48 protein-coding genes (2 of these 48 cut by a window edge) are annotated in these 57671 nt (G+C 71.8%); 30 read left to right on the top strand and 18 right to left on the bottom strand.

The genetic code is table 11. From position 1 onward, the window contains the following. Positions 1–211, bottom strand: partial view of an aldo/keto reductase gene (locus ACIGDI_RS31415; protein WP_399903658.1) — the 5' portion only. 788 nt of this gene lie to the left of the window's left edge; 211 of the gene's 999 nt are visible here — the first part of the coding sequence; the start codon lies at positions 209–211; its stop codon lies off the left edge, out of view. Positions 212–286: 75 nt separating this feature from the next. Here ACIGDI_RS31415 and ACIGDI_RS31410 point away from each other — a divergent pair, with 75 nt between their 5' ends. From ACIGDI_RS31410 to serA, 6 genes are all read left to right on the top strand, one after another. Beyond that, entirely contained in the window at positions 287–1237 is a 951-nt protein-coding gene (locus ACIGDI_RS31410) for a 2-hydroxyacid dehydrogenase (RefSeq protein WP_399903655.1), read from the top strand. A 443-nt stretch (positions 1238–1680) separates the two neighbouring features. After that, positions 1681–4704 (top strand): putative bifunctional diguanylate cyclase/phosphodiesterase, encoded by a 3024-nt coding sequence (locus tag ACIGDI_RS31405; RefSeq protein ID WP_399903652.1) that lies wholly within the window; start codon positions 1681–1683, stop codon positions 4702–4704. Positions 4705–4935: 231 nt separating this feature from the next. Then, positions 4936–6780 (top strand): acetolactate synthase large subunit, encoded by a 1845-nt coding sequence (locus ACIGDI_RS31400; RefSeq protein ID WP_399903649.1) that lies wholly within the window; start codon positions 4936–4938, stop codon positions 6778–6780. A gap of 20 nt (positions 6781–6800) precedes the next feature. Then, positions 6801–7325 (top strand): acetolactate synthase small subunit, encoded by a 525-nt coding sequence (gene ilvN, locus ACIGDI_RS31395; RefSeq protein WP_058923010.1) that lies wholly within the window; start codon positions 6801–6803, stop codon positions 7323–7325. A 107-nt stretch (positions 7326–7432) separates the two neighbouring features. Further along, positions 7433–8431: a ketol-acid reductoisomerase gene (gene ilvC, locus ACIGDI_RS31390; protein ID WP_399903644.1), complete on the top strand. Its 999-nt coding sequence runs from the start codon at positions 7433–7435 to the stop codon at positions 8429–8431. Positions 8432–8663: 232 nt separating this feature from the next. After that, positions 8664–10253, top strand: a complete 1590-nt coding sequence (gene serA, locus ACIGDI_RS31385; RefSeq protein WP_200700184.1) for a phosphoglycerate dehydrogenase — start codon at positions 8664–8666, stop codon at positions 10251–10253. A 116-nt stretch (positions 10254–10369) separates the two neighbouring features. On the opposite strand, the gene ACIGDI_RS31380 is transcribed toward serA, so the two are convergent. Further along, positions 10370–11878 (bottom strand): MFS transporter, encoded by a 1509-nt coding sequence (locus ACIGDI_RS31380; protein WP_399903641.1) that lies wholly within the window; start codon positions 11876–11878, stop codon positions 10370–10372. Between the two features lie 98 nt (positions 11879–11976). Between ACIGDI_RS31380 and ACIGDI_RS31375 the strand changes: the two genes are divergently transcribed. Next, positions 11977–12549, top strand: coding sequence for a TetR/AcrR family transcriptional regulator (locus tag ACIGDI_RS31375; RefSeq protein ID WP_399903638.1), 573 nt, complete (start codon positions 11977–11979; stop codon positions 12547–12549). Here the strand turns inward: ACIGDI_RS31375 and ACIGDI_RS31370 are convergent. After that, on the bottom strand, positions 12536–13744 hold the full coding sequence (locus ACIGDI_RS31370) for an MFS transporter (RefSeq protein WP_399903635.1): 1209 nt from the start codon (positions 13742–13744) through the stop codon (positions 12536–12538). The genes ACIGDI_RS31375 and ACIGDI_RS31370 overlap by 14 nt on opposite strands. A 47-nt stretch (positions 13745–13791) precedes the next feature. Between ACIGDI_RS31370 and ACIGDI_RS31365 the strand changes: the two genes are divergently transcribed. Then, positions 13792–15201, top strand: a complete 1410-nt coding sequence (locus ACIGDI_RS31365; protein ID WP_399903632.1) for a PLP-dependent aminotransferase family protein — start codon at positions 13792–13794, stop codon at positions 15199–15201. A 10-nt stretch (positions 15202–15211) separates the two neighbouring features. Here ACIGDI_RS31365 and ACIGDI_RS31360 read toward each other — a convergent pair whose 3' ends face one another. Beyond that, complete coding sequence (locus ACIGDI_RS31360) at positions 15212–16432, bottom strand: PucR family transcriptional regulator (RefSeq protein ID WP_399903630.1); 1221 nt, start codon at positions 16430–16432, stop codon at positions 15212–15214. 107 nt (positions 16433–16539) lie between these two features. Here ACIGDI_RS31360 and ACIGDI_RS31355 point away from each other — a divergent pair, with 107 nt between their 5' ends. Together ACIGDI_RS31355 and pruA are read left to right on the top strand one after the other, a co-directional pair. Continuing rightward, positions 16540–17466, top strand: coding sequence for a proline dehydrogenase family protein (locus tag ACIGDI_RS31355; protein ID WP_399903627.1), 927 nt, complete (start codon positions 16540–16542; stop codon positions 17464–17466). 63 nt (positions 17467–17529) lie between these two features. Further along, positions 17530–19161, top strand: a complete 1632-nt coding sequence (gene pruA / locus ACIGDI_RS31350; protein ID WP_399903625.1) for an L-glutamate gamma-semialdehyde dehydrogenase — start codon at positions 17530–17532, stop codon at positions 19159–19161. Between the two features lie 54 nt (positions 19162–19215). Here pruA and ACIGDI_RS31345 read toward each other — a convergent pair whose 3' ends face one another. Next, positions 19216–19422: a DUF5988 family protein gene (locus tag ACIGDI_RS31345; protein ID WP_399903623.1), complete on the bottom strand. Its 207-nt coding sequence runs from the start codon at positions 19420–19422 to the stop codon at positions 19216–19218. A 48-nt stretch (positions 19423–19470) separates the two neighbouring features. Then, positions 19471–20418, bottom strand: coding sequence for an NADP-dependent oxidoreductase (locus tag ACIGDI_RS31340; protein ID WP_399903620.1), 948 nt, complete (start codon positions 20416–20418; stop codon positions 19471–19473). Between the two features lie 374 nt (positions 20419–20792). Between ACIGDI_RS31340 and ACIGDI_RS31335 the strand changes: the two genes are divergently transcribed. Then, positions 20793–20924 carry a hypothetical protein gene (locus tag ACIGDI_RS31335; RefSeq protein ID WP_399903617.1) on the top strand — a complete coding sequence of 44 codons (132 nt, stop codon included), beginning with the start codon at positions 20793–20795 and terminating at the stop codon, positions 20922–20924. 53 nt (positions 20925–20977) lie between these two features. Here the strand turns inward: ACIGDI_RS31335 and ACIGDI_RS31330 are convergent, their stop codons facing one another. Continuing rightward, the gene (locus tag ACIGDI_RS31330) at positions 20978–22549 is read right to left on the bottom strand and encodes a purple acid phosphatase family protein (protein ID WP_399903614.1); all 1572 of its coding nucleotides are present in this window, start codon (positions 22547–22549) and stop codon (positions 20978–20980) included. A 140-nt stretch (positions 22550–22689) separates the two neighbouring features. Here ACIGDI_RS31330 and ACIGDI_RS31325 point away from each other — a divergent pair, with 140 nt between their 5' ends. Then, positions 22690–23733, top strand: coding sequence for a 3-isopropylmalate dehydrogenase (locus ACIGDI_RS31325; RefSeq protein WP_399903611.1), 1044 nt, complete (start codon positions 22690–22692; stop codon positions 23731–23733). A 252-nt stretch (positions 23734–23985) separates the two neighbouring features. Continuing rightward, positions 23986–25074: a branched-chain amino acid aminotransferase gene (locus tag ACIGDI_RS31320; protein WP_399903608.1), complete on the top strand. Its 1089-nt coding sequence runs from the start codon at positions 23986–23988 to the stop codon at positions 25072–25074. Positions 25075–25160: 86 nt separating this feature from the next. Here the strand turns inward: ACIGDI_RS31320 and ACIGDI_RS31315 are convergent, their stop codons facing one another. Then, positions 25161–26603, bottom strand: coding sequence for a cytosine permease (locus ACIGDI_RS31315; RefSeq protein ID WP_399903605.1), 1443 nt, complete (start codon positions 26601–26603; stop codon positions 25161–25163). A 114-nt stretch (positions 26604–26717) separates the two neighbouring features. On the opposite strand from ACIGDI_RS31315, the gene ureA reads away from it, so the two are divergent. From ureA to cimA, 7 genes are all read left to right on the top strand, one after another. Beyond that, positions 26718–27416: an urease subunit gamma gene (ureA, locus tag ACIGDI_RS31310; protein WP_399903603.1), complete on the top strand. Its 699-nt coding sequence runs from the start codon at positions 26718–26720 to the stop codon at positions 27414–27416. Then, a complete protein-coding gene (locus tag ACIGDI_RS31305; protein WP_399903600.1) occupies positions 27413–29122 on the top strand; it encodes an urease subunit alpha in 1710 nt (569 codons plus the stop codon). The genes ureA and ACIGDI_RS31305 overlap by 4 nt, the downstream gene beginning before the upstream one ends. Positions 29123–29134: 12 nt before the next feature. Continuing rightward, the gene (locus tag ACIGDI_RS31300) at positions 29135–30169 is read left to right on the top strand and encodes an agmatine/peptidylarginine deiminase (protein WP_399903597.1); all 1035 of its coding nucleotides are present in this window, start codon (positions 29135–29137) and stop codon (positions 30167–30169) included. A gap of 9 nt (positions 30170–30178) precedes the next feature. After that, entirely contained in the window at positions 30179–30790 is a 612-nt protein-coding gene (locus ACIGDI_RS31295; RefSeq protein ID WP_399903595.1) for a TetR/AcrR family transcriptional regulator, read from the top strand. Positions 30791–30885: 95 nt separating this feature from the next. Then, positions 30886–32166 carry a TolB family protein gene (locus ACIGDI_RS31290; protein WP_399903592.1) on the top strand — a complete coding sequence of 427 codons (1281 nt, stop codon included), beginning with the start codon at positions 30886–30888 and terminating at the stop codon, positions 32164–32166. Between the two features lie 7 nt (positions 32167–32173). After that, positions 32174–33283 (top strand): WD40 repeat domain-containing protein, encoded by a 1110-nt coding sequence (locus ACIGDI_RS31285; protein WP_399903589.1) that lies wholly within the window; start codon positions 32174–32176, stop codon positions 33281–33283. A 305-nt stretch (positions 33284–33588) separates the two neighbouring features. After that, positions 33589–35193 (top strand): citramalate synthase, encoded by a 1605-nt coding sequence (gene cimA / locus ACIGDI_RS31280; RefSeq protein WP_399903586.1) that lies wholly within the window; start codon positions 33589–33591, stop codon positions 35191–35193. Between the two features lie 31 nt (positions 35194–35224). On the opposite strand, the gene ACIGDI_RS31275 is transcribed toward cimA, so the two are convergent. Both ACIGDI_RS31275 and ACIGDI_RS31270 read right to left on the bottom strand, forming a co-directional pair. Next, positions 35225–36592, bottom strand: coding sequence for an oxidoreductase (locus tag ACIGDI_RS31275; RefSeq protein WP_399903583.1), 1368 nt, complete (start codon positions 36590–36592; stop codon positions 35225–35227). A gap of 66 nt (positions 36593–36658) precedes the next feature. Next, complete coding sequence (locus ACIGDI_RS31270) at positions 36659–38524, bottom strand: ricin-type beta-trefoil lectin domain protein (protein ID WP_399903580.1); 1866 nt, start codon at positions 38522–38524, stop codon at positions 36659–36661. Between the two features lie 126 nt (positions 38525–38650). Between ACIGDI_RS31270 and ACIGDI_RS31265 the strand changes: the two genes are divergently transcribed. Both ACIGDI_RS31265 and ACIGDI_RS31260 read left to right on the top strand, forming a co-directional pair. Continuing rightward, the gene (locus tag ACIGDI_RS31265; RefSeq protein ID WP_399903577.1) at positions 38651–41665 is read left to right on the top strand and encodes a glycoside hydrolase family 3 protein; all 3015 of its coding nucleotides are present in this window, start codon (positions 38651–38653) and stop codon (positions 41663–41665) included. 46 nt (positions 41666–41711) lie between these two features. Further along, entirely contained in the window at positions 41712–43064 is a 1353-nt protein-coding gene (locus tag ACIGDI_RS31260) for a hypothetical protein (protein WP_399903575.1), read from the top strand. Positions 43065–43090: 26 nt separating this feature from the next. On the opposite strand, the gene ACIGDI_RS31255 is transcribed toward ACIGDI_RS31260, so the two are convergent. Continuing rightward, positions 43091–43534 carry a MarR family winged helix-turn-helix transcriptional regulator gene (locus ACIGDI_RS31255; protein ID WP_399903572.1) on the bottom strand — a complete coding sequence of 148 codons (444 nt, stop codon included), beginning with the start codon at positions 43532–43534 and terminating at the stop codon, positions 43091–43093. Between the two features lie 62 nt (positions 43535–43596). Between ACIGDI_RS31255 and ACIGDI_RS31250 the strand changes: the two genes are divergently transcribed. Continuing rightward, on the top strand, positions 43597–44661 hold the full coding sequence (locus ACIGDI_RS31250; protein WP_399903570.1) for an FUSC family protein: 1065 nt from the start codon (positions 43597–43599) through the stop codon (positions 44659–44661). 19 nt (positions 44662–44680) lie between these two features. Here the strand turns inward: ACIGDI_RS31250 and ACIGDI_RS31245 are convergent, their stop codons facing one another. Both ACIGDI_RS31245 and ACIGDI_RS31240 read right to left on the bottom strand, forming a co-directional pair. After that, positions 44681–45337 (bottom strand): response regulator, encoded by a 657-nt coding sequence (locus ACIGDI_RS31245; protein ID WP_399903567.1) that lies wholly within the window; start codon positions 45335–45337, stop codon positions 44681–44683. Then, entirely contained in the window at positions 45334–46530 is a 1197-nt protein-coding gene (locus ACIGDI_RS31240) for a sensor histidine kinase (RefSeq protein ID WP_399903564.1), read from the bottom strand. Before ACIGDI_RS31240 ends, ACIGDI_RS31245 begins: the two co-directional genes overlap by 4 nt. A gap of 101 nt (positions 46531–46631) precedes the next feature. On the opposite strand from ACIGDI_RS31240, the gene ACIGDI_RS31235 reads away from it, so the two are divergent. The 4 genes from ACIGDI_RS31235 (at position 46632) to ACIGDI_RS31220 (ending at position 50518) form a co-directional block, all read left to right on the top strand. After that, entirely contained in the window at positions 46632–47570 is a 939-nt protein-coding gene (locus tag ACIGDI_RS31235; protein ID WP_399903561.1) for an ABC transporter ATP-binding protein, read from the top strand. After that, positions 47567–49099, top strand: coding sequence for a hypothetical protein (locus ACIGDI_RS31230; protein ID WP_399903559.1), 1533 nt, complete (start codon positions 47567–47569; stop codon positions 49097–49099). Before ACIGDI_RS31235 ends, ACIGDI_RS31230 begins: the two co-directional genes overlap by 4 nt. After that, positions 49096–49839 (top strand): ABC transporter permease, encoded by a 744-nt coding sequence (locus ACIGDI_RS31225; protein WP_399903556.1) that lies wholly within the window; start codon positions 49096–49098, stop codon positions 49837–49839. The genes ACIGDI_RS31230 and ACIGDI_RS31225 overlap by 4 nt, the downstream gene beginning before the upstream one ends. A 94-nt stretch (positions 49840–49933) precedes the next feature. Further along, entirely contained in the window at positions 49934–50518 is a 585-nt protein-coding gene (locus ACIGDI_RS31220) for a YdeI family protein (RefSeq protein ID WP_399903554.1), read from the top strand. Between the two features lie 92 nt (positions 50519–50610). On the opposite strand, the gene ACIGDI_RS31215 is transcribed toward ACIGDI_RS31220, so the two are convergent. Continuing rightward, on the bottom strand, positions 50611–51162 hold the full coding sequence (locus ACIGDI_RS31215; protein ID WP_399903551.1) for a YceI family protein: 552 nt from the start codon (positions 51160–51162) through the stop codon (positions 50611–50613). A gap of 156 nt (positions 51163–51318) precedes the next feature. Here ACIGDI_RS31215 and ACIGDI_RS31210 point away from each other — a divergent pair, with 156 nt between their 5' ends. From ACIGDI_RS31210 to ACIGDI_RS31200, 3 genes are all read left to right on the top strand, one after another. Next, the gene (locus tag ACIGDI_RS31210) at positions 51319–53625 is read left to right on the top strand and encodes a polysaccharide lyase 8 family protein (protein ID WP_399903548.1); all 2307 of its coding nucleotides are present in this window, start codon (positions 51319–51321) and stop codon (positions 53623–53625) included. Between the two features lie 154 nt (positions 53626–53779). Then, positions 53780–55375: an acyl-CoA carboxylase subunit beta gene (locus ACIGDI_RS31205; RefSeq protein WP_200698420.1), complete on the top strand. Its 1596-nt coding sequence runs from the start codon at positions 53780–53782 to the stop codon at positions 55373–55375. 57 nt (positions 55376–55432) lie between these two features. Next, positions 55433–55624, top strand: coding sequence for an acyl-CoA carboxylase subunit epsilon (locus ACIGDI_RS31200; protein ID WP_058922980.1), 192 nt, complete (start codon positions 55433–55435; stop codon positions 55622–55624). A gap of 148 nt (positions 55625–55772) precedes the next feature. Here ACIGDI_RS31200 and ACIGDI_RS31195 read toward each other — a convergent pair whose 3' ends face one another. The 4 genes from ACIGDI_RS31195 to ACIGDI_RS31180 form a co-directional block, all read right to left on the bottom strand. Beyond that, the gene (locus tag ACIGDI_RS31195) at positions 55773–56354 is read right to left on the bottom strand and encodes an ATP/GTP-binding protein (protein WP_026248371.1); all 582 of its coding nucleotides are present in this window, start codon (positions 56352–56354) and stop codon (positions 55773–55775) included. Beyond that, a complete protein-coding gene (locus tag ACIGDI_RS31190; protein WP_200698419.1) occupies positions 56335–56928 on the bottom strand; it encodes a DUF742 domain-containing protein in 594 nt (197 codons plus the stop codon). The genes ACIGDI_RS31195 and ACIGDI_RS31190 overlap by 20 nt, the downstream gene beginning before the upstream one ends. A 97-nt stretch (positions 56929–57025) precedes the next feature. Further along, positions 57026–57439: a roadblock/LC7 domain-containing protein gene (locus tag ACIGDI_RS31185; protein ID WP_004983065.1), complete on the bottom strand. Its 414-nt coding sequence runs from the start codon at positions 57437–57439 to the stop codon at positions 57026–57028. 10 nt (positions 57440–57449) lie between these two features. Beyond that, positions 57450–57671 carry the final stretch of a nitrate- and nitrite sensing domain-containing protein gene (locus ACIGDI_RS31180; RefSeq protein ID WP_399903543.1) on the bottom strand. The gene runs 3063 nt beyond the window's last position, so the window shows 222 of its 3285 coding nt (coding positions 3064–3285); the start codon falls outside the window, past its right edge; the stop codon is at positions 57450–57452.

Raw genomic sequence — 57671 nt, 5'->3', positions numbered from 1 at the left:
GCACCCGCCCCACCAGCAGCTCGTTGGTGAACGGGCCGTACATGTCGGCGGTGTCCAGGAGCGTCGAGCCGGCGTCCAGCGCCCGGTGCACCGCCCTGAGCGACTCGTCGCCCCGCCGCCGCGAGGCGCTGTACGCCCAGCTCATCGGCATGCACCCAAGGCCGACGGCCCCCACCGCGAGTGCCCCCGCGCCGATCGTCCTGCGCTCCACCTGCCCGTGACCCTCCCTCTGCCGAGCCCCCAACCTAACCTCTGCGCCCTCATGGCCCTGACATAGCCTCCTGTCATGACTGCTGACGTGTGGCTTCCCATCCCGCCGGAGGAGATCGAGAACCTTCCCGCGGGGCCGAACTACCTCTTCTGGAACGGCGAGCGGGACTACCCCGCGGACCCGGCCGACTGCCTCTTCTACGTCGTCCCCTACATGAAGCCCGCCGAGGTCGCCGTACGGCCCCTGCCCGAACTGAGCTCCGTGCAGGTGGTGCAGACGCTGTCCGCCGGGATCGACAACGTGCAGCCGGGGCTGCCCCGGCTGCGGCCGGGCGTGCAGGTGTGCAACGCCCGCGGGGTGCACGAGGCGAGCACCGCCGAACTCGCGCTCACCCTGATCCTGGCCTCGCTGCGGGGCATCCCCGACTTCGTGCGCGGGCAGCAGCGCGGGGAGTGGCTCGGCGGGTTCCGGCCGGCCCTCGCCGACAAGAGCGTGCTCATCGTGGGCTACGGCTCGATCGGATCCGCGATCGAGGACCGGCTCGTTCCGTTCGAGGTAGCGCGGGTGGTGCGCGTCGCGCGCTCCGCGCGCACGACGGAGCGCGGTCCGGTGCACCCCCTCACCGAACTGCCCGCACTGCTCCCCGAGGCCGACGTCGTCGTCCTCATCACGCCCCTCACCGACTCCACCCGCGGTCTGGCCGGCGCCGACTTCCTCGCCCGCATGAAGGACGGCGCGCTCCTCGTCAACGTCGCCCGCGGCCCCGTCGTCGACACCAAGGCCCTGCTCGCCGAACTCGAGACCGGCCGGATCACCGCCGCCCTGGACGTCACCGACCCCGAGCCGCTGCCCGCCGAACACCCGCTGTGGCGCGCGCCCGGCGTGCTCATCAGCCCCCACGTCGGCGGCCCCACCTCCGCCTTCCGGCCCCGCGCCGAGCGACTTCTCGTGGACCAGTTGACCCGGTTCTTGAACCGGGAGCCGCTGCGCAACGTGATCCTTAGGACAGGAACAACCGGCGCGTGATCCCGACGACTTGAGCGTCCCGCGCGCGACCTTCGCGACGGGCGCAACAGGCGTGTAATCCATTTCCGGTACCCTCCGCAACCTCTCGGACGCGGTCCGTACTCGCAACGCCGCTGGTCGTCACGGAGCGTAGAGGAACTATGTCCCTGAGTGACGAGACTGGTGTATCGTCCCGACAGGGGCTGCGCCGCGCACCGTTCGGCGCCGGGGATGGACATTGCAGACTGTGATGGGGGGCGACGGGCGATGCACGGCCTATGGACGAGCGATCCGACGCGGCGGGGCCGCCGGCGGCGACCCTGGCGCACGGCCGCGCGCAGACGCGGTCACCACGGCAGTCACGGCTGCCGTGACAGCCACCACCACCGAAGGCACAGCAGCCGCAGGAGGCATGCGCACCGGGACCCGAGGGACCCCGGAGCCGCGCGGACCGGGAGGGCCCGGTGAACTCGCCGTCTGTCACCACCACCCTCGACGGAGTGCTGCGGGCACAGCCCGCACCGGGAGCACGGCCGACCCGTCCGCCGTCCGACGGTGGCCGGACCGGCCTCGTTCACCAACTCGTCCTGGCCACGGTCTGCGCGGGATACGCCGTCGGTTCCGCGCTCGGCTGGGGTTCGCAGGAACTCGCGGACATCATGGGTGACTTCGGGCTCAGCGCGGCCGCGGCCACCGCCGCCGTGTCCTGCTTCCTCTACGCCTACGGGCACTGCGCGCGCTTCCGCTCCGCCTGGCTGCTGTTCGCCCTCTCCTCGGCGATGGCGGCCCTGGGCAACGGGGTCTGGGGGTGGTACGAGGTCGTCCTGGGCGAGCACGTGCCCACCGTCAGCTACGCCAACATCTTCTTCGTGGGCTTCGCGCCGCCCGCCATCGTGGGCCTGCTCGTGCTCGCCAAGCGGCCGGTGACGAAGGCCGGCTGGATGTGCCTCGGGCTGGACGCCTGGCTGATCGGCGGCTCGCTGCTCACGCTGTCCTGGAGCCTCGCGCTCGCCAAGACCGCCGAGGCCGACGGGCCGCACCTCGCGCGCAGCGCGCTGCTGCTGGCCTACCCGCTGCTGGACATCGCCCTGGTCAGCGTGGTCCTTGCGCTGCACTTCAGGCGCACGGCCGCCAACCGGGCGGCGATCAACACCGCCATCGGCGCGCTCGCGCTGACGGTCATGTGCGACGCCCTGTTCAGCTCGCCGCTGCTGCAGAACAACTACCAGTCGGGCCAGTTGCTCGACGCGGGCTGGTTCGCCGGCTCGCTGCTCCTCGCGTACGCCCCCTGGACCGCACCCCGGCACGGGCCGGAGTCCGCGGAGGGCGACGGCCACACGCGCGTGGTCCACGAGCACCTGCCCGGCCCGCACGGCGGCACCCACCAGCACCACGCACCCCCGCAGGGAGGTGATCGCCCCCGGTACCCGGCCGCCCGGCCCATCGCCGGCTCCCTGGCCGCGCTCACGCCGTATCTCGCCGCCGCCGTCTGCACCCTGGGGATCCTCTACAACGTCCTCAACGGCAGGAAGCCCGACCCGACCGTGCTCATCACCGGCGGCACCGTGGTGCTCGCCCTCGTGGTGCGCCAGGGCATCATGCTGCTGGACAACATCACCCTCACCCAGGAACTCGCGCAGAAGGAGAACCACTTCCGCTCCCTGGTGCAGGGCTCCAGCGACGTCATCATGATCGCCGCGCCCAGCGGCGTCCTCAGGTACGTCTCCCCGGCCGCCGCCGGGGTCTACGGACGGTCCGCCGAGGAGCTGGTGGGCACCGAACTGGCCGGACTCATCCACCCGGAGGACCTGGGCTGCGTGGTGCACGAGGTGCGCCGCTTCCTCGCCGCCAGCCCCCAGGAGGAACCCACCACCCGGATCGAGTGCCGCTTCCGGTCCGGCGACGGCGGCTGGCTCAACGTCGAGTCCACCGTCAACCGCCACCACGGCGGCCTCATCTTCAACAGCCGGGACGTGACCGAACGAGTGCGCCTGCAGGCGCAGTTGCAGCACAACGCCGAGCACGACCCGCTCACCGACCTGCCCAACCGCGCCCTGTTCACCCAGCGGGTCCAGCAGGCGCTGTCCGGCCGCCGGGCCGCCGACCGGGCGTCCCTGCGCGGCACGGCCGTGCTCTTCATCGACCTCGACGGCTTCAAGGCCGTCAACGACACGATCGGGCACCAGGCCGGGGACGAGCTCCTCGTCCAGGCCGCCCGCAGACTCCAGGACGCCGTCCGGCAGGGGGACACCGCCTCCCGGCTCGGCGGCGACGAGTTCGCGGCCCTGATCGTCGGGGACGGCACCCGGGACCGCTCCGCACGCGAACGGCACATCCTGGAACTCGCCGACCGCCTCAGGATCACCCTCTCCCAGCCGTACCTCATCGACGGCAACGATGTCCGCGTGGCCGCGTCCATCGGCGTCGCCTTCGCCGAACCCGGCCTCGGCGCGGGTGAGTTGCTGCGCAACGCCGACCTCGCCATGTACCGCGCCAAGGCCGGCGGCAAGGGGCGCGTAGAGCTGTACGCACCCCAGATGCAACAGGACGTCGTACGCAAGGCGGAACTGGCCACGCGTCTGCGGGCCGCACTGCACGACGGCGAGTTCGCCCTGCTGCACCAGCCCGTGGTCTGCCTGGAGAACGGCCGGATCACATCGGTCGAGGCCCTGGCGCGCTGGCGTTCCTCGCAGGGGGTGCTGTTCACGCCCGCCGAGTTCCTGAGGGTCGCCGACGAGGGCGACAGGACGCAGGAGCTCGGCCGCTGGATCCTGGAGGAGGCCGTCGAGCAGGCCGCCGAGCGCACCGCCACGGGCCTCGCCGTGCCGGTCGCCGTGCGGGTGAGCGCCCGGCGCCTGCTGGACCGCTCGATGCCGCTCGGCTCCGTCGAGGCCCTGCTGACCCGGCACGGCCTGCCGTCCGGCGCCCTGGTGATCGAGCTGTCCGACACCGACTCCAAGGTGTCCCTGGACGAGCTGGAGCGCCGGCTGTCCGCCCTGCGCAGGCTCGGCGTCCGGATCGCCCTGGACGGCTTCGGCAGCGGCCACGCGGCGATCACGGCACTGCGCAGACTCCCCGTCGACGTGCTGAAACTCGACCGCAGCCTGGTCGAGGGCGTCGTGGAGTCCGCGCGGCTGCACAAGATCACCAGTGGGCTGCTGCGGATCGCGACCGACCTCGGGCTGCAGTCCGTGGCCGACGGCGTGGACCTGCCCGAGCAGGTCGTCGCCCTGCGCGCGATGGGCTGCACGCACGGCCAGGGCATGGCCTTCTCCGGGCCGCTGGACGAGTACCGGCTGCGGCGGGCGCTGGGAACCGGCCATTATCCGGTGCCCCACGGTCCGATCGAGCCGGCGTTCGCGGGCGGCGGCGGAGGCGAACGGGCCATGGAAAGGGGCTCGGGGGTGTACACCGGTGGAGTGCCGGTCGTTCTCGGAGGCGGAACCGCCCTGCGCTCACATGATGAGACTCCCGTCCCACCCACTTGACACGTGGTGCGCGTCGGGGGGAGGGTCAGTGCCATGCGCACCCGAATTCTCGTACTTGGAAAGCGCGTCGGCTGACGCTGAGCCCACCATCGCTCAGCGACCTCCACCCGGCGCGCTCCCCTCGCTTGCCTTACGGCACGAGGGGTTTTTTGTTGCACAGGCACCGTCCGTGCAGCAGCCGAACACCGTACAAACCTCGCAAAAACCCTCAGCATCGAGAAGAGACTGACGATGACCGAGCAGGCCACCGGGGCCCATCCGCAGCCGCGGCCCCGATCCGGAGGACACCAGTCCGCCCCCGAGCACGTCACGGGTGCGCAGTCCCTCATCCGCTCTCTCGAGGAGGTCGGGGCCGACACGGTATTCGGCATTCCCGGCGGTGCCATCCTTCCCGCCTACGACCCCCTGATGGACTCGACCCGGGTGCGCCACGTCCTGGTCCGTCACGAGCAGGGCGCCGGCCACGCGGCCACCGGCTACGCGCAGGCCACCGGCAAGGTCGGTGTCTGCATGGCCACTTCGGGCCCCGGCGCCACCAACCTGGTCACCCCGATCGCGGACGCCCACATGGACTCGGTGCCGCTCGTGGCGATCACCGGGCAGGTGGCCTCCAAGGCGATCGGCACGGACGCCTTCCAGGAGGCGGACATCGTCGGCATCACGATGCCGATCACCAAGCACAACTTCCTCGTCACCAAGGCCGAGGACATCCCGCGGGTCATCGCGCAGGCCTTCCACATCGCCTCCACCGGCCGCCCCGGCCCGGTGCTGGTCGACATCGCCAAGGACGCCCTGCAGGCGCGGACCACGTTCTCCTGGCCGCCGGTGATGGACCTGCCCGGCTACCGCCCGGTGACCAAGCCTCACGCCAAGCAGATCCGCGAAGGCGCCAAGCTCATCACCTCCGCCAAGCGGCCCGTCCTCTACGTCGGAGGCGGTGTCATCAAGGCACAGGCCACCGCCGAGCTCAAGGTCCTCGCCGAGCTCACCGGAGCCCCCGTCACCACCACCCTGATGGGGCTCGGCGCATTCCCCGACAGCCACCCGCTGCACGTGGGAATGCCGGGCATGCACGGTGCGGTCACCGCCGTCACCGCGCTGCAGAAGGCCGACCTGATCGTCGCCCTCGGAACCCGCTTCGACGACCGCGTCACCGGCAAGCTGGACAGCTTCGCCCCGCACGCCAAGATCGTCCACGCCGACATCGACCCCGCGGAGATCGGCAAGAACCGCGCCGCCGACGTGCCGATCGTCGGGGACGCGCGCGAGGTCATCGCCGACCTCATCCAGGCCGTGCAGAAGGAGCACAGCGAGGGCCACCAGGGCGACTACAGCGCCTGGTGGAAGGACCTGTCCCGGTGGCGGGACACCTACCCGCTGGGCTACGACCTCCCCGAGGACGGCTCGCTCTCCCCGCAGCAGGTCATCGAGCGCATCGGGCAGCTCGCCCCCGAGGGCACGATCTTCGCGGCGGGCGTCGGCCAGCACCAGATGTGGTCCGCGCACTTCATCCAGTACGAGAAGCCCGCGACCTGGCTGAACTCCGGCGGCGCCGGCACGATGGGCTACGCGGTCCCGGCCGCGATGGGAGCCAAGGCCGGTGCCCCCGGCCAGACGGTCTGGGCGATCGACGGCGACGGCTGCTTCCAGATGACCAACCAGGAGCTCACCACCTGCGCCCTGAACAACATCCCGATCAAGGTCGCCGTCATCAACAACGGCGCCCTCGGGATGGTCCGCCAGTGGCAGACCCTCTTCTACAACCAGCGGTACTCCAACACCGTGCTGCACTCCGGCCCCGACGACGTCAACCCGCAGGCCCGCGGCACCCGCGTCCCCGACTTCGTGAAGCTGTCGGAGGCCATGGGCTGCTACGCGATCCGCTGCGAGTCCCCGGACGACCTGGACAAGGTCATCGAAGAGGCGAACTCCATCAACGACCGGCCCGTCGTCGTCGACTTCATCGTCCACGAGGACGCGATGGTGTGGCCGATGGTCGCCGCCGGCACCTCCAACGACGAGATCATGGCCGCCCGGGACGTGCGCCCCGACTTCGGCGACAACGAAGACGACTGAGCGAGAGAGACGCAAAAGACATGTCCAAGCACACGCTCTCCGTCCTGGTGGAGAACACCCCGGGCATCCTGGCCCGGATCGCCGCCCTCTTCTCCCGCCGCGGCTTCAACATCGACTCGCTCGCCGTCGGTGTCACCGAGCACCCCGACATCTCCCGCATCACCATCGTCGTCAGCGTGGACGACCTCCCGCTGGAGCAGGTGACGAAGCAGCTCAACAAGCTCGTCAACGTGCTGAAGATCGTCGAGCTGGAGCCCGCGCAGGCGGTTCAGCGCGAACTCGTTCTGGTGAAGGTCAAGGCCGACAACGAGACGCGCTCCCAGATCGTGGAGATCGTTCAGCTCTTCCGCGCCAAGACCGTCGACGTCTCCCCGGAGGCCGTGACCATCGAGGCCACCGGCAGCAGCGACAAGCTGTCCGCCATGCTCAAGATGCTGGAGCCGTTCGGCATCAAGGAGCTCGTGCAGTCCGGCACGATCGCGATCGGCCGCGGCGCCCGCTCCATCACGGACCGCTCGCTGCGCGCCCTCGACCGCAGCGCATAAGGCGTACGGGCGGTTTCGGCCGCCCGTATACCGAGACCCCGAGACTTCCCTTCCGCCCGCCGTCATACGGTGGGACGCAACACCTGCACACAAGGAGAGAACCCAAAGTGGCCGAGCTGTTCTACGACGCCGACGCCGACCTGTCCATCATCCAGGGCCGCAAGGTCGCGGTCATCGGTTACGGCAGCCAGGGCCACGCCCACGCGCTGTCGCTGCGCGACTCGGGTGTCGACGTCCGAGTCGGTCTGCACGAGGGCTCCAAGTCCAAGGCGAAGGCCGAGGAGCAGGGCCTGCGCGTGGTGACGCCGGCGGAGGCCGCCGCCGAGGCCGACGTCATCATGATCCTGGTCCCGGACCCGATCCAGGCCCAGGTCTACGAGGAGTCCATCGCGCCGAACCTGAAGGACGGCGACGCGCTGTTCTTCGGCCACGGCCTGAACATCCGCTTCGACTTCATCAAGCCCCCGGCGGGCGTCGACGTGTGCATGGTCGCCCCCAAGGGCCCGGGTCACCTGGTGCGCCGCCAGTACGAGGAGGGCCGCGGCGTTCCCTGCATCGTGGCCGTCGAGCAGGACGCGACCGGCAACGGCTTCGCCCTGGCGCTGTCGTACGCCAAGGGCATCGGCGGCACCCGCGCCGGCGTCATCAAGACGACCTTCACCGAGGAGACCGAGACCGACCTGTTCGGTGAGCAGGCCGTGCTGTGCGGTGGCACCTCCGCCCTGGTCAAGGCCGGCTTCGAGACCCTGGTCGAGGCGGGCTACCAGCCGGAGATCGCCTACTTCGAATGCCTGCACGAGCTGAAGCTGATCGTCGACCTCATGTACGAGGGCGGCCTGGAGAAGATGCGCTGGAGCGTGTCGGAGACCGCCGAGTGGGGCGACTACGTCACCGGCCCGCGGATCATCACCGACGCCACCAAGGCCGAGATGAAGAAGGTCCTCGCCGAGATCCAGGACGGCACCTTCGCCCGTGAGTGGATGGCCGAGTACCACGGCGGTCTGAAGAAGTACAACGAGTACAAGTCGCAGGACTCCGAGCACCTGCTGGAGACCACCGGCAAGCAGCTGCGCAAGCTGATGAGCTGGGTCGACGAGGAGGCGTAAGCCTCGTGGCCACGGGGCCGGAGCGGACCGCTCCGGCCCCGTTGTCCAACCCGTCGCATCACGGACGGGTGATCCTTCCACAGAGGCGCAGGACGACCTCCGCCGCGCCACTACACTGCCGTACTACATACGCGTCAGGCCCACAGCGTCGTGCGTCTTCCACGCGGCTAGCCAACCTCCACCGCCTGCGGCCGTCGGGACGGCCGTCCGCATTGGACTTGTGAGGACTCACGTGAGCTCGAAACCCGTCGTACTCATCGCTGAAGAGCTGTCGCCCGCGACTGTGGACGCGCTTGGCCCGGACTTCGAGATCCGGCACTGCAACGGAGCGGACCGAGCCGAACTGCTCCCGGCCATCGCCGACGTCGACGCGATCCTGATCCGCTCCGCCACCAAGGTGGACGCCGAGGCCATCGCCGCCGCGAACAAGCTGAAGGTCGTCGCACGAGCCGGCGTCGGCCTGGACAACGTCGACGTCTCCGCCGCCACCAAGGCCGGCGTGATGGTCGTCAACGCCCCCACCTCGAACATCGTGACCGCCGCCGAGCTGGCCTGCGGTCTGCTCGTCGCCACCGCCCGTCACATCCCGCAGGCCAACGCCGCGCTGAAGAACGGCGAGTGGAAGCGCAGCAAGTACACGGGCGTGGAGCTGGCGGAGAAGACGCTGGGTGTCGTGGGCCTGGGCCGCATCGGTGCCCTCGTCGCGCAGCGCATGTCCGCCTTCGGCATGAAGGTCGTCGCCTACGACCCCTACATCCAGCCCGCCCGCGCCGCGCAGATGGGCGTGAAGGTGCTGTCGCTGGACGAGCTGCTCGAGGTCTCCGACTTCATCACCGTCCACCTCCCCAAGACCCCCGAGACCCTCGGCCTCATCGGCGACGAGGCGCTGCGCAAGGTCAAGCCGAGCGTGCGCATCGTCAACGCCGCGCGCGGCGGGATCGTCGACGAGGAGGCGCTGTACTCGGCGCTGAAGGAGGGCCGGGTCGCCGGCGCCGGCCTCGACGTGTACGCCAAGGAGCCCTGCACCGACTCCCCGCTCTTCGAGTTCGACCAGGTCGTGTGCACCCCGCACCTCGGCGCGTCGACGGACGAGGCCCAGGAGAAGGCCGGAATCGCCGTCGCCCGCTCGGTGCGCCTCGCCCTCGCCGGTGAGCTCGTGCCCGACGCGGTGAACGTGCAGGGCGGTGTCATCGCCGAGGACGTCAAGCCGGGCCTGCCCCTCGCGGAGCGCCTCGGCCGCATCTTCACCGCGCTCGCCGGTGAGGTCGCCGTCCGCCTGGACGTCGAGGTCTACGGCGAGATCACCCAGCACGACGTGAAGGTGCTGGAGCTGTCCGCCCTCAAGGGTGTCTTCGAGGACGTCGTCGACGAGACCGTCTCCTACGTCAACGCCCCGCTGTTCGCCCAGGAGCGAGGCGTCGAGGTGCGGCTGACGACCAGCTCGGAGTCGGCCGACCACCGCAACGTCGTCACCGTCCGCGGCACCCTCGGCAACGGCGAGGAGGTGTCGGTCTCCGGCACCCTGGCCGGCCCCAAGCACCTGCAGAAGATCGTCGCCGTCGGCGAGTACGACGTCGACCTCGCCCTCGCCGACCACATGGTGGTGCTGCGGTACGAGGACCGTCCCGGTGTCGTCGGCACCGTGGGCCGCGTCCTCGGTGAGGCGGGCATCAACATCGCCGGTATGCAGGTCTCCCGTTCGGTCGCCGGCGGCGAGGCGCTGGCCGTGCTGACCGTCGACGACACGGTGCCCTCCGCGGTGCTGGGTGAGGTGGAGACGGAGATCGGGGCGACGTTCGCTCGATCCGTCAACCTCGTCTGAGGTTGCGGTCGGTGCTGGGGGCCGCCGCCCCCAGGCCCCCGCTTCGGCCCTGAAGGGGCCTCGTCCTCGAACGCCGGACGGGCTGAAGTGCGCCCGTCCGGCGTTCGTGTGTTCCGTTACTTGTCGCCGACGCAGATTCCCCGCAAGGCCCTCGCCGCCAGCACCGCCGCCCCCGCGAGCAGCACCGCCCCCGCGACGGCCGCGCCCTGCATCCCGTTGGTGAAGGCCTCTCGTGCCGTCGCCGCCAGTCCCGGGACCCGGTCGGCGACCGCCAGCGCGCCGCCCAGGGTCTCGCGGGCCACGTCCGGTGCCGAGGCCGGCATGTCGTGGCGGTAGATCGCCGTGCCGATCGAGCCGAGGACCGCCATGCCCAGCGCGCCGCCGAACTCGCCACCGGTCTCCATCAGGGACGACGCCGAGCCCGCGCGTTCCACCGGGGCGCTGCTCAGCGCCAGGTCCGTGATCTGGGAGATGACCATGACGATGCCGGAGGCGAGGACGCCGCAGGCGACCAGGACCAGCCAGAGGGAGTCCGTGTCCGCGAGCGCGAGCAGCGCGTAGCCGCAGGCCCCGACGGCGAAGCCGGCGGTGACGACGTAGGCGCGGTCGACCCCCTTCTGGACGAGGGTGGTCGCCAGCGGGGCCGCCATGCCGATCGGCACCGAGGGGAGCAGCGCCCACAGGGCCGCCTCCATCGCGCTCTTGCCGAGCACCGACTGCAGGTACTGCGTGGTGAAGTACGCCGAGCCCATCATGGCGAACGAGCCGATGAGGTTGAGGACGACCGAGGGGGCGAAGCCGCGGCCGCGGAAGAGGGCCGGGTCGATCATCGGTGAGGCCGTGGTGCGCTGGCGGTGGACGAACGCGGCCGCGAAGAGCAGGCCGACGGTGATCGAGACGACGTACTGCGCGTGCCAGCCCTCGGACGTGATCTCCTTCAGGCCGTAGATCACCGGGAGCACGCCCGCCATCGACAGCGGGACGCTCGGCCAGTCGAAGCGGCCGGGGTTCGGGTCCTTGGACTCCGGCAGCAGGAACGGGCCCAGGATCAGCAGCAGTGCCATCGCGGGCAGGTTGACCAGGAAGACCGAACCCCACCAGAAGTACTGGACGAGGACACCGCTCATCACCGAGCCGAGCGCGATGCCCGCCGTCATCACGCCGGACCACAGGCCGATGGCCTTCGCGCGCTGGGCGGGGTCGGTGAACATCGTGCGGATCAGCGCCATCGTCGAGGGCATCAGGGTGGCGCCGCCGATGCCGAGGACCGCGCGGGCCGCGATCAGGGTCTCGGCGCTGTCGGCGTACGCGGCGATCAGGGAGGCCGTGCCGAAGGCGGCGGCGCCCAGAAGCAGGAGCCGGCGGCGGCCCATGCGGTCGCCCAGCGAGCCCATCGTCATCAGCAGGCCGGCCAGGACGAAGGCGTAGATGTCGAAGATCCACAGCTGCTGTGTGCCGCTCGGCTCCAGGTCCGCGCTGATCGCCGGGATCGCGAAGTAGAGGACCGACACGTCCATCGAGACCAGCAGCAGCGGGAGCATCAGCACGCCCAGGGCGGTCCATTCGCGGCGGCCGGCGCGGGCGGTGCCGGACGCGGCCGCGGTGGTGCTCGTCGAGTTCGTCATGACGAGGAATGTACGCACGTATTAAACGCTTGTCTAGAACGGCTGTATAAATCGCTCGTCTAGGACGGTTGTATGGATCGGGCGGTAGGGTGGTCGGCATGGGACACCGTGAGGATCTGCTCGAGGGCGCCAAGCGCTGCCTGCTGGAGAAGGGGTTCCTGCGTACGACCGCGCGGGACATCGTCAAGGAGTCGGGGACCAACCTGGCCTCCATCGGCTACCACTACGGGTCGAAGGACGCGCTGCTGGCCCAGGCGTACATCGCGCTGGTGGAGGACCTGTCCTTCGAGGGGGACGCCGGCATCGAGGGTGCGCCCGGGTCGCTGGAGCGCTTCCGGGAGGTCTGGTCGAACATCGTCGACTCCATGCGGGAGCCCGGATCGATGTGGCGGCTCAGCATGGAGATCATGGGCATGGGGGACCGGCTCCCCGAGGTGCGCGAGCAGCTGTCCCGGGCGCAGCGCGAGGGCGGCCGGGGGCTGGTCTCGCTGCTGCAGGGCGTGCCGGAGGAGGAGGTGTCGGACGAGACCGCCGACAGCCTCGGCCGGTTCTACATGACCCTGATGTCGGGGCTCATCTCGCAGTGGACGTTCGACCCGAAGACCGCGCCCGACGCCGACTCGCTCACCGACGGACTGCGCCAGGTGATCGAGGGCGTCAGGAACGGCTGAGCCGCGCCGGGCGGAGGTCCCGCAGGGCCGGGGCCAGCGCGACCAGCATCAGCAGCGCCGTCACCGTGAACGCCCACGGGTAGCCGGTCGCCCCGGCCAGTACGCCGAAGCCGGCGGCGCCGACGCCCATCCCGCCGTCGTAGGCGAGATTCCACAGGGCGCTGACCGTGCCGTACGAGGACGGCGAGACCCGGGCGTACATCAGCGCGAGGGTGGAGTTCTGCGCGATGCCGAAGCCGGCGCCGAACAGGGCGGTTCCGGCGACCACGGCGGCCGGGGTGCCGGTCGCCGCGGTCACGGCGACGCCCGCCGCCGACAGGAGCAGGCCGGGCACCACGAGCCGGGCGCTGCCGTGCCGGTCGCCGTGGCGGCCCGCCAGCCAGCGGGTCGCCGTCGCGGCCGCGGGCTGCACGAAGAGGGCCAGCGTGACGACACCGGAGTGCACCCGCGGAACGGCCAGCGGCAGGAAGGTGACCATGATCCCGGCGGCCGTCGCGGTGGTCGCGAAGACGAGGACGGGGCGGAGCAGGGCGCCGGTGCGCAGGCCGCGCAGGACGCCGATGTGCCGGTCCGGGCGGGGCCCTTCCACCGCCTTCCGCGCGTTCGCGTCCGGCAGTCCCAGCACCGAGACCGTCGCGGCCAGCGCGGCCGTCCCCCCGATCACGGCGACCGTCCCGTATCCCGCGTGCGTCACCAGCCACAGGCCCAGCGGCAGCGCGACCAGGGACGGCACCCCGGAGACCACGCCCACCAGGGCCAGCCCCTCGCCCCGGCGCTCGGCGGGAATGAGGGACGCGGTCAGCGCGCCGCCCGCCACGATCGTCAGCGCGAAGCCCAGACCGCGCAGCAGGCACACGGCGACGATCCACACGATGTCCGACGAGACCGTCAGCACCAGGGCCGGGGCGCCGAGCAGGACCAGGCCGGCCATGAGCGTCGCACGGTAGCCGTGGCGGGCGACCAGACGCGGGGTGATCAGCTCGCCGAGGACGGTGGCGAGCATCAGGGAGCCGGTGGCGAGACCCGCCGCGTTCCCGCCGCCCGACCCGGCCGCGTAGGCGGGGACGACCGACAGCAGCAGGAAGAAGCTGACGCTCGCGCCGGCCAGGCTCACGAAGCGCAGCAGCAGGGGCCGGGTCAGCAGCGACGGCCGTGCCGTGGCCGTCCGGGGAGGGCAGTTCGCCGAAGTCGTCATGCCGTCGACGTTAGAGACGTACCGGTCCTCCGCTAAGCTCCAATTCCATGCCAGTGCAGTGGGCCGGTTTGTCACCCGAGCTGCTTCTGACGCTCGACCGGGAGAGCGGGCAGCGGCTGTGCGCGCAGCTGGAGGGCCAGCTGCGGGACGCCATCCGCTCGGGCCGGCTGCGGGCGGGGGAGCGACTGCCGTCCTCCCGGGAACTCGCGCGGATGCTGAGCCTGTCCCGGGGGCTCGTCCAGGACTGCTACGCCCAGCTCCAGGCCGAGGGCTACCTCGTCACCCGGGTCGGCTCGGCTACCCGCGTGGCGGCCTGCGCGCAGGTGGACCGGGCCCCCGTGCCGTCCCCGCCGGACGCCGGCCCCCGCATGATCGCCGACTTCCGCCACGGCGTACCGGACCTGACCTCCTTCCCCGTCTCCGACTGGCTCTGGGCGACCAGGGAGGCGGCCCGGCGCGTGCCGACCGCCGACCTCGACTACGGCGATCCACAGGGAAGTTCGGCGCTGCGTGAGGTCGTGGCCGGGTATCTGGGCCGGGTCCGGGGCGCCGCGGCCGACCCCGCCCGTACCGTCGTCTGCTCCGGCTACGCCCAGGGGCTGAGCCTCGCCCTGCGCGCCCTGGCCCGTGCCGGAGTGCGGGTCGTGGCCTACGAGGACCCGGGCGGGCCGGCCGCGGCGAGGGCGGCCGCGGAGGCGGCGGGGCTGACGGCGGTGCCGGTCCCGGTCGGCGAAGAGGGCCTCGACGTGGCGGAGTTGGACGCCACCGGCGCCCGGGCGGTGATCGTCACCCCGGCCCACCAGTGGCCGACGGGCGTGGTGCTGGCACCCTCCCGTCGCCATGCGCTGATCGAGTGGGCTTCACGCCGGGACGCCTACGTCGTCGAGGACGACTACGACGCCGAGTTCCGCTACGACCGTGAACCCGTGGGCGCGCTCCAGGGGTTGGCCGCGGACCGGGTGATCTCCATCGGCACCGTCAGCAAGTCCCTCGCGCCCGCGCTCCGGCTGGGCTGGCTGCTGTGCCCGCCCGCCCTGCTGGAGGCGGTCGTCGAGCACAAGCGCGTCGCCGACCGCGGCTCACCCACCCTCGACCAGCTGGCCCTCGCCCGCCTGATCGAGTCCGGCCGTTACGACCGCCACCTGCGCCGCATGCGCACGGTGTACGCCGCCCGCCGCACCGCCCTCGTCTCCGCCCTCGCCCGACACGCCCCCGCGGTACGGCTGTCGGGGCTGGCGGCCGGGTTCCACGCGGTGGCGCACCTGCCCGAGGGCGCACAGGAGGAGACGGTCGTGGCCGAGGCGCGGGCCCGCGGTGTCGGCCTGTACGGCATGAGCGCGTGCCGGACCTCCGGCGCCGCCGTACCGCCGCAACTCGTCCTGGGCTTCGGCCATGTGACGGACCGTGCGATCACCGAGGGCGTGGCGGCCGTGGCGGACCTTCTCGGCGAGCCGTGAGGGAGCGGGGCTACAGCCGCGCCCCCTTGAGCGCCATGTGCAGCAGCAGCCGGTCCTCGCCGTCGTCCAGGTCGAGGCCGGTGAGCTTCTCGACGCGGGAGAGGCGGTAGTAGAGGGTCTGGCGGTGGATGCCCAGTTCCGCCGCCGTGCGGCCCGCCTGGCCGGCGCGGTCGAGGTACACCTCGGCGGTGCGGGCCAGTTCGCGGTAGGCGGGGGTGAGCAGGACCTGTACGGCGGGGTCGTGCGCCGTCTCCGGGGGCAGCGCGGTCAGCAGCCGGAACGGGCCGATGTGCGCCCACTCGGCGACCGGGCCGAGCGGGGGCTCCGCCAGGGCGGCCCGCGCCGCGGCCGACGCCTCCCGCCAGGACGTGCCCAGTTCCGCCAGGCCGGCGCGCGCGGTGGCGATCCCCGCGGCCGTCCGGACCGGGCCCAGCCGCCCCGCCCGCTCCAGCAGCCGCCCCGCCGCCGACGTCGCCGGCGTCAGCACGTCCGCCGAGCGCAGCCGCACCAGCAACGCCAGGCACTGGTCGGCGGCCGCCCACGGCACCGTGCACAGCGCCGTCGCACCCGGCACCGTACGCACCGAGGGCGCGTCGTCCGGGTCGGCGGAGGGCCAGGGCGCCACGCAGACCATCGTGTGCGGGCCGTCGGCGCGGGAGCCGAGGGCGCTGCGCAGCTCGGCCACCGCCATCTCCCGCCGCCAGTCCCGCTCGGCGGTCAGCACCGCGCGCAGCTCCCGGGTGAGGTCGGCGCCGTGCTGGGCCTCGTCGGCGAGCAGGGCGCCGATGCGGACCGTGACCTCCATGGCCGCCGTCAGCTGCCGCTCGGTCGGGCCGGGGTCGGAGTCCAGCAGCCAGACGTAGCCGAGGACGACGCCGCGGTGGCGTACCGGCAGACAGATCCGCCCCCGGTACACGCCCGCCTCGGGCGTCGGCGGGATACGGACCGGGCCCGTCGCCCGGGTGATGCCGAAGCCCTCGAACCAGGTGCGGACGGCCGCGGTGGAGCGCCGGGTGAGGATCGAGCGGGTGCGCACCGGGTCCAGCGCCGCCGCGTCCAGCTCGTCCTCGCTGTCGTACGCCCCGAAGGCGATCAGCTCGAAGTCGCGGTTCTCCAGCGTCGCGGGGGCGCCGAGGAGCTCCGAGATCTCGTCGACGAGTTCCTGGTAGTCACCTCTGTTGTCGACCGTCACACGGGCATTGTCCCGCACGACCCCAGGCGCTTCATACATCTGTCTGAGATCTGCGGCACGGATGCGTGACAGCTGTCGATGGCTGACGATCGGGGGGATCCTTAGGTTTCACGGTGGTTCTATCTGCTGGTTTGTGGAGGTGCCCCGTGCTGGGTCCCGTGATTCTTGCCGCGTCGCGCAGCGACCGGATGCGACGCCTGATCTCGGCGGCCCCGGTGACCAAGCAGGTCGTCGAGCGCTTCATCCCGGGCGAGACGGTCGACGAGATCGTGCCGATCGTCCGCGAGCTCACGGGCCGGGGCCTCGAGCTGACCATGGACGTCGTGGGCGAGGACATCACCCGGCCGGAGCAGGCCGCCGCCGCCCGCGACGCCTATCTGGAGCTCGTCGAGCGGCTGGGGGAGCTGGAGCTGGGCGCCCGCGCCGAGATGTCGGTGAAGCTGTCGATGTTCGGCCAGGCGCTGCCCGGCGGCCACGAGCTCGCCCTCGCCAACGTCCGTCCGGTCGTCGAGGCGGCCGCCGCCATCGGCACGACCGTCACGCTCGACGCCGAGGACCACACCACCCTCGACTCGATGTTCGCCATCCACGAGGAGCTGCGGAAGGACTTCCCGCAGACCGGCTGCGTCATCCAGGCCTACCTCTTCCGCACCGAGGCCGACGCCCGCCGCCTGGCCGCGGTCGGCAGCCGGGTGCGGCTGGTCAAGGGCGCCTACAAGGAGCCCGCCGAGGTCGCCTACCAGCAGAAGCACGAGATCGACAAGGCGTACGTGCGGATCCTGCGGATCCTCATGGAGGGCGAGGGGTATCCGATGATCGGCTCCCACGACCCGCGCCTGATCTCCATCGGCCAGGAACTGGCCCGCCGGGCCGGCCGCAAGCCCGACGAGTACGAGTTCCAGATGCTGTACGGCATCCGCGGCGACGAGCACCTCCGCCTCGCCGCCGAGGGCCACCGCATGCGCGTCTACACCGCCTACGGCACCGACTGGTACGGCTACTTCATGCGCCGGCTCGCCGAGAAGCCCGCCAACCTGCGGTTCTTCCTGCGCAGCATGATCAGCAAGGGCTGAGGCAGCCACCCTCGCGCCCCCCTCCCCGCGACACCCGCTCACGTACAAGGAGTTACGGAACCCATGGACGCTGTGACCCAGGTCCCCGCCCCCGTCAACGAGCCGGTGCACGGCTACGCCCCCGGTTCGCCCGAGCGTGCCCGGCTGGAGGCCAAGCTCAAGGAGCTCGCCGAGAACCCGATGGACCTGCCGATGACCATCGGCGGCGAGAAGCGGATGGGCGGCGGTGAGCCCTTCCAGGTCGTCCAGCCGCACAACCACAAGGCCGTCCTCGGCACCCTGCGCCACGCCACCCACCAGGACGCCCAGGACGCCATCGACGCCGCCCTGGCCGCCGCCCCGGCCTGGCGCGCGATGTCCTTCGACGACCGTGCCGCGATCATCCTGCGCGCCGCCGAACTGCTCGCAGGCCCGTGGCGCGAGACCATCGCCGCGTCCACCATGCTCGGCCAGTCGAAGACCGCCCAGCAGGCGGAGATCGACAGCCCCTGCGAGCTCGTCGACTTCTGGCGTTTCAACGTCCACTACGCCCGCCAGATCCTGGCCGAGCAGCCCCCGGCCAACTCGCCGGGCGTGTGGAACCGCCTCGACCACCGGCCGCTGGAGGGCTTCGTCTACGCGATCACGCCCTTCAACTTCTCGGCGATCGCGGCCAACCTGCCCACCGCGCCCGCCCTGATGGGCAACGTCGTGGTGTGGAAGCCGTCCCCGACCCAGACCCACGCCGCCGTGCTGCTGATGGAGCTGCTGGAGGAGGCGGGTCTGCCCAAGGGCGTCATCAACCTGGTCACCGGCGACGGCATCGCCGTCTCCGAGGTCGCCCTGGAACACCGCGACCTCGCCGGCATCCACTTCACCGGCTCGACCAAGACCTTCCAGTACCTGTGGAAGACGGTCGGCAACAACATCGAGAAGTACCGCTCCTACCCGCGCCTGGTCGGCGAGACTGGCGGCAAGGACTTCCTGGTCGCCCACCCGAGCGCCGACCGCGCGGTGCTGAAGACCGCCCTCACGCGCGGCGCCTTCGAGTACCAGGGCCAGAAGTGCTCGGCCACCTCCCGCGCCTACATCCCGGCGTCCATCTGGAACTCCGGCTTCAAGGAGGAGTTCGCGGCCGAGGTCGACTACCTGACCATGGGTGACGTCACCGACCTGGCCAACTTCATCGGCGCCGTCATCGACGACCGCGCCTTCGCCAAGAACAAGGCCGCCATCGACCGCGCCAAGTCCGACCCGACCTGCACGATCGTCGCGGGCGGCACCTACGACGACTCGGTCGGCTGGTTCGTCCGCCCGACCGTCGTCGAGTGCACCGACCCGGAGAACGAGGTCTTCCGCACCGAGTACTTCGGCCCGTTCCTCGCCGTCTACGTCTACGAGGACGACAAGTACGACGAGATGCTGACGCAGATGGAGTCCGTCTCCGACTACGCGCTGACCGGCTCGGTCGTGTCCAACGACCGCGCTGCGGCGGCGTACACGATGGAGAAGCTGCGCTACGCGGCCGGCAACTTCTACATCAACGACAAGTCGACCGGCGCCGTGGTCGGCCAGCAGCCCTTCGGCGGCGGCCGCGCCTCCGGCACCAACGACAAGGCCGGCGCCCCGCAGAACCTGCTGCGCTGGACGCTGACCCGTGCCATCAAGGAGACCCTGGTCCCGCCGACCGACTACACCTACCCGCACATGGGCTGACGCCCTCCGGGACAAAGACGGGCCGGGTCGCGACGACCCGGCCCGTCCGCATGCTCAGCCGGGCATCTCCGTCCGCTCCCACCACTCGTACACCGGCAGGGTGCCCTCCGCGGTGTCGGCCTGGCGCGGGGTGGGACGGAAGTGCTCGTAGCCGTTGCGGAGTTCGATCTTCAGGTCGGCGCCGGGTGTGGTGACCGCGACGATGCGCGCGGGCAGGTCCCGCGGGCCGCCTTCGAGAAGTGCCTTGACCGTGTCGTTCATGACCTCACCGTTCCCTGTGTCGGATCGGATGCGTCTGCCGGCCGGGAGTCAGTCCGGCAGGACGAGTACGAGGCCGCCCTTGGCGTGACCGGCCTCGCCCAGTTCGTGTGCCTTGGCCGCCTCGGCGAACGGCACGGCCGCCTCGACGTGGACGCGGACGCGGCCGCTCGCGAGGAGGGCGGCGACCTTGGCGAGGCGCTCTCCCGACGGCTCCGCCTGGACGACCGCGAAGCGCATCCCGCGGGCCTCCACGTCCTCCGGGGACAGGCCCAGGTCGCCGGGGACCGCCGAGAGCAGCAGGCCGTTCGGGCGGAGGGTGTTCAGGGTGCGCGGGCCGAAGTCGCCGCCGACCAGGTCGAGGGCCGCGTCGATGTCGTGCACGGTGTCGGAGAAGTCGACGTCGGTGTGGTCGACGAGTTCGTCGGCGCCCAGGTCGCTGAGGAAGCCGTGGCAGTCGGCGCGTTCCGTCGCGACGACGTACGCGCCCTCCGCCTTGGCGAGCTGGACGGCGATGTGACCGATGCCGCCGGCCGCCGCGTGGATCAGCACCCGGCTGCCGGGACCGATCCGGGCGATGTCGATCAGGGCCTGCCAGGCGGTGAGGGCCGCCGTGGGCGCGGCGGCCGCGTGGACGTGGTCGACGGTGGCGGGCTTGGCGGCGAAGCGGTCGGCGGGAGCGGTGACGTGGCTGGCGTATCCGCCGCCGTCGATCATGCCGAAGACCTCGTCGCCGGGACGGAAGCGGGTGACGGACCCGCCGACGGCCTCCACGGTGCCGGAGACGTCCCGGCCGAGGGTGAACGGGGGCTCGCCGAGGAGCGGGGCGGTGCCCGAGCGCACCAGCGGGTCGGCGGGATCGATCCCCGCGGCCCGTACCCGCACCAGCACCTCGTCCGGAGCCGGCGTGGGGCGGGGGCGGTCCTCGACCGTCAGGACCTCCGGTCCGCCGAAGCGGTGCTGGGTGATCACAGTCGCGCGGGGTTGTTCCGTGGCCATCGGGTCTCCCTCCCGAGTACGGACCGAGTACGGACCTGCGGCCGGCCCGCACGACCGCCTTCCGTCCATCGTGGCCCCCGGGCTCCGATCCGTACATCGTCCCAGACTTCCCCGGCCTCCGCCGCCTCGAAAGCGCAGCTCAGAGCCGTGTGACCCAATCCACCGTCTCAGATAGTAGGAAGTCCGAGTAATTGTGGAGACAGACACGGCCGGCTCCCTTAGCTTTGTAGGAGCCGAACGTCTCGCTCGACAAGCGAATGGCGGTCAGGAGCCGGGCCCCGAGCAGGTAACCCCTGCGGCACCGCTCCCCGCCCCTTCCGGCGTCTCGTAACCCCCTTTGTGGCACTCCCCGATGTCGAAGGAGTCGATTTCCCATGGCCGAGACGACCGCCCGCCGCCGAGTCCGTCACACCTCCCGTACGAGCGATTCCGACCGCCAGAACGCCGCGGCCGCCCTCCAGCGCGCCCTGGACCGCAGGGACAACGGCGGTTCGACCGGCCACTGAGCCGGGCATCACCTACCAGCCGGGAGCCGCACCCGCTGAGGTGCGGCGCGGACTCACACTCCGCGCCGCACCTCGAAATGGTCGATGCGCTCGCCGTTCTGCGCCAGCGCCGACACCTTCAGGGCGGGCCGGGTACCGCTCACCGCCTCCACCGACAGCAGCGAGAAGCCGCGGTAGCGCACCCTCGACCACTCCACCGTCTCCTGGGCGGCCGACCGTGACCTCGTCCACCGGAGGGTGTCGACGGGCTCGTGGCGTGTCACGTGCCCCTCGTAGCTCTCCCGCACCCCGGACGGGAAGCCGTACAGGTCCCGGCCCCCGCCGCCCGCGGTGACGTAGACGGTCCCGTCGCGCGTCGGGTCCGTCGAGGCGCCGATGGGGACCGCGCGTCCGACCGCGCCGCCCCGGACGGCGTCCGTCCGCTCGTAGACGTGGTTGTGTCCGTTGATCACCAGATCCACCTGGTGCCGTGCGAACAGCGGCAGCCACTCGGCGCGCACTCCGCCGTCGGAGGCGTGCGTGGACGTCGAGTAGGCGCAGTGGTGGAAGAAGACCACGACGAAGTCCACGCCCTTCGACGAGCGCAGCTCGCCCAGCTTGTCGTCCAGCCATCTGGTCTGCCTCCCGCCCGTGTGGCCGAGGTTGGCGGGGATCTCGTACGACACGTCGTTGGCGTCCAGCGCCACGAAGCCGACGTTGCCGTACGTGAACGCGTACGCGCCCGGTGAGTGGCGCGCGTCGAAGCCGCTCTCCGGGAGGGAGAAGCGGGCCAGTTGGCCTCCGTAGCCGTCCGGTGAGTACCAGGCCTCCATGTCGTGGTTGCCGGTGGTGACCATCCACGGCACCGACCTGGCGACCGGCTCGTTCTGCTTGAGGAACAGGTCCCAGTAGGCGGGGTCGTAGCCGTCCGACGTCATGCCCCGGCCGTTGGTGTCGGCGTAGCAGATGTCGCCCGCGTGCAGGTGGAAGGCGGGCTTTCGGCTCAGCACGAGGTGGTCGTTCGCGGCGGCCGCCTGGCTGACGCCCTGGTCGCCGAAGGCCGTGAAGACGAACCTCTCCGGTGCGGCGGGCGCGGTGCGGAAGGAGGCGATGGCGGAGCGGTGTGCGGGGGCTGTCGGGTCGAAGCCCTCGTGGCCGACGCCGTAGTAGTAGGTCGTGCCCGGGAGCAGGCCGTCGAGGGCGGCGTGCAGGTAGTACTGCTGCAGGGCCGGGCGTACACCGGTGACGCCTGGGGTGTGCAGGCCGCGGACCTCGGCCGGGACCCGCCGGCCCAGGTCGTCGGGCTGCACGCCGACGCGCAGGTACGGCCCGCGCACCGCGAGCGGCACCTGCCAGGAGACCCGCATCTGCGTCTTCGGGTCGGCGCCGAAGGCGAGGTGGCGGCCGAAGGGGGAGACGGCCGAGCCGTGCACCGCGGACGCCGAGGACGAGGCCGCCGGCGACCGGGTCGCCGTACCCGGCGATCCACCCACGCCGCAGCCCGACAGCAGTCCGCCCGCCGTCACCGCGCCCGCCGTCACCAGCGTGCGCCGCGGCACGAGTTTGGTCCGCAGGTACTCGTGCTGCTCGGCCATGCTCATCCGGTGCGCGAGCCGGGGCGGAATGCCGAAGTCGGGTAGGTCCATGGCTGTGACGTTCCCCGCGGTCGCCGACGCCCGTCATACGCAGGGGTGAACGTGGGGTGACGCGTTGACGCGACGCCCGCCCCATGTCCGTATCGCGGACACCGCATGTCATCCCATGGGACGAGGAGTAGGGTGCCGACATGTCTCGCAGCATCGATCTCGCAGTGATCCCCGGTGACGGCATCGGGCAGGAAGTCGTGGCCGAAGGCCTCAAGGTCCTCTCCGCCGTCCTCCCGCAGGATGTGAAGCTGGAGACCAAGGAGTACGACTTCGGCGCCAAGCGCTACCACGCCACCGGTGAGACCCTCACCGACGCCGACCTCGACTCCCTCAAGGGGCACGACGCCATCCTGCTCGGCGCGATCGGTGACCCGTCCGTGCCGTCCGGCGTCCTGGAGCGCGGTTTCCTGCTCAAGCTCCGCTTCGCCTTCGACCACCACGTCAACCTGCGGCCGAGCAAGCTGCTCCCGGGTGTGGCGACCCCCCTCGCCGGTGAGCCGCAGATCGACTTCGTCGTCGTCCGCGAGGGCACCGAGGGCCCGTACACCGGCAACGGCGGCACCATCCGCAAGGGCACCGAGCACGAGGTCGCCACCGAGGTCTCCGTCAACACCGCCTTCGGAGTGGAGCGCGTGGTCCGTGACGCCTTCGCCCGCGCCCAGGCCCGCCCCCGCAAGAAGCTCGCACTGATCCACAAGAACAACGTGCTGACCTTCGCGGGTCACCTGTGGACGAACGTCTTCAACAAGGTGGCCGCGGAGTTCCCCGAGGTCACCACCGAGTACATGCACGTGGACGCGGCGACCATCTACCTGGTCACGCAGCCCGAGCGCTTCGACGTGATCGTCACCGACAACCTCTTCGGCGACATCATCACCGACCTCGCCGCGGCCGTCTCCGGCGGCATCGGCGTCGCCGCGAGCGGCAACATCAACCCCTCCGGCGAGTTCCCCTCGATGTTCGAGCCGGTCCACGGTTCCGCGCCCGACATCGCCGGCCAGGGCAAGGCCGACCCCACCGCAACGGTCCTGTCCGTCGCCCTGCTCCTGCGCCACCTCGGCTACGAGGCCGAGGCCGCCCGCATCGACGAGGCGGTCTCCGCCGACCTGGCCGAGCGCACCGGCAAGCCCGCCCGCAGCACGTCGGAGATCGGCGACGCGCTGGCCGTACGAGTAGCCGGCTGACCGGGCGGATCACTCGAAAAGATTCGAAGCCGCCGGGTCACTCGCACCCGGCGGCTTTCGCATGTCCCCCGCCGGGTGCCACCATCATCCCCTGGGTCGCATTCACGCCGTTTTCTTCCCCGGCTCCCCGCTTGCGATAATCGAACGCGGAGCCGCGGATTGAGGGAATGCTCGGACGTCCTAGCACTGGCCACTGGCAGTGAGGGGCGTGGCGCGGCCCGTCACTACACAACCGGTGAAGGACAACCACTCATGACGACGCCCACGATCGAGCTCAAGCCCTCCGCCAGCCCGCTCTCCGACGCCGAGCGCGCGGCGATCCTGGCGAACCCCGGGTTCGGCCGCCACTTCACCGACCACATGGTGACGATCAAGTGGACCGAGGGCCGCGGCTGGCACGACGGCCAGCTCGTCCCGTACGCCCCGCTCTCCCTGGACCCGGCCACCATGGTCCTGCACTACGCGCAGGAGATCTTCGAGGGCCTGAAGGCCTACCGTCAGCCCGACGGCTCCGTCGCCACCTTCCGCCCCGAGAAGAACGCCGAGCGCTTCCAGCGCTCCGCACACCGGCTCGGCATGCCCGAACTGCCGGTCGAGACGTTCATCGAGGCCTGTGACGCCCTGGTCCAGCAGGACAAGGCGTGGGTGCCCGCGCACGGCGGCGAGGAGTCGCTGTACCTGCGCCCGTTCATGATCGCGACCGAGGTCGGCCTGGGCGTCAAGCCCGCCAACGAGTACCTCTTCCTGGTCATCGCCTCCCCGGCCGGCGCGTACTTCCCCGGCGGCGTCAAGCCGGTCACCATCTGGCTCTCCGAGAACCGCGTCCGCGCCGTCCCCGGCGGCACCGGCGACGCCAAGACCGGCGGCAACTACGCGGCCTCCCTGCTCGCCCAGGCCGAGGCCGCCGCCAAGGGCTGCGACCAGGTCTGCTACCTCGACGCGGTCGAGCACAAGTGGGTCGAGGAACTCGGCGGCATGAACCTGTACTTCGTGTACGGGGACAAGATCGTCACGCCGGCCCTGACCGGCTCCATCCTGGAGGGCGTCACCCGCGACAGCCTCCTCGCCGTCGCCCGCGACCTCGGCTACGAGTCCGAGGAGGGCCGCGTCTCCATCGACCAGTGGCAGCGCGACGCCGAGAACGGCACCCTCACCGAGGTCTTCGCCTGCGGTACGGCGGCCGTCATCACCCCCGTCGGCACGGTCAAGCGCGAGAGCGCCGAGTGGCAGCAGGCGGGCGGCGAGCCCGGCGAGGTCACCATGAAGCTGCGCGAGGCCCTGCTGAACATCCAGCGCGGCACGTCCGAGGACAAGCACGGCTGGATGCACCGCCTCGGCTAGCCCCCCGGGCCGCCGGCCGGACACCGGCCGGCGGCCCGACGCCACGCACTGTTCCCCGCAGCCCAGCTGATCCCAGAGAACAGGCCCTAGACGGCCTCGTCCTCAAGTGCACGCGGGGCCGCGGTGGCTGACGTCTGCTCGGAATGTGTCCTGGGCCGCAGCAGCAGGTACACCGCGCCGCCCACCAGGCCCGAGAGCACGAAGCTGCAGTCCACCCCGCCCGTCAGAGACAGCAGCGGGCCCTCGTACGACGGGAGGGACACCGCCAGCAGGCCGACCGCGGCGCCCACCGCCCAGGAGACCGTGGCGCGGATGTTCCAGCCGGACCGGTACCAGTAGACCCCGCCCCGCGAACGGCGGTTGAAGACCTGCAGCGCGTCCGCGTCGTACACCCCGCGGCAGCGCGCGAAGCCGATCAGGGTGATGACCGCCCACGGGGTGCCGATCGCGGTCAGCAGCAGCACGAAGGACGTCATGGCGTCCTGGGCGGACGAGTAGTAGTGGCCCACGAAGACACAGGCCGTCGCGACGGCGGCGACCGTACAGGTGGCCCGGGCCCGGGACGCGCGCGGCAGGATCGCGTCCAGGTCGAGGCCCATGGAGTACAGCATCAGACCCGCGTTGCCCACCGAGCCCGCCGAGGCCGCGAGCAGCAGCGGCAGCAGGTACCAGGCGGGGGACGCCGACACCAGCGGGCCCGCGTAGTCCGACGCCGCCCGTGCCGCGTACGCGGTGAAGGTGCCGAAGAGCTGGGGGACCAGCAGGCCGAGGATCAGCCCGAGCCAGGTCGCGTGCAGCACCCGGCGGGAGGAGTGCCGGGCCGGTGAGATGTAGCGGGTGTAGTCGCCGAGCAGGGTGATGAAGGCGATCGGACCGGACAGACCGGCGGCCACCGTCGCCAGGAACCACGTCGGCCAGAAACCGCCCAGAAGGTAGCCGCCGGTCTGCGGGAGCGCTGCGGTGGTGAAGTGTGGGGCGTAGGCGACGACACCGAGCGCCAGCAGGGCGGTCATGCCGATCGCGAGGACCCGGGACATCGCGAGCAGCACCCGGTAGCCGTACACCGCGCCCGCGACGGTGGCCCCGGCGAGCAGCGCGTAGACGAGGGCGTACGCCACCCCGTCCACCGGCAGCCCGAACATCCGCCGCAGGACGCCCACCATCACGTCGCCGCCGATCCACACGGTCAGCGCGGTGTAGCCGAGGGCGAGGAGCAGGCCGACCACCGAGCCGACCAGGCGGCCCCGCACGCCGAACTGGGCGCCGGAGGAGGTGGACAGGTTCGTGGCGGTGCGCAGGGAGATCAGGGCGAGCGGGGCGGTCAGGGCCGTGCCGGCCAGGGTGCCCACGACGATCGAGCTCAGCGAGGCCCACCAGTCCAGGCCGAACGACGGCGGCAGCCAGCCGAAGATGATCACCCCCAGGCAGAGGTTGGAGCCGAGCAGGATCGACACGAGGTCACGTGGCCCGCTGGTGCGTTCCTCCTCGGGGACGGTGTCGACGCCGCGCTGTTCCATCGAGATCGGCATGTGGTCTCCCTCGGTTTGAGTGCCGCTCAATGTGAACCTGAGTCTCTCACCGCGTCAAGCGTTTCGTATCGGGGATTCATTGTTTAGAGTGTCGCTCTAAAGGAGGGATGCGAGATGAGACTCACCCCCACGGAACGCGACCGCCTGCTGCTCTTCGGCGCCGCCGAGCTGGCCCGCGCCAGGCGGGCCCGCGGCCTCAGGCTCAACGTGCCGGAGGCGACCGCGCTCATCGCGGACACCGTGTGCGAGGCCGCCCGGGACGGCGCCCGGCTCGCCGAGGCCGTCGAGCGCGCCCGGTCGGTCCTCGGGCCCGCCGACGTGCTGCCCGGCGTCGCGGACGTCGTTACCGAGGTGCACGTGGAGGCGGTCTTCGACGACGGGTCCCGGCTGGCGGTCGTCAGCGACCCGATCGGCGGCGGCGGGCTGGGGGAGAAGGCGCCGGGTGCCCTGCTGCCCGGGCCCGTGCACAGCGAGCCCGCGCCGCGGCTGCGGCTGACGGTGACCAACACCGCGACCGTGCCCGTCTCCGTCACCTCCCACTTCCACTTCTTCGAGGCCAACCCGCGCCTGGACTTCGTACGGGAGAAGGCCTACGGGATGCGGCTCGCCGTGCCGGCGGGGTCGTCCGTGCGGTTCGGGCCGGGGGAGTCGCTCGAAGTCGGTCTCGTGCCGATCGGGGGCGCCCGGATCGCCATCGGCTTCGCCGGGCTCGTCGACGGGCCCCTGGACGCACCCGGCGCCCGCGAGGAGGCGCTGCGCCGCGCCGCGGCCTGCGGCTATCTGGGCGTTCCCGCCGAGGGGGCCGAGCGATGAGCCGCCCCGGAGGCCACCCCGCCGAGGCCCGCCGCCTCATCCCCCACGAGTACGCGGCCACCCACGGCCCCCGCGCCGGCGACCGCGTCCGGCTCGGCGACTCCGGTCTGACGGTCCGCGTGGAGTCGGACGCTCAGGCGTACGGCGACGAGTTCCTGGCCGGGTTCGGGAAGACCGCGCGCGACGGACTGCACCTGAAGGCCGCAGCCGTGCGCGAGACCTGTGACGTCGTCGTGTCCAACGTCGTCGTCATCGACGCCGTGCAGGGGATCCGCAAGGTGTCGATCGGCATCCGGGAGGGGCGGATCCACGCCATCGGGCGGGCCGGGAACCCGGACACGCTCGACGGGGTCGACGTCGTCGTGGGGACAGGCACGTCCATCGTGTCCGGCGAGGGGCTGATCGCCACCGCGGGTGCCGTGGACACGCACGTCCATCTGCTGTCGCCGCGGATCATGGAGGCCTCGCTGGCCTCCGGCGTGACCACGATCATCGGCCAGGAGTTCGGGCCGGTGTGGGGCGTCGGCGTCAACTCGCCCTGGGCGCTGCGCCACGCGTTCAACGCCTTCGACGCCTGGCCGGTCAACATCGGTTTCCTGGGCCGGGGTTCGTCCTCGCACCGGGCGCCGCTGGTCGAGGCGCTGGCGGAAGGGGGTGCCTGCGGGTTCAAGGTGCACGAGGACATGGGCGCCCACACCCGGGCGCTGGACACGGCGCTGCGGGTCGCCGAGGAGCACGACGTCCAGGTCGCCCTGCACAGCGACGGGCTGAACGAGTGCCTCTCGGTCGAGGACACCCTGCGGGTGCTGGAGGGGCGCACCATCCACGCCTTCCACATCGAGGGCTGCGGCGGCGGGCACGTCCCCAACGTCCTGAAGATGGCCGGAGTCGCGAACGTCATCGGCTCCTCCACCAACCCCACCCTGCCCTTCGGCCGGGACGCGGTCGCCGAGCACTACGGCATGATCGTCTCCGTCCACGACCTGAAGACCGACCTGCCCGGCGACGCCGCCATGGCCCGCGACCGCATCCGGGCCGGGACCATGGGCGCCGAGGACGTCCTGCACGACCTGGGCGCGATCGGCATCACCTCGTCCGACGCGCAGGGCATGGGGCGGGCCGGCGAGACCGTGCGCCGTACCCTCGCCATGGCCGGCAAGATGAAGGCCCAGTTCGGCGCCCCGGACGAGCACGACAACGAGCGCGTCCTGCGCTACATCGCCAAGCTGACGATCAACCCGGCCGTCGCGCACGGCCTTTCGCACGAGGTCGGCTCGATCGAGGTCGGCAAGCTCGCCGACATCGTGCTGTGGCGGCCGGAGTACTTCGGGGCCAAGCCGCAGCTGGTGCTGAAGGCGGGCTTCCCGGCGTACGGCGTGGTCGGCGACCCGAACGCGGCCACCGACACCTGCGAACCCCTCGTCCTGGGACCGCAGTTCGGGGCGCACGGCGCCACCCCGGCGGACATCTCCGTCGCGTTCGTCGCGCGGGCGGCCCTGGAGCAGGGCGACGACCGCATGCCGACCCGGCGCCGGCGGGTGGCCGTGCGCGGCACCCGCGGCATCGGGCCGGCCGACCTCCGGCTCAACTCCCGTACGGGAGCCGTGGACGTCGACCGGCGCACCGGTCTGGTCACCCTCGACGGCGAGCCGATCGGCTCGGAACCCGCCGACTCCGTCTCCCTCAACCGCCTCTACTTCCTCTGACAAGGACCCACCATGTCCGCTGCCGCCGACGGTTTCCGCATGCCCGCCGAATGGGCCCCGCACGAGCGCACCTGGATGGCCTGGCCCGGCCCCAACCCCACCTTCGACGACCCGGACGACCTCGCAGCCGCCCGGATCGCCTGGGCGTCCGTCGCCCGTGCCGTCCGCCGCTTCGAGCCGGTGACGGTGGTGTGCGGACCGGGGCAGTCGGCCGACGCGCGCGCCCTGCTCGGCCCGGAGGTCGACACCGTCGAACGCGACCTCGACGACGCCTGGATGCGTGACATCGGCCCGACCTTCCTGACCGACGGGCGTGAACTGGCCGCCGTGGACTGGACGTTCAACGGCTGGGGCGCCCAGCACTGGGCCCGCTGGGAGCACGATGCGAAGGTCGCCGCGTACGTGTCGGACCTCGCGGGCGCGCGGACGTACGCCTCGAAGCTCGTCAACGAGGGCGGGGCGATCCATGTCGACGGCGAGGGGACGGTGCTGCTGACGGAGACGGTCCAGCTCGGTCCGGAGCGCAACCCCGGCTGGACCCGGGAGCAGGTCGAGGCGGAGATCCACGGGATGCTCGGCACCCGCAAGGCGATCTGGCTGCCGCGCGGGCTCACCGGCGACTACCCCCCGCACGGCTTCGGCACCCTCGGCCACGTCGACATCGTCGCCGCCTTCGCCCGCCCCGGGGTCGTGGTCGCGCACTCCCAGCCGGACCCCGCCCACCCCGACCACGAGGTGACCGAGGAGGCCATCGGTCTGCTGAGGTCCCAGACCGACGCCCGGGGCCGCCGGCTGGAGGTGGTCGAGGTGCCGGCCCCGACCGTCCTGGAGGCCGACGGCCACTGGGCCGACTACTCCTACATCAACCACTACCTCTGCAACGGCGGCGTCGTCCTGTGCGGCTTCGACGACCCGCGCGACGAGATCGCCGCCGGGATCTTCCGCCGGCTGTTCCCGCGGCGGACGGTGACGCTCGTCGACGCCCGTACGATCTTCTCCGGTGGCGGTGGCATCCACTGCATCACCCAGCAGCAGCCGAGGATCTAGGAGCAGCTCATGGCCGGTGGGCGCAGACAGGCCCCGCCCCGGGAGGACGTCCTCGCCGCCGCCATGGCCATGATCGCCGAGGGCGGGCTGGAGCAGCTGACCATGGCGGCGCTCGGCCGCGAGGTCGGGATGAGCAGCGGACACCTGCTCTACTACTTCCACTCCAAGGACGAACTGCTGCTGCGGACCCTGGAGTGGAGCGAGGGCCGGCTGGGCGCCGAGCGCAGCCGGCTGCTGGCCCGTCGGGGCACGGTCCGCGAGCGGCTCGACGCGTACGTCGACCTCTACGTCCCCGACGGCCACCGCGACCCGCACTGGACGCTCTGGCTGGAGGTCTGGAACCGGTCGCGGGGCGCCGACGAGGACGCCCGCGACCGCCAGGCCGCCATCGAGGGCGCCTGGCACCGCGACCTGGTGGCGCTGGTCGCGGAAGGCGTCTCGCGGGGCGAGTTCCGGCGGGTCGACCCCGACCGCTTCGCCTCCCGGCTGCGGGCGCTGCTGGACGGCTTCTCCATCCATGTGGCGATCGGCCTGCGGGGCACCGACCGGGAGCAAGTTCTCGGCCACGTGCGGGAGTTCCTCGACGACGCGCTGCCGGCGGCGGGACTCGCGGACGACTGATCAGCCGCCCGGGTTGTACGTAATGGAGCGGATTGACCCGGGGTGCCTGGTGCGGTTGCATCCGTTCGAGCCGACGAGAATCCAGGGGGACTTCCATGCGTCTCGCATGTCGTACGGCTCTCGGCGCGGCCCTCGTGGCCGCGCTCGCGGGCACCGCCGTCGCACCCGCCGCGGCACACTCGGCACACCGTCACCCGTCCACCACCAGGGTCAGCACCGGCCCGCACGGCCGTGAGGCGGACGCCGCGTCCGCCGAGCCCGCGCTCAGCGCCGACGGCCGGTACGTGGCCTTCGTCTCGGCCGCCGACGACCTGGTGCCCGGTGACACCGACGGTGTCGCCGACGTGTTCGTCCACGATCTGCGCACCGGCCGCACCGAGCGGGTCGCCGAGGGCCCGGCGAGCCATCCGGCGCTCAGCGGCGACGGCCGCCACGTCGTCTTCGCGACCTCGGCGGCACTCGCCCGGGGCGACGACAACGATGCCGACGACATCTACGCCCTCGACCGCCGCACCCACCGCACCGAACGCGTCAGCTTCGGCCACCCCACCAGCTGGGGCGCCAACAGCATGCCGGCCATCAGCGCGAACGGCCGCGTCGTCGCCTACGTCACCTCCGCCCCGGACGTCGTCCCCGGCGACGACAACGGACGCGACGACGTCGTCGTCCACGACCGCCGGACGGGCGGGGACGAACTCGTCCAGTACTCGACCTCCGGGGTCCTCGGTTCCGCCGACGCCCTGTTCCCCTCGCTCAGCGCGGACGGCCGCTACGTCTCCTTCGACACCCCGGCCCTGCTCGTCCCGGACATCGTCGTGTCCAAGACCAGGCTGGTCTACGTGCGCGACCGGCGCACCGGGACCACGGAACTGGTCAGCCGGCCGACGAAGTACGACTACAAGTCGTACGCCGACGCCTCCTCCATCAGCGGCGACGGCGGCAGGGTCGCCTTCGAGTCCAGCCTGTACTCACTCGTCCCGGGCGACACCAACAAGGCCCCGGACGTCTTCGTGTACGACCGGGCGGCGCAGACCACCGTCCGCGTCAGCACGGCGGCCGACGGCACCCAGGCCGACGGCCCGAGCGCCGGCGCGAGCCTGAGCGCCGACGGGCGCCGTGTGGCGTTCACCTCGACCGCCGACAACCTCGTCCCCGGAGACACGAACGGCGTCGCCGACATCTTCGTCAAGGACCTGGCCACCGGCGCGGTCTCCCGCGTCAGCCTCGGAGCCGACGGCGCTCAGGCCGACGGCGCCTCCACCGCCGTGTCCCTCGACGCCCACGGTCGCCGCGCCGCCTTCCCCTCCACGGCCACGAACCTCGTCCCGGACGACACCAACGGCGTCGCCGACGTCTTCGTACGGAAGGTGGGGTGAGCCGGCGATGAGACGACTCGTGCGGACCGCCGTGGCGGCGGTGGCGCTCGCCCTGACCGCCGCCGTGCCGACCGCCACCGCCGCACCCGGCGGCCCCGGCGTCGAGCGGGTGGACACCGGCAGCGACGGAAGCCAGTTCAGCACCTACGTCTACGGCGGCCCGGTCAGCGCGAACGGCCGGTTCGCGGCGTTCACCGCGACCGGCCCGGCACCGGACTGCCCGGCGAGCGGCAGTGGCTGCGTGTACCTCAAGGACCTGCGCACCGGGGCGCTGATCCGGGTGCCCGACACCCAGTACTACGCGAGCGGGCCGCTGCTCAGCGCCGATGCCCGGATCGTCGCCTACTCCTCGGGCAACCGCTTCACCAAGCCCTACGTCCACGACCGCGCGACCGGCAGGACCCAGCAGTTGTGGCCCGCGGACGGCGGCGGCCGCTACGAGCTGGGCACCGCGCAGGCGGTCAGCGCGAACGGCCGGTACGTGGCGTACACCATCGGCAGCCGGACCCCGCCCGAGTACGAGAGCGTGCTGTACGTGCGGGACCTGGTCACCGGCACCGACACCCAGGTCCTGGCGCCCCCGCTGGAGGGGCAGTTGACCGGCGTCATGCTCAGCGCGGACGGGCGGACCCTCGCGTACGGGATGCTCGTGCCCGGCGGCTTCGATCGCACCGGGCGGGTCTACGTCGAGGACCTCGACTCCGGCGTCACCGTCCGCGCGGACTCCGACGACTACGGCGACTCCACGCTCGCCGCGCTCTCCGCGGACGGCCGGCGCGTGGTGATCGGCTCCCGGTCCTACCCGGACGGCGTGACGAGCGCCCGCCTCGTCGACCTGGCCGGCGGGCACGTCCGCAGGCTGGGCCTCGACGGGGTGCTGCCCGTCGCCGCGGACCCCGCCGCGCGGCACGTCCTGCTCACCGACGACACCTACGCCCTGTCGCTGCTGGACGTGCGCACCGGCGGCCGCCGGACCGTGACCACGTCCGCCGCCCTCGCCGTGCCCGGCTCGGTCTCCAGCGGCGGCCGCGCGGTGGAGTTCCGCTCCGAGGCCCCCGACCTGGTGCCGGACGACACCAACGACGTCGCCGACGTCTTCGTGAGCCACCCGGGCTGAACACACGGAGTTCGCATACTGAGACGACCGGTGAGCACGGGGGCGGTCTGTGCCAGACTGCCCCCGTGCTCTCGTTCGCCATGATTATTGGCAGCAGGCGCGCCGGTCCGCAGTGACCGCCACGTACGACCAGGTACGGGCGGACACCGTCGTCCTCGACCCGCGCGCAGACCTCTCGCACCCGCGAGAGGTTTTTCGCATTTCTGGCCCACCTGCAGCCGGAGGCACAGCGCGAGGGATCATTGGAGGACGGTGGAGCCGGTCATTCCGGTACGACCGAGATCCAACACAGGAGCCTTGACACCATGACCGAAACCAGCGAGCTCGACGATTCGTTCCACGTCTTCGACACGACCCTGCGCGACGGCGCGCAGCGTGAGGGCATCAACCTCACCGTCGCCGACAAGCTCGCGATCGCACGGCACCTGGACGACTTCGGCGTGGGCTTCATCGAGGGCGGCTGGCCCGGCGCCAACCCGCGGGACACCGAGTTCTTCGCCCGCGCCCGGCAGGAGATCGACTTCCGGCACGCCCAGCTCGTCGCCTTCGGCGCCACCCGCCGGGCCGGAGCCAAGGCGAGCGAGGACCCGCAGGTCAAGGCGCTCCTGGACTCGGGCGCCGAGGTGATCACGCTGGTCGCCAAGTCCCACGACCGCCATGTCGAGCTGGCGCTCAGGACGACGCTGGACGAGAACCTGGAGATGGTCCGCGACACCGTCTCGTACCTGGTCTCCGAGGGCCGCCGCGTCTTCGTCGACTGCGAGCACTTCTTCGACGGCTACCGCGCCGACCCCGAGTACGCGAAGGCGGTGGTACGGGCGGCATCCGAGGCCGGTGCCTCCGTCGTGATCCTGTGCGACACCAACGGCGGCATGCTGCCGGCGCAGGTCCAGGCCGTGGTCTCCACCGTCCTGGCCGACACCGGTGCCCGGCTCGGCATCCACGCCCAGGACGACACCGGCTGCGCGGTCGCCAACACCCTCGCCGCCGTGGACGCGGGCGCCACCCACGTCCAGTGCACCGCGAACGGCTACGGCGAGCGCGTCGGCAACGCCAACCTCTTCCCGGTCGTCGCCGCCCTGGAGCTGAAGTACGGCAAGAAGGTGCTGCCCGAGGGCAAGCTGCGCGAGATGACCCGCATCTCGCACGCCATCGCCGAGGTCGTCAACCTCACCCCCTCCACCCACCAGCCCTACGTCGGCGTCTCCGCGTTCGCCCACAAGGCCGGCCTGCACGCCTCGGCGATCAAGGTCGACCCGGACCTGTACCAGCACATCGACCCCGAACTGGTCGGCAACACCATGCGGATGCTGGTCTCCGACATGGCCGGCCGCGCCTCCGTCGAGCTCAAGGGCAAGGAACTCGGCGTCGACCTCGGCGACGACCGCGAGCTGGTCGGCCGGGTCGTGGAGCGCGTCAAGGATCGCGAGCTCAAGGGCTACACCTACGAGGCCGCCGACGCCTCCTTCGAACTGCTGCTGCGCGGCGAGGTCGAGGGCAGGCCGCTGAAGTACTTCGAGGTCGAGTCCTGGCGTGCCATCGTCGAGGACCGCCCCGACGGCACCCACGCCAACGAGGCCACGGTCAAGCTCTACGCCAAGGGCGAGCGCATCGTCGCCACCGCCGAGGGCAACGGCCCGGTCAACGCCCTCGACCGCGCGCTGCGCGTGGCCCTGGAGAAGATCTACCCGCAGCTGGCCAAGCTCGACCTCGTCGACTACAAGGTCCGCATCCTGGAGGGCGTCCACGGCACCGAGTCCACCACGCGCGTGCTGATCTCCACGTCCGACGGAAGCGGCGAGTGGTCCACGGTGGGCGTGGCCGAGAACGTCATCGCGGCCTCCTGGCAGGCGCTGGAGGACGCGTACACCTACGGTCTGCTGCGGGCCGGGGTCGAACCCGCCGAATGACGTGGCCCGGTGGCGGGCGCGGCGCCCGGCGTCAGCCGCGGCTGAGCGTGCGCGTCACACCCGCCACCACCGCCGTCGTCAGGATCCAGCCGACGCCGACCAGCCCGTACGCGAGCGCCTGCACGCCCGCCTCGTTCCAGTGCCAGTCGCCGCGCATTCCCAGTCCGCCGACCGGCACCAGCAGATCGAGGGTGTACACGACCGGGTTGAACGGCGCGCCCTCTCCGGGCTTGTTCGGTACGGGCGTGTACGCGTCGAAGACGAGCGAGGCGATCAGTGTGAGCAGCGCCAGCCACAGCCCCGCGAGCCACGGCCGGTAGCCGTACCCGACCGCGCCGTCCAGCAGCCATCCCCAGGTCCGCCCCGCCGGCCCCAGCGTCGCCCGCCGGCACCGCTCCCGTACGAGCAGCACGCGCCGCGCCTCGTCCTCGTGCCCGGACCTGCGGTAGTGCGAGGCGAGTTGTTCATAGGGCTGGGGCGCGTAGACCGGCTGGCGGCCCAGCCAGGCGAGGCGGTTGGTGAGGTCCTCGCGCCGGGTGGCGGCGGTCTCGCCGAGCCAGTCGTACGTCAGCCCGTCCAGCCCCAGCGACAGCGGCCAGGTCGCCGGGTCGTCCTGGAGGCGGGACGCGTGCGCGGTACGCAGGTTCACGCTGCCCGCCGGCCTGCGCGCGAACCGCAGGTCGAGCGCCCCCACCTGCATGCCCACGCACATCAACGACGAGCCGGAGCCGAGGAGTTCGGCGTCGTTGAACGACACCAGGTCCTCTGCCCGCACCCCGCGCAACCGCACCCTGCCGTCGGCCCGGAACCCGTGCGCCAGCCGTACGGTGGACGCCTTCAGGGCGTCGCCGTGGAACGCGAACCGCTCCGGATCCCCGACCGTGATCCGCGCCCCGCGCATCCACAGGCCACCCGTCAACTCGGCCCCGGGGAAGCTCACTTCGCCCTCGGCGACGAAACCGTCCTCGCAGAACACGCCGCCCCGCGTCACCAGACCGCCGCCTTCGAGCGCTGTTCGCCCCGGCGCGATCAGGTGCGCCCCGTCGAGCCGCAGTCCGCCGGCGATGTCCGCGTGCACCAGGTCGACGGCACTGCCGAGGCCGTCGGTCTCGCCGACGGCCGACCGGCGCAGGTCGAGCCGGCCGCCGACATGGGCGGTCGAGGCCCGCAGCCCCGGCAGTACGCAGTCCACCAGCTCGAAGGCGAGCGTGCTCGCCCCCTCCAGCGTCACCGGCCCGTCGAACCGGCACCCCTCGAACCGCACGGCCCGCCGTATCCCGGCCCCGTCGAGCCGGAGTTCCCCCGTGACGCGGGCGTCGCGCAGCAGATACGGCCGCCCGCCCGCGCCCTCGTCGAGGATCTCCCGCCTGACGCGGTCGGCGTCGACTGCGCTGCTCACGGCTCTCCTCGCGGCGGTCGAATGGGCCTCCAGATTATGCCGGGGACGTGGACGGGGGCCGGGCCCCTACTGAAGTCTCCACTTCTGGTTGGCGGCGCCCGTGCAGCTCCAGATCTGCGCGCGGGCCCCGTTCGCCGAGGAGTTGTCGGTGACGTCCAGGCACTTGTCGGCCGCGGTGTTCACGACGTCCCCGGTGGAGGAGTTGTACGACCACTGCTGTGCGCCGGTGCCGTTGCAGTCGTACAACTGCACCTTGGCCCCGTCCGCGGTCGAGGCGGAGGTGACGTCGAGGCACTTGCCCAGGGCGCGGATCGACCCGTCGCCCTGCACGGTCCACTGCTGGGCGGTGGAGCCGTTGCAGTCGTAGAGCTGGACGGCCGTGCCGTTCGCGCTCGAACCGCCCGCCACATCCAGGCACTTGCCGGCCAGGCCCACGAACGCGCCGGTCGTGCCGCCGCCGCCGGACTGCGTGCCGTTCCAGGTGAAGGTGGCCGAGGTCTTGCCCGGCAGGGAGTAAGTGGCGTGCTGCGAGCCCCAGTCGATGGTCACCGTCTTGGCGCCGGCGGCGTCGTTGTACGCGATCAGTGCCTTGGAGCCGTCGGGGTTGCGCCAGGCCACGTTCGGCACGCTCGTGGAGGCGGTGGAGGCGATGCGCTGGGCGCCGGGCCGGACGAACTTGGTCAGCTGGCCCATCGTGTAGTACTCGACGGTGTAGTCGACGGTCCCGCTCGCGCCGTCGCCGTTGTGCACGGTGATCAGCCCGGTGCAGGTGCCGCAGCCGCCGTTGTGCGGGCCCATGTTCTGGTCCACCGCGAGGGACCACTTGGTCACCGACTTCGCCCAGTTGCGGGTGTAGTCGATGATGTTGTTCATGTCCTCGCGCTGCTGGTTGGCGATCCAGGTGCCGCCGGAGTGCTCGGTGCCGAACGCGTCCAGGTTCGGGTACTGGTTGTGCACCGCGGTCTGCTTGGAGACGTCACCGCCGTAGCCGTGCCAGGCGATACCGCCGAAGTTGGGGTGGTTGCGGATCGCCGTGTCGTCGACGGACGCCGCCGCGTAGGAGTCGTAGACGTCCCAGTTCCAGTCGTGCGCCAGGACCTTGGTGGACAGGCCGGCGGACTGGAGCTTCGGCAGCAGCTCGCTCTTGAGGAAGTACTGGATGCCGGAGGCGTTCCAGCTCATCGACGGATAGCCGGAGCAGCAGGTCGGCTCGTTCTGCGGGGTGACGTAGGAGACGTTCACGCCCTGGCTCTTGTACGCCTGGAGGTACTTCACGAAGTAGTTCGCGTAGGCCCCGTAGTCCTCCGCCTTCAGCCAGCCGCCGTTGAGCGAGCCGCTGTCCTTCATCCAGGCCGGAGCCGTCCATGGCGAGGCCATGACAGTCAGAGAGGGGTTCAGCTGGAGCGCCTGCCTGGTCAGCGGGACGACGTCCGCCAGGTCGTGGGCGATGGAGAAGCCGTTCAGGTTCGGGTCGCTCTGCCCGGCCGGCACGTCGTCGTAGGTGTAGCCGTAGCGCGCGAGGTCCGAGGCCCCCATCGGGTTGCGCAGGAACGACAGGCCGATGCCGTCCGTCGGCGAGAACAGCTTCCTCATGGTGGCGTCGCGCGTGGCCTGCGAGAGCGCGCCGCTGGAGTTCATCAGCCAGGCCGCGGTGTCCGTGAAGGACGCGCCGCCGCCGGTGAAGGTCTGGTACCGGGTGTTCTCGTCGACGGTGATGTTCTCGCCGCCGCCACCCGTCCCGGCCTGGAAGGCGAACGGCGTCTGCGGCTGGAGTCCGCGCGTGACATGGCGTCCGGCGGAGTCGTCGGTGGTGGTGAGCCAGGCGGTGACCTGTTCACCGGCCGCGTGCGCGGCGGGAACGGCCGCGGTGAAGCCGGCCGCCGAGAGCACGCCGGCCAGCAGCAGCCGGAGCGCGTGGGGGGTTCTTCTCATGGGGGTGCATCCCTTCCTGACGAGACGTCTTGACGGGTCTGCGGGGCCTTAGTTAACTCACGGCGTGATCTAAGTCATGAGTGAACAGCTCGAGCCAGAGTGAACCAGAGAGTCGAGGGAAGGTCCATGCCAAGAACCGCCCTGCTCGCCTCCGTGGCAGTGCTCGCCGCACTGCTGACGCCGACCGTGTCCCAGGCGGCCGACGACCCCGCCCCCGTCCCCGTCGACCGCTTCGAGGGCGAGGTCCCCTTCGCCTCCCAGCCGGCCGAGGGCATCTTCACCTGGGGCGGCGACAGCGACGATCCGCCCGCTCTGCGGCTGACCGACAGAGCCGACGCCCCCGAGGGCGCCAAGGTTCTCACCGGCACCTACGACATCAGCGGCTACGGCGGCTTCACGCACGACTTCGCCGCCACCGAGCCGGGCCACGACTGGTCCGCGCACAAGGGCATCCGCTTCTGGTGGGACGGCCAGGACAACGGCAAGAAGATCGCCTTCGAGATCAAGGACGGCGGCGCGAACGGCGAGGCCTCCGAACTGTGGACGACGTCCTTCACCGACGACTTCACCGGCTGGAAGCAGATCGAGATCCCGTTCACCGACTTCCAGTACCGCACCGACTACCAGCCCGTCGGCGGCATCGACCACGTCCTCGGGCTGACCTCGATGTGGGGCTACGCCCTCACCCTCCCGGTCGGCGTCAACGGCCGATTCGCCATGGACGACGTGGAGTTGTACGGCAAGGCCGACCAGTCCCTGCGCGCCTCGGTCACCGCCGACTCCGCCGTCCACCTGGTGCGGGAGGGCGGCACGGCCACCGTCCGGCTCACCGTCGCCACCACCGGCTCCGTCCCGCTGGACGAACCCGTCACCGTCACCTACGAGACGGCCGCGACGGGCACCGCCGACCCCGGCAAGGACTACACCCCGGTCTCCGGCACCCTCACCTTCCCCGCGGGCACCGCCTCCGGCGCGACGCGGACCGTCAAGGTCGCCACCCTGCGCGACAAGTCCGCCGAGACCGCCGAGACGATCCCGCTCGAGCTCACGGTCACCGGCGCCAAGGCCCCTGCCGAGAACCCGCAGGTCGTCATCGACGCGCACGGACTGCCCTACCTCGACGCCAAGTTGCCGGTGAAGAAGCGCGTCGCCGACCTCCTCTCCCGCATGTCCCCGGCGGAGAAGGCCGGGCAGATGACCCAGGCCGAGCGCGGGGCGGTCGGGGAGGGCGCCGACGTCACCGGCTACGACCTCGGTTCACTGCTCTCCGGCGGCGGTTCGACCCCCACGCCCAACACCCCCGAGGCCTGGGCGAAGATGATCGACTCCTTCCAGCTCCGGGCGCAGGCCACCCGCCTGCAGATCCCGCTCGTCTACGGCGTCGACGCCGTGCACGGCCACAACAACCTGGCCGGCGCCACGATCATGCCGCACAACATCGGCATCGGAGCCACCCGCGATCCCCAACTCGCCCAGCATGCGGGTGCGGTGACGGCCAGTGAGGTCCGTGCCACCGGCGTCCCCTGGGACTTCGCCCCCTGCCTCTGCGTCTCCCGCGACGAACGCTGGGGCCGCGCCTACGAGTCCTTCGGCGAGGACCCGGCCCTCGTGGAGTCCATGGAGACGATCATCCAGGGCCTCCAAGGGCGTTCCGACGGCAGGGACCTGAGCCGCGCCGACAAGGTCCTCGCCACCGCGAAGCACTTCGTCGGCGACGGCGGCACCGAGTACGGCTCCTCCACCACCGGCACGTACACCATCGACCAGGGCGTCACCAAGGTCACCCGGCAGCAGCTGGAGGCCGTCCACCTGGCGCCGTACCGGACGGCCGTCGACCGCGGTGTCGGCACGGTCATGCCGTCCTACTCCTCGCTGGACATCCTCGGTGACGGACAGGGGCCGGTGAAGATGCACGCCCGCGCCGACATGATCAACGGCGTGCTCAAGGGCCGTATGGGCTTCGACGGGTTCGTCATCAGCGACTGGAACGCCATCGACCAGCTCCCCGGCGACTACCCGGCGCACGTCCGCACGGCCGTGAACGCGGGCGTCGACATGATGATGGTGCCGTACTCCTACAAGGACTTCACCGCCACCCTCCTCGACGAGGTCCGGGCCGGCCGGGTCAGCGGGAAGCGGATCGACGACGCCGTGTCGCGCATCCTCACGCAGAAGTTCCGCCTCGGACTCTTCGAGCACCCCTGGGCCGACACCGCGAACGCCTCCCGGATCGGCTCCGCCGCACACCGGGCCGTGGCCCGGCAGGCGGCCGCCGAGTCGCAGGTCCTGCTGAAGAACGCGCACGGCGTGCTGCCCCTGAGGAAGAACCAGAAGGTCTACGTCGCCGGCTCCAACGCCGACGACCTCGGCAACCAGACCGGCGGCTGGACCATCACCTGGCAGGGCGCGTCCGGCACCCACACCAAGGGCACCACCATCCTCGACGCGATGCGCAAGGACGGGGACGTCACCTACTCCAAGGACGCCTCCGCGCCCACCTCCGGCTACGACGTCGGCGTGGTCGTCGTCGGTGAGACGCCCTACGCCGAAGGCGTCGGAGACGTCGGCAACGGCCACGACCTCCAGCTCTCCGCCGCCGACAAGGCCGCCGTCGACAAGGTGTGCGCCGCCATGAGGTGCGCGGTGCTGATCGTCTCCGGGCGCCCCCAGCTCATCGGGGACCGGCTGGGCGGGATCGACGCCCTGGTGGCGTCCTGGCTGCCCGGCACCGAGGGCGACGGCGTCGCCGACGTGCTCTACGGCAAGCGGCCCTTCACCGGCCGACTGCCCGTCACCTGGCCGAGGTCGGAGGCCCAGCTGCCGATCAACGTCGGTGACGCCTCCTACGACCCGCAGTTCCCCTACGGCTGGGGCCTGACCACCCTGACCAAGGTGCCGCAGGGCGGAGAGGGAACCCTCAGGGCCCTCGCGGCGGCAGCGGCCGTCGCCGAGCGGGCCGGAGCGGACAAGGCGGGCCGGGCACTGGTGGCCAAGGCCCGGCTGATCGTCCAGCAGAAGGCGGGCCAGAACATCACACCGGCGGTCGCGAAGCCCTTCGCCGACGCCGACCACCTCTCCCTCACCGGGCGCTACGGGGCCGCCGTGCAGCGCCTGGAGACGGCCTGGAAGGCGGTGGACTGACCTGCGCCTATGACCGGCTTTGGGGGGCTTCGGGTAGCTTCGAACCATGAAGGCCGTCGTACGGACCCGAAGCCTCCCCGGGCTGCTGCTGGCCCTGGTGATCGTCCTGCTGACCGTGACCGCGCCCCGCGCCCAGGCCACGACCGGCATCTCGACGATCGCCGACGCCCTGCGCAGGAGCCCGGTCTACGTCGATCCGGCGGCCTCCGCCCAGCTGTCCGCCGGCGACGCCGACGCCCTGGCCAAGAAGATCAGAGACGCGGACAAGCCCCTGTTCGTCGCCGTCCTGCCCGCCGACTACCCGACCCGGAACCTCTTCACGAACCTGCGCACCGCCACCGGCATCACCGGCCTCTACGCCATCCGCCTCGGCGACCGCTTCGACGCCCGCGCCGACTCCTCGGTCCTGCCGCGCACCGCCGTGCAGAACCTGGTCGGCAGCGTGCAGGGCGAGGATGCGGCGGCCCAGCTGAACGACTTCGCCGACCGCGCCCTCGCCAACATGGGCGGTTCGGCGCCGAGCAGCTGGGGCTCCTCCGGCGGCGGAGGCGGGCTGTCGTCCACCGCGCTGATCACCGTGGGCGTGGTGCTGGTTGCAGGGGGCGGCGGCGCCTACGCGCTCGTACGCCGCAACAGGCGCCGCCGGGCCGAGGAGCGGCGGGCCGCGCTGGAGCGGCTGAGGGTCGTCGTCGACGAGGACATCACGGCCTTCGGCGAAGAACTGGACCGGCTCGACTTCCACCCCGCCGAGGCCGGCGCCGACGACGCCATGCGCGCCGACTACGAACGCGCCCTGGACTCCTACGAACAGGCGAAGGCGTACATGGCCGCCGCCACGAAACCCGAGGACGTCCGGTCCGTCACCCAGGCCCTGGAGGACGGCCGCTTCAGCCTCGCCCAGCTCGCCGCCCGCCGCGAGGGCCGCCCGCTGCCCGAGCGCCGGCCGCCGTGCTTCTTCGACCCGCGCCACGGCCCGTCCGTCGTGGACGCCACCTGGACGCCGCCCGGCGGCGCCCCGCGCGAGGTGCCGGTCTGCGCCGCCGACGCCACCCGCCTCGCCGACGGCCGCGACCCCGTCGTCCGCGAGGTCGACACCGACTACGGCCGCCGCCCGTACTGGGACGCCGGCCCGGCCTACGGCCCCTGGGCGGGCGGCTACTTCGGCGGCGGGCTGCTCCCCGGCCTCCTCGTCGGCACCCTCCTCGGCAGCATGATGGCGACCCCGTCCTACGCGGCCGACTACGGCTCCGGCTATGGCGACTTCGGCACCGGCGGCTACGACGGCGGTGACGTCTCCGGTGGGGACTTCGACCCCGGCGACTTCGGCGGCGGCTTCGGCGACGGCGGGGGAGGCGGAGGGGACTTCGGGGGAGGCGGGGACTTCGGCGGGGGATTCTGACGCCGGGGTTCAGCCGCCCGCCGGTCTCAGCCGTCCTCCGGTGCGCGGACCTCGGCGTTCGCCAGGCGTTCCATCACCTCCGCGGCCAGGGCCAGCACCCCCCGCTCCGTCTCGCTCAGGGTCTCCAGGGCCAGGGCCAGCCACGCGTCCCGCTCGGCCATGTCCCGTTCCAGGGCCCGGCGGCCCTCCTCGGTCAGCGAGAGCACGGACCGCCGCCGGTCTGTCGTACCGGGCTCGCGCACGATCAGGCCCTCCGCCTCCAGCTCCGCGAACACCCGGGTCAGTGACTGCGGCCGCTGCCGTTCGGCCTCCGCGACCTCGCCGGGCGTGGACGGCCCGTTCCGGCGCAGATGCCCGAGGACCGTCAGCTGGTTGGGGCTGAGGCTTCCGGCGCCGCGCTCCTGCCGCAGCCGGCGGTTGAGCCGGATGACGCCGTTCCGGACACGGGCGGCTTCGAGGAGATGCTCCATGGGCGCGATAGTACGCGGAAACTTACTTTTCCGGCTGGCGGTAAGCCCGTATTCTCGGGCAAGTGACCGCCAAACTGATACGCAACGCGTACGAAGCGGTGTTGACGATGACCGCTGTGCTGCTCTGCTGGGCGGCCGCCCTGGGGCTGGAGGGCACCTTCGGACTGCACACCGACGTGCTCGTCCTGGCGGTCTGTCTGACCCTCACCCTCTCCGCGACCCAGCGCACGGCCGACACCCGCCGCCGTCTCGTCTCGCTGGTCCTGGTGCCCGCCACGGCCGGTGCCTCGATCTTCCTCGGCCGGCTGATCGCCTCCGACTACGCGGCCGGCGCGGCCGTCTACACGCTCTGGATGGCGCTGGCCATCTGGATCCGCCGCTACGGGCCCACCGCCACCAGGGTCGGCACCCTGCTGGCCCTCCCGCTGGTCGCCCTCCTGGTCGTCCCCGGCCCCGCGCTGCCGCCCGAGGCGCAGAGCGGGCTGGTGACCTGGGGCTGGTCGGCGCTGACCGGGGCGCTGGCGTGCGGGTCCGTCTGGCTGGTGCAGGCGCTGGGCGACCGGTTCGGGCCGTGGCGCGCCGAACCGGCCCCCGAGCCGCCGCGCCGCCCCTCCCGCCTCCACCCTCGCCCGAGCACCCGGATGGCGCTGCAGATGGCGGCCGGGATCGCCGCCGCCTTCACTCTGGGCACCCTGCTCTTCGACCACCACTGGCCGTGGGTCGTCCTCACCGCGTACGTCGCCGCGAGCGGCAACCGGGGCCGCAACGACGTCCTGCGCAAGGGGATCGAGCGACTCGCGGGAGCCTGCGCCGGCACGCTGCTCGCGGTGGCCGTGGCGGCGGCCGGCGTCACCGGCCACACCTCCGTGGCGCTGATGTTCGCCGTCCTCACGGTCGCGCTGTGGCTGCGCCCCCTCAACTACGCCTACTGGGCCGCCGGCATGACCTGCGCCCTCTCGCTCCTCCTCGGCTACTTCGGCCAGGACGCCCAGAGCCTGCTGCCGACCCGGCTGGAGGGGATCGCCGTCGGCGCCGTGCTCTCGGTGGCGTCCGCCTGGTGGCTGCTGCCGGTACCGCGCGGACGGACCCGGGCCGCTCCGGCCGTCGTACGACCGAGCGAGGGCTGAGCGGGCCGGGACCGGACGCTCAGCCGGTCCGCGGCACCACCAGCCCCGTCTCGTACGCCATCACGACCGCCTGGGTGCGGTCCCGCAGCCCCAGCTTGGACAGGATGCGGCTGACGTGCGTCTTCACGGTCTCCTCGCCGACCCGCAGGCGCTCGGCGAGCTCCGGGTTGGACAGGCCTTCCGCCAGCAGCCGCAGCACGTCCGTCTCGCGCGGGGTGAGGACGTCGAGGGTGCCCCGGGCTGGCGCCCTGGGGCGCAGCCGCGCGAACTCGGCGATCAGCCGCCGGGTGATCGCGGGCGCGAGCAGGGCCTCGCCGGCGGCCACCACCCGTACCGCGTCGAACAGCCCCTCCGCGGTCACGTCCTTGAGCAGGAACCCGCTGGCCCCGGCGGCCAGGGCGTCGTACACGTGCTCGTCCAGGTCGAAGGTGGTGAGCACCAGGACCCGCGGCGCGTCCGGGCCCCGCAGCCGCGCGGTCGCCCGGATGCCGTCCATGACCGGCATCCGGACGTCCATGAGGACGACGTCGGGCCGCTGCTCCCGGCAGACGCCCACCGCCTCCGCGCCGTCGCGGGCGGTGCCGACGACCGTGAAGTCGGGCTGGGTGGCGAGCAGCCCGGCGTACCCGATGCGCACCACCTCGTGGTCGTCGGCGACGACGATACGGACGCTCATACGACGGCCTCCGCGCGGACCGGCAGCCGCGCCTCGACGAGGAAACCGCCGCCGGCGGCCGGGCCGGTGCGCAGGGAGCCGCCGACGGCCGACGCGCGCTCCCGCATGCCGAGGAGGCCGTGGCCCGGGGTGCCGGAAGGGGTCGGCCCGGGCCCGTTGTCCCGTATGCGCACAGCCAACTCCCGCTCCCCGTAACGGAGTTCCACGTCGACCGCGGCACCCGGCGCATGCCGGCGCGCATTGGTCAGCGCCTCCTGGACGATCCGGTACGCGGTGACCTCGATGCCGGGGTCGAGCGCGGCGACCGGCCCGCTGACGATCAGCCGGGCCCGCGATGCGGCCGCGTCCCGCGCCTCGTCGAGGAGCTCCAGCAGCTGCCCGAGCCCCGGCTGCGGCCTGCGCTGCACCCCGGTCTCCGCGTCCTCGCGCAGCACGCCCAGCAGCCGGCGCATCTCCGTCAGCGCGGTGCGGGCGGTGTCGCCGATGGCCAGGAAGCGGGTGGCGCCCTCGGGCGGCAGACCGGCGGTGGTCAGCCGCGCGTGTTCCGCCTGTACCGCGATCATCGAGATGTGGTGCGCCACCACATCGTGCAACTCCCGCGCGATACGCGCCCGTTCACCCCGGGCTGCATGTGCCAGCAAGGTGTCGGCGAACGCCTGCTCGGTCGCGCTGTGCGCCAGCGCGGTCCGGCGTACATGCCGTGTGACACCGGTCGCCGCGGCCGCGGAGGCGAGGGTCGCCACCAGGACGGCGACGACCCGGGTGGCCTGCTCGTGGGAGACCAGCGCGATGACGACGTAGGGCACGACGAGCACCCCGGCGACGGGGGCCCGGCCGATGCGGGCCAGCGCGTACACGCAGCCGAGCTGCGCGCCGATCCCCGCCAGCGTCAGCGCCCCGAACGGTACGAGCGCGAGCACGCACCCGGCGCTCAGGGCCAGCGCGGGCAGCGTGCGCGCGACGTCGAACCCACGGGGGCCGCCGCTCGCCCCGGCCCGCACCACGGGGCCGAGGGGCAGGGTGGTGGCCAGGGCGAGGAGGAGGGCGACGGCGAGGCCGGACCGGGGGAGCGGCCCGCGGGCGAGCAGCTCGCCCACGGCGAGGGCCGCCGGCACACACCCGGCCAGGACCGCCCGCATCCGTTCGTCGAGGCCGCCGTACCCCCACCCCGAAGCCTGTCTCTCCTCGCCCACCCGCCCATTGTCCCCACCGGGCACCCGCCCGGCGTCCCTCGCGCGAGGGACCTCCCGGGCGGGACGACAGCGCGTACCGGCCGCTCCTAGCCTCCCTCCCCATGAGCGACGCAACGATCGAAGTCCGTGAACTGCGCAAGCGGTTCGGCCGGACCCTCGCGGTCGACGGCCTGTCCTTCACGGTCGAGCCGGGCACGGTCACCGGCTTCGTCGGACCCAACGGCGCCGGCAAGTCCACCACCATGCGGGCGCTGCTCGGCCTGGACGCCCCCGACGAGGGACAGGCCCTCATCGGCGGCCGCCCCTACCACGCCCTGCGCACCCCGCTGCTGGAGGTCGGCGCCCTCCTGGACGCCGCCGCCCTGCACCCCGCCCGCCGCGGCCGCGACCACCTCCGCTGGCTCGCCCACTCCCACGGCCTGCCCACCCGGCGTGTGGACGAGGTCCTGGAACAGGTCGGCATGGAGACGGCGGCCCGCCGCAGGGCAGGCGGCTACTCCCTCGGCATGCGCCAGCGCCTCGGCATCGCGGCCGCGCTGCTCGGCGACCCCCCGGTCCTCCTGCTCGACGAGCCGGTCAACGGCCTCGACCCGGAGGGCATCCAGTGGATCCGCCGCCTCCTGCGCCACCTCGCCGCCGAAGGCCGAGCCGTCCTCGTCTCCAGTCACCTGATGGGCGAACTGGAGGACACCGCCGACCACTTGGTGGTCATCGGCCGGGGCCGCCTGATCGCCGACACGGCCGTCTCCGACCTCCTCGCCGCGGCCTCCGGCGACCGGGTGCGCCTGCGCACCGACGCCCGGGCCCGGGCGACGGAGCTCCTGGCCCGCGAGGGAGCCACCGTCGCCGTCACCGACCGCGACACCCTCACGGTCGACGGACTGTCGGCCCGCCGCGTCGTGGAGCTGCTGAACGCCGCCGACGTCCCCTTCGCCGAAGTGGGCGCGCACCGGGCGACCTTGGAGGAGGCGTACATGGAACTCACCCGTGAGGCGGTCGAGTTCACGTCGGCCACCGGCACCGACGAGGTGGCCACGTGACGACGCCGACCCTCACCCCGTACCGCTCCCGCCTCCATCCGGCCCGCACCGGCTTCGTCCCCCTGCTGCGCGCGGAGTGGACCAAGTTCCTTACCGTGCGCGCCTGGCCGCTCGTCCTCGCGGCCGGCGCCGTCGTCACCGCGGTGATCTGCCTGCTCGGCGCGAGCGGCTCCGGCATCAGCGGTACGGGCCCCTCGCGCCCCGGCCCCGACGGCCGGCCGGTCGTCGACGCCTTCCACTTCACCTACCGCCCGCTCACCGGCGACGGCACCGTCACCGCCCGCGTCACCGGCCTGCGGAGCACAGACGGCGAGAGCCCGGAACCCTGGGCGAAGGCCGGCATCATGGTCAAGTCGAGCCTCAAGCAGGGCTCTTCATATGCGGCGGTGCTGGCCACCCCCGACCACGGCATCCGTATGCAGTGGGACTTCACGCACGACACGGCCGGCTCGGGCACGGACGTCGGGACCACGCCCCGCTGGCTCCGCCTCGCCCGCAGCGGCGACCGCCTCACCGGCTACGAGTCGTCCGACGGCCGCACCTGGACCAGGATCAGGGAGGTACGGCTGTCCGGGCTCCCGCACACCGTCCAGGTGGGCCTGTTCGCGGGCACCCCCGCGCATCAGCGCGTCCACCGCTCCTTCGGCGGCACCAGCCAGACGTTCGGCGGCGGCGAGGTCGAGGGCACCTACGACCACCTCTCCCTCCGGGGCACCTCCGCCGCAACCGCCTGGCGGAGCACGGACGTCGGCGGGCCCGTCCCCAACGGCCCGGCACCGCGGAACGCCGAGCCCGGCGGCACCACCGTCTCCGCGGCCGGCACCTACACCCTCTCCGGCCACGGAGACATCGCACCGGCCGAGGACCTGCCCGACACGGTCCAGATGAGCTTCCAGGGCGTCTTCGTCGGCGTCCTGTTCATGACCGCCCTCGGCACGCTCTTCGTCACGGCCGAGTACAAGCGCGGCCTGATCCGTACGACGTTCACGGCGACGCCGTCCCGGCCGAGGGTTCTCGCGGCGAAGACGACCGTGATCTTCGCCGTCACCTTCGCGGCCGGCCTGGCCGCCACGGCCGTCGGCTTCGTCCTCGCCCAGCGCGCCCTGCGGGGCAACGGCTTCGATCCGCCCGAGTTCCCCGACCTCTCCCTGCTCGAGAACCCGGCACTGCGGGCGGTGGCGGGCAGCGCGGTCCTGCTGTCGCTGGTGGCCGTCCTCGCCGTGGCCGCGGGAGTGGTGCTCCGCAACAGCGCGGCCACGATCGCCACGGTGGTGGTCCTCGTCATCCTCCCGCAGATCCTCTCCTTCGCCTTCCCGCTGCCGTTCGCGCAGTGGCTCCTGCGGGTGACCCCCGCGGCGGCGTTCGCCGTCCAGCAGGGCATCACGCGCTATCCCCAGGTGACGTACAACTGCCTGCCGGAGAGCGGCTGTTACCCGCTGTCCCCGTGGCACGGACTCGCCGTCCTGGCGGCCTACGCGGCCGCGGCTCTCGTCCTGGCGGCCCTCAGCCTGCGCCGGAGGGACGCGTGATCCGCTCCCTGCACGCGGAGTGGACCAAGCTCCGCACCCTGCCCAGCACCTGGTGGCTGACGGCGGCGACGGTCCTGCTGACGACGGCCGTCGGCGCGGCGGCGGCCTCCTCGCTCACCCACGACGTGTGCCCGTCCCCGGCCGCCTGTCACGAGGACACGGTGAAACTGAGCCTCACGGGCGTCTGGCTCGGTCAGTCGACCTGCCTGGTTCTGGGCGCCCTCTCGATGGGCGCCGAGTACGCCACGGGCACCCTGTGCGTCACCCTCACGGCCATGCCGGCGCGCCCGCGCACCCTGGCGGCGAAGGCGACGGCCCTGTCTTTGGTGACGGCGGCGACGGGAACGGTGGCCGTGGCGGCCGCACTCGGGACGGCCGGCCTCATCCTCCCCCTGCCCGCCCCCGGCCTGCGCGCCGTCGCGGGCTCGGTCCTCGTGCTCACCCTGGTCGCCCTGCTGGGCCTGGCCCTGGCGACCCTCCTTCGGGACACGGCGGGAGCCATCACCGCGGGCCTGGGCCTGCTCTACGTCGTCCCGCTCCTGGCGGACCTCCTGCACTCCCACACCTGGCAGCACCGCCTCCAACGCTGGACCCCCATGCCGGCCGCCCTCTCCGTACAGGCGACCCGCAACCTGGACCTCCTCCCGATCGGCCCGTGGGCGGGTCTCGGCGTACTGGCGGCCTACGCGCTGGGGCTGCTCGTGGCCGGGGGAGCCCTGTTCAGGCTGCGGGACGCTTGAGAGCCCCGTGGCGGGATGGAGGACGAATCCGAGGAGAAGTCGGTGGGCGGCATGGAGGACGGAATCCGCCCTACTTCGCTCCTACGGTGTCGTCATGACCCCGCGCAACGACGAGCCGTCCCGCCCGTTCGCCTCCGCCGACGCCCTCGACGCCTGGCTGGCCGCCCACCCCGCTCCGCATCCCGGCCTGTGGGTGAGGGTCGCCAAGAAGGGCTCGGGGATCGTCTCCGTGAACTGGGCGGAGGTGAACGACATCGCCCTGTGCCACGGCTGGATCACCGGGCAGCGCAAGGCGCTGGACGCCTCGTACTTCCTGCAGAAGATCACCCCGCGCAGGCCGGGGAGCCTGTGGTCGATGGTCAACGTGCGGCGCGTGGCAGAGCTGACCGAGGCGGGCCGGATGCGGCCGACGGGGCTCGCCGAGGTGGCGGCCGCCCGGGCCGACGGACGATGGGCGGCGGCGTACGCCTCCCAGCGGGAGGCCGAGGTGCCCGAGGACCTGGAGGCGGCGCTGGCGGGCGACCCGCGGGCCAGGGCCGCCTTCGACGGCCTCGGGCGGACCGACCGGTACCAGGTGATCTTCGCCCTGCTCACGGCCCGTACCCCGAAGGGACGGGCGGCCCGGCTGGCGGCCGCCGTCGCCCGGCTCGGCCATGAGGCCCCGCCCGTGCGCACCTGACCGGCACAGACCGAGCGCCCGCCTCCCTGACGCGGGTCGGCGGGCGCTCTCGGGTGCGAGTGCGGGGAGACCCCGCACGGTACGGCGACGCGTCAGGCGTTGCGGATCGCCGAGATGTCGAAGTGCAGCTTGATCTTGTCGGAGACCAGCACGCCACCCGTCTCCAGCGCGGCGTTCCAGGTCAGGCCCCACTCGGAGCGCTTGATCTCCGCCTTGCCCTCGAAGCCGACGCGCTCGTTGCCGAACGGGTCCTTCGCGGCGCCGTTGAACTCCAGGTCGATGGTGATCGGCCGGGTCGTGCCCAGGATCTCCAGGTCACCGGTGATGCGGTAGTCGTCGCCGCCCAGGGACTCCGCCTTGGTGGAGCGGAAGGTCATGGTCGGGAACTCCTCGGTCTTGAAGAAGTCCGCGCTCCTCAGGTGCCCGTCACGGTCCGCCGACCCGGTGTCGATGCTCTCCATCTTGACGTCGATGGAGGCGGTCGAGGCCGACGGGTTGCTTCCGTCCAGGTGCAGCGAGCCGCTGAAGTCGTTGAACTTGCCCTTGACGTTGGTGACCATGGCGTGCCGGACGGTGAAGCCGATCGTGGAGTGGGAGGCGTCGATCGTGTAGTCGCCGGTCAGGGTGGTGAGGTCGGTGCTCATGAGGTGCTCCTTCGAGAGGATGTTGAACGTTGAACTACTCAACACGGACGACGGTAGCTCTATTCCATTCAACTTTCAACATCATTCGTGAAGTGTTGGCGAGACGACCGGAAGCTGGTAGATGCCCAGGGCATGAACTCTCGTCGTAGAGACCTCATGAGACCCACCCGTCGCGCCGTCCTGATGGCCGCCGCCCTCCTCGCCACGACCGCGCCCCCCGCCCGCGCCGGCGCCCCCGACCCCTACGAGACCCTCCGCCTGCGCTGGCTCGACATCGCCCTGGGCACCGGCTACGACCCCACCGCCGAGCCGTACGCCTCCCGCCTCGCCCGGACCGGCGAACTGGCCCGCGCCTTCCGGGCCGCCATGGCCCCCACCCCCACCTCCCTCTGGCCCGGCTACCCCTACGACCCGCCCGCCGGCATCACCCAGAGCTACAGCCGCCTGTGGACGATGACCCAGGCCTACGTCCAGCAGGGCACCGGCTCCACCGGCGACCCCGACCTCCTCGCGGAGGTCCTGCGCGGCCTCGACCACCTCTCCGCCACCGTCTACAACCCCTCCACCACCCGCTACGGCAACTGGTGGGAGTGGCAGATCGGCAGCCCGCGGCTCCTGATGGACATCACCGCCGCCCTGTACGACCACCTCGGCGACGCCCGGCGGCAGGCGGCCTGCGCGGCCGTGGACCACTTCGTCCCCGACACGATGCTGACCGACTACTCCGGCACCTCCACCGGCGCCAACCGCGTCGACCTGTGCCGCTCGGTCGCCCTGCGCGGCATCCTCGGCCGCGCGGACGCGAAGATCGCCCTCGCCCGGGAGGCCCTCTCCCCGGTCTTCCCGTACGTCACCCACGGCGACGGGCTCTACGCCGACGGGTCCTTCGTCCAGCACACCTGGGTCGCCTACTCGGGGACGTACGGCCAGGTCATGCTCGACGGCCTGGGCCGACTGTTCACCCTGCTGGCCGGCTCCCCGTGGGAGGTCACCGACCCGAACCGGCAGATCGTCCTCGACGCCGTCGAGCACGCCTACGCGCCGCTCATCCACGACGGGTTGGTGATGGACAGCGTCAACGGCCGTGCCATGAGCCGGGGTTACCTCAAGGCCGACGACCTGCACGTGATGCGCGGCGACCACTTCCACGGGCAGAACCTCATCGCCGCCATCGCCCTGCTGGCGGGCGGCGCGAGCGCGGCGGAGAGCGCCCGCTGGTCGTCGTACGTCAAGGGCTGGATCGAACGGGACACGGTGGCACCGATCCTGACGGCACCTCAGTTCGAGGTGGCCGACATGGCCCGGCTGTACGCGGTCGCCGACTCGCCGGTCCCCGCCGCCCCCGAACCCGTCGGGCACCGTCTCTTCCCGGCGATGGACCGCGCCGTCCACCGCCGCCCCGCGTTCACCGCGAACATCTCCATGTGCAGCGACCGCATCACGTACTACGAGTGCGGCAACGGCGAGAACCCGCGCGGCTGGCACACCGGCGCCGGAATGCTCTCCTGGTGGGCCGCCGGACGGCCCGCCGACCAGTTCACCGACTGGTACTGGCCCACCGTCGACTTCTACCGCCTGCCCGGCACCACCGTCTCCACGCTCCGCCTGCCCGACCGCGCCGGCGGCGAGTGGGGCGCCCCCAAACCGGACGTCCGCTGGGTGGGCGGCACCACCGACGGCGAGTACGCGGCCGTCGGCCAGCACCTCAAGGGCCTCGGCTCGACGCTCCAGGCGCGTAAGTCCTGGTTCTGCCTGGCGGACGCGGTGATCTGCCTGGGCGCCGGGATCGACTGCGCCGACGGAGTCCCCGTGGAGACCGTGGTCGACAACCGGAACCTGGGGGAGGGCGGCACGCAGGAGTTCGCCAGGGGCCGGGACTGGGCCCACCTGGAGGGGCACGGCGGCTGGGTCGTCCCGCACGGCGACCTGCGCACCCTGCGCGAGGACCGCACCGGTGCCTGGTCCGACATCAACACCACCAGCACCGGCGAGCGGGCCACCCGCCGCTGGCAGACGCTCTGGCTCGACCACGGCACCGACCCGGAGGACGCCTCCTACCTCTACCTCCTCATGCCCGGCGCCTCCAGGCGCGCGGTCGCGGCCCGCGCCGCCGACCGGCACTGGCTGACCCTCCTCGCCAACGACGCCGCCCGCCAGGCCGTCCACGTCCGCTCCCTCGGCGTGACGGCGGCCAACTTCTGGCAGCCCGGCACGGCGGGCCCTCTGACCTCCTCCGCGCCCGCCAGCGTCCTCCTGCGCCGGCACGGCCGGACCGCGACCCTCTGCGTGAGCGAACCCACCCGAACGGGCGAACCCCTGGAGATCACCTGGCACCATCCGGTGCGCGGGGTGGTCCGGGCCGACGATTCGGTCCGGGTACTGTCGACGGGCCGCCGTGCGACCCTCCGCATTACCCCAGGCGTGTCATGTGCGACGCACCGATGTGAGCTGACTCTCGGTTGACGACTTTGTAAGCCCCCTACAAGCCGGACGCCCTCTGAGCAGTCGGAACGCCTGCATGCGGCTCAGGTTCTGTTCAGTGCTACCAGGAAAACGGGCCGGAGACTGTACGGAGTCGACGGCTCGCTTTCCCCCGTGTCCTTCGTAAGGTCACTACATGACCGTTTTGGATGAGGCGCCGGGTGAGTCGACGGGTGAGCCGACGGACGCGCGTGGACGGGTGGCCGAGCTGCACGAGATCCGTGCGCAGGCACTGGCCGGACCGAGCGAGAAGGCGACCCAGGCGCAGCACGCCAAGGGCAAGCTGACCGCCCGGGAGCGCATCGAGCTGCTGCTGGACGCCGGTTCCTTCCAGGAGGTCGAGCAGCTGCGCCGGCACCGGGCCACCGGCTTCGGCCTGGAGGCCAAGAAGCCGCACACCGACGGTGTCATCACCGGCTGGGGCACGGTCGAGGGCCGCACGGTCTTCGTCTACGCCCACGACTTCCGGATCTTCGGCGGCGCGCTGGGCGAGGCCCACGCCACGAAGATCCACAAGATCATGGACATGGCCATCGCGGCCGGTGCGCCGCTGGTCTCCCTCAACGACGGCGCCGGCGCCCGCATCCAGGAGGGCGTCTCCGCCCTCGCCGGCTATGGCGGCATCTTCCAGCGCAACACCAAGGCGTCCGGGGTCATCCCGCAGATCAGCGTGATGCTCGGCCCGTGCGCGGGCGGTGCGGCCTACAGCCCCGCGCTGACCGACTTCGTCTTCATGGTCCGCGAGACCTCGCAGATGTTCATCACCGGCCCGGACGTGGTCAAGGCCGTGACCGGCGAGGAGATCACCCAGAACGGCCTGGGCGGCGCGGACGTGCACGCCGAGACCTCCGGGGTGTGCCACTTCGCGTACGACGACGAGGAGACCTGCATCGCGGAGGTCCGCTACCTCCTGTCGCTCCTCCCGCAGAACAACCGCGAGAACCCGCCGCGGGTGGAGAGCTCGGACGCGGTCGACCGCCGCAGCGACGTCCTGCTCGACCTGGTCCCGGCGGACGGCAACCGGCCGTACGACATGGCCAAGGTCATCGAGGAGATCGTCGACGACGGCGAGTACCTGGAGGTCCACGAGCGCTGGGCGCGCAACATCATCTGCGCGCTGGGCCGCCTCGACGGCCAGGTCGTCGGCATCGTCGCCAACCAGCCGCAGACCCTGGCCGGGGTCCTGGACATCGAGGCGTCGGAAAAAGCTGCGCGCTTTGTCCAGATGTGTGACGCTTTCAACATCCCGATCGTCACGTTCCTGGACGTCCCCGGGTTCCTGCCCGGCGTCGACCAGGAGCACGGCGGCATCATCCGCCACGGCGCCAAGCTGCTGTACGCCTACTGCAACGCGACCGTGCCCCGGATCTCCCTGATCCTGCGCAAGGCCTACGGCGGCGCGTACATCGTCATGGACAGCCAGTCCATCGGCGCCGACCTCACCTACGCCTGGCCGACGAACGAGATCGCCGTGATGGGAGCGGAAGGCGCCGCCAACGTCATCTTCCGCCGTCAGATCGCCGAGGCCGAGGACCCCGAGGCCATGCGGGCCCGCATGGTCAAGGAGTACAAGTCCGAGCTGATGCACCCCTACTACGCGGCCGAGCGCGGCCTGGTCGACGACGTCATCGACCCCGCCGAGACCCGCGAGATCCTCATCCGCTCCCTCGCCATGCTGCAGACCAAGCACGCCGATCTGCCCTCCCGCAAGCACGGCAACCCCCCGCAGTAACCCAGCGGACCCTCCGCGACACCCTCGCGGAAACCTCTCTCACGGAGACTGAGACCTATGAGCACCCCTGACATCCGCGTCGAGAAGGGCCACGCCGACCCCGAGGAAGTCGCCGCGATCACGGCCGTCCTCCTCGCCCGCGCGGCCGCCCAGCCCGCCACCGAGCCGGCCCACCGCGGCCGCCCGAAGGCCGGCTGGCGTCGCCTGGAGCGCGAGAACGGCTTCCGGGCGCCGCACAGCTGGCGCTGAGCGCAGTTCGGTACTGCATGACTGAGGGCCCCTCCAGATGGAGGGGCCCTCAGTCATGCGCGGGGGCGCGGGGAACTGCGCGAACGGCCACCGAGCCCTGCGGACGGCATCGAACCGTCCGAGGCAGCCCGGTGGCCGCACAGACCACTTACCGCAGGCGAGCCATCAGCGCGTGCTCGACGAGAGTGATCAGCGCCGACTTCGCGTCCGCGCGGTGCCGCGCGTCCGTCGTGATGATCGGGGTGTCGGGACCGATCTGCAGGGCCTCGCGGACCTCGTCGGGGTTGTACGGCTGGTTGCCGTCGAAGCCGTTGAGGGCGATGACGAACGGGAGACCCGAGTTCTCGAAGTAGTCGACCGCCGGGAAGCAGTCGGCCAGGCGCCGGGTGTCGACCAGCACGATGGCACCGATCGCACCGCGGACCAGGTCGTCCCACATGAACCAGAAGCGGTCCTGGCCCGGCGTACCGAAGAGGTACAGGATCAGGTCCTGGTCCAGGGTGATGCGGCCGAAGTCCATGGCGACCGTGGTGGTCGTCTTGTCTCCGGTGTGGGTGAGGTCGTCGATGCCTGCCGAAGCGGACGTCATGACGGCCTCTGTGCGCAGCGGGTTGATCTCCGAAACGGCCCCGACGAACGTGGTCTTGCCCACGCCGAAGCCACCCGCCACCACGATCTTCGCCGAGGTGGTGGAGCGGGAAGGACCGCCGCTAGAGCTTGCGAAGTCCACTGAGCACCCTTTCGAGCAGTGTCACGTCTGGCTGGCCGCCGGCGTTCTCGTCGCCGCCGGGCTGATGAATGGCGACCAGTCCTGCCTCCGCCAAGTCGGCGACGAGGATCCTGGCCACGCCGAGAGGGATCGTGAGCAGGGCCGAGATCTCGGCCACCGACTTGATTTCCCGGCAGAGGTTGCAGATCCGCTGATGCTCGGGCAGCTGGCCCTGCATCTGGTGCGGCTGCGCGGTGGTGTGCACCAGCGCCTCGATGGCGAGCTGGTAGCGCGGGCGCGTCCGGCCGCCGGTCATGGCGTACGGACGCACCAGGGGGTTGTTCGACGCCCCCGCGGGCGCCGGCTCGGGGGAGCGCCGATGCGGCTGCACGGGCTGGATGCGGGGAGCGGGCGGCTGGTCGTACGGCGACGGCCCGGGACCCTGGGGGCCCTGGGGCGCGTACGGCTGGTGACGCCGCTGGTTCGGGGCGGAGGGGAAGTTGTAACGGTTCGGGTTCTGGGAACCGTCGCCCTGGCCCTGGGCAGGGCCGTACGACCAGTTGCCCGTATTCGAACCGCCTGGTGGTGTTGCCACTCTCTTCTCCTCCTCCGACCGTGCCGGGCACCCATCCCTGTGGAGCCGCGTCCCGAAACCTTACGGCCCCGGGACGTCAAAACGCACCGTCCGTCTGTCAGTTGAGCAGGCTGCCCTGGAGCTCGGCCCGCAGATCGGGTGTCAGGACCGTACCGGCACGGTCCACCAGAAGGGCCATCTCGTACCCGATGAGGCCGATGTCCGCCTCCGGATGCGCGAGGACGGCGAGCGAGGAACCGTCGGAGATGGACATGATGAACAGGAATCCCCGCTCCATCTCCACAACAGTCTGATTCACGCTGCCACCCTCGAAGATCCGCGAGGCTCCGGCGGTCAGCGAGGTCAGACCGGAGGCCACGGCCGCCAGCTGGTCGGCGCGGTCGCGCGGAAACCCTTCGGACATCGCCAGAAGGAGTCCGTCGGCGGAGACCACCACCGTGTGGGACACCCCCGGGGTGTTGTCCACGAAGTTGGTGATCAACCAGTTCAGGTTCTGTGCCGCCTGGCTCATCGGGCTCACACTAACGCTCCTGGTTGTAGGTGCTGTCAGGACCGAAGCCCTGGCCGTTCGTTTCTCCGCCTGCGGTGCGGGCCCGCTGGACACCGCGCCGCAGGTTGCTCAGTCGTCCCCGGACGTCCTCCGGGGCTCGGGAGACCTGTGGGCCTCCCTGAGGGGTGGGCTCGGCGGCACCGTCGACCAGGTTGGCCTTCGGTATCCGCCGCGGCAGGCCGGAGGAGGTGAC

Source organism: Streptomyces sp. NPDC085900 (assembly GCF_044540925.1).
Lineage (GTDB): Bacteria > Actinomycetota > Actinomycetes > Streptomycetales > Streptomycetaceae > Streptomyces > Streptomyces gilvifuscus.
The sequence above is the reverse complement of the archived record's forward strand: the minus strand, read 5'-3'. Positions and strand labels throughout refer to the sequence as shown.

Excerpts from the sequence above, each read along its gene's own strand:
- ACIGDI_RS31410 (WP_399903655.1), top strand. The coding sequence starts at position 287 with ATGACTGCTGACGTGTGGCTTCCCATCCCGCCGGAGGAGATCGAGAAC.
- ACIGDI_RS31400 (WP_399903649.1), top strand. The coding sequence starts at position 4,936 with ATGACCGAGCAGGCCACCGGGGCCCATCCGCAGCCGCGGCCCCGATCC.
- ilvN (WP_058923010.1), top strand. The coding sequence starts at position 6,801 with ATGTCCAAGCACACGCTCTCCGTCCTGGTGGAGAACACCCCGGGCATC.
- ACIGDI_RS31380 (WP_399903641.1), bottom strand. The coding sequence starts at position 11,878 with ATGACGAACTCGACGAGCACCACCGCGGCCGCGTCCGGCACCGCCCGC.
- ACIGDI_RS31375 (WP_399903638.1), top strand. The coding sequence starts at position 11,977 with ATGGGACACCGTGAGGATCTGCTCGAGGGCGCCAAGCGCTGCCTGCTG.
- ACIGDI_RS31370 (WP_399903635.1), bottom strand. The coding sequence starts at position 13,744 with ATGACGACTTCGGCGAACTGCCCTCCCCGGACGGCCACGGCACGGCCG.
- ACIGDI_RS31365 (WP_399903632.1), top strand. The coding sequence starts at position 13,792 with ATGCCAGTGCAGTGGGCCGGTTTGTCACCCGAGCTGCTTCTGACGCTC.
- ACIGDI_RS31360 (WP_399903630.1), bottom strand. The coding sequence starts at position 16,432 with ATGTATGAAGCGCCTGGGGTCGTGCGGGACAATGCCCGTGTGACGGTC.
- pruA (WP_399903625.1), top strand. The coding sequence starts at position 17,530 with ATGGACGCTGTGACCCAGGTCCCCGCCCCCGTCAACGAGCCGGTGCAC.
- ACIGDI_RS31345 (WP_399903623.1), bottom strand. The coding sequence starts at position 19,422 with ATGAACGACACGGTCAAGGCACTTCTCGAAGGCGGCCCGCGGGACCTG.
- ACIGDI_RS31340 (WP_399903620.1), bottom strand. The coding sequence starts at position 20,418 with ATGGCCACGGAACAACCCCGCGCGACTGTGATCACCCAGCACCGCTTC.
- ACIGDI_RS31335 (WP_399903617.1), top strand. The coding sequence starts at position 20,793 with ATGGCCGAGACGACCGCCCGCCGCCGAGTCCGTCACACCTCCCGTACG.
- ACIGDI_RS31330 (WP_399903614.1), bottom strand. The coding sequence starts at position 22,549 with ATGGACCTACCCGACTTCGGCATTCCGCCCCGGCTCGCGCACCGGATG.
- ACIGDI_RS31325 (WP_399903611.1), top strand. The coding sequence starts at position 22,690 with ATGTCTCGCAGCATCGATCTCGCAGTGATCCCCGGTGACGGCATCGGG.
- ACIGDI_RS31320 (WP_399903608.1), top strand. The coding sequence starts at position 23,986 with ATGACGACGCCCACGATCGAGCTCAAGCCCTCCGCCAGCCCGCTCTCC.
- ACIGDI_RS31315 (WP_399903605.1), bottom strand. The coding sequence starts at position 26,603 with ATGCCGATCTCGATGGAACAGCGCGGCGTCGACACCGTCCCCGAGGAG.
- ureA (WP_399903603.1), top strand. The coding sequence starts at position 26,718 with ATGAGACTCACCCCCACGGAACGCGACCGCCTGCTGCTCTTCGGCGCC.
- ACIGDI_RS31305 (WP_399903600.1), top strand. The coding sequence starts at position 27,413 with ATGAGCCGCCCCGGAGGCCACCCCGCCGAGGCCCGCCGCCTCATCCCC.
- ACIGDI_RS31300 (WP_399903597.1), top strand. The coding sequence starts at position 29,135 with ATGTCCGCTGCCGCCGACGGTTTCCGCATGCCCGCCGAATGGGCCCCG.
- ACIGDI_RS31295 (WP_399903595.1), top strand. The coding sequence starts at position 30,179 with ATGGCCGGTGGGCGCAGACAGGCCCCGCCCCGGGAGGACGTCCTCGCC.
- ACIGDI_RS31290 (WP_399903592.1), top strand. The coding sequence starts at position 30,886 with ATGCGTCTCGCATGTCGTACGGCTCTCGGCGCGGCCCTCGTGGCCGCG.
- ACIGDI_RS31285 (WP_399903589.1), top strand. The coding sequence starts at position 32,174 with ATGAGACGACTCGTGCGGACCGCCGTGGCGGCGGTGGCGCTCGCCCTG.
- cimA (WP_399903586.1), top strand. The coding sequence starts at position 33,589 with ATGACCGAAACCAGCGAGCTCGACGATTCGTTCCACGTCTTCGACACG.
- ACIGDI_RS31270 (WP_399903580.1), bottom strand. The coding sequence starts at position 38,524 with ATGAGAAGAACCCCCCACGCGCTCCGGCTGCTGCTGGCCGGCGTGCTC.
- ACIGDI_RS31265 (WP_399903577.1), top strand. The coding sequence starts at position 38,651 with ATGCCAAGAACCGCCCTGCTCGCCTCCGTGGCAGTGCTCGCCGCACTG.
- ACIGDI_RS31260 (WP_399903575.1), top strand. The coding sequence starts at position 41,712 with ATGAAGGCCGTCGTACGGACCCGAAGCCTCCCCGGGCTGCTGCTGGCC.
- ACIGDI_RS31255 (WP_399903572.1), bottom strand. The coding sequence starts at position 43,534 with ATGGAGCATCTCCTCGAAGCCGCCCGTGTCCGGAACGGCGTCATCCGG.
- ACIGDI_RS31245 (WP_399903567.1), bottom strand. The coding sequence starts at position 45,337 with ATGAGCGTCCGTATCGTCGTCGCCGACGACCACGAGGTGGTGCGCATC.
- ACIGDI_RS31235 (WP_399903561.1), top strand. The coding sequence starts at position 46,632 with ATGAGCGACGCAACGATCGAAGTCCGTGAACTGCGCAAGCGGTTCGGC.
- ACIGDI_RS31220 (WP_399903554.1), top strand. The coding sequence starts at position 49,934 with ATGACCCCGCGCAACGACGAGCCGTCCCGCCCGTTCGCCTCCGCCGAC.
- ACIGDI_RS31215 (WP_399903551.1), bottom strand. The coding sequence starts at position 51,162 with ATGAGCACCGACCTCACCACCCTGACCGGCGACTACACGATCGACGCC.
- ACIGDI_RS31210 (WP_399903548.1), top strand. The coding sequence starts at position 51,319 with ATGAGACCCACCCGTCGCGCCGTCCTGATGGCCGCCGCCCTCCTCGCC.
- ACIGDI_RS31205 (WP_200698420.1), top strand. The coding sequence starts at position 53,780 with ATGACCGTTTTGGATGAGGCGCCGGGTGAGTCGACGGGTGAGCCGACG.
- ACIGDI_RS31200 (WP_058922980.1), top strand. The coding sequence starts at position 55,433 with ATGAGCACCCCTGACATCCGCGTCGAGAAGGGCCACGCCGACCCCGAG.
- ACIGDI_RS31185 (WP_004983065.1), bottom strand. The coding sequence starts at position 57,439 with ATGAGCCAGGCGGCACAGAACCTGAACTGGTTGATCACCAACTTCGTG.